The organism is Acinetobacter higginsii (assembly GCF_000369525.1).
In the GTDB taxonomy this organism is placed as follows: Bacteria; Pseudomonadota; Gammaproteobacteria; order Pseudomonadales; family Moraxellaceae; genus Acinetobacter; species Acinetobacter higginsii.
This window is the reverse complement of sequence record NZ_KB850072.1, coordinates 2,160,277-2,217,947: the sequence shown is the minus strand read 5'-3', so window position 1 is coordinate 2,217,947 and position 57,671 is coordinate 2,160,277. Positions and strand designations below refer to the sequence as shown.

At 42.6% G+C, this 57,671-nt stretch carries 43 protein-coding genes and 2 pseudogenes (2 of these 45 only partly in view); 32 read left to right on the top strand and 13 right to left on the bottom strand.

Annotation, left to right across the window (positions count from 1 at the left end):
* From tynA to F902_RS16550, 4 genes are all read left to right on the top strand, one after another.
* Positions 1 to 376, top strand: partial view of a primary-amine oxidase gene (gene tynA / locus F902_RS16565; protein ID WP_171061098.1) — the 3' end only. It extends 1,940 nt beyond the left edge of the window; 376 of the gene's 2,316 nt are visible here — the last part of the coding sequence; its start codon lies off the left edge, out of view; it ends in the stop codon at positions 374 to 376.
* Positions 377 to 458: 82 nt separating this feature from the next.
* Positions 459 to 1,736, top strand: a complete 1,278-nt coding sequence (locus F902_RS16560) for a hypothetical protein (RefSeq protein ID WP_005205197.1) — start codon at positions 459 to 461, stop codon at positions 1,734 to 1,736.
* A gap of 66 nt (positions 1,737 to 1,802) precedes the next feature.
* A complete protein-coding gene (locus F902_RS16555; RefSeq protein ID WP_005205194.1) occupies positions 1,803 to 3,410 on the top strand; it encodes a GMC family oxidoreductase in 1,608 nt (535 codons plus the stop codon).
* A 42-nt stretch (positions 3,411 to 3,452) separates the two neighbouring features.
* The gene (locus F902_RS16550) at positions 3,453 to 4,940 is read left to right on the top strand and encodes an aldehyde dehydrogenase family protein (protein WP_005205191.1); all 1,488 of its coding nucleotides are present in this window, start codon (positions 3,453 to 3,455) and stop codon (positions 4,938 to 4,940) included.
* 62 nt (positions 4,941 to 5,002) lie between these two features.
* Here the strand turns inward: F902_RS16550 and pcaD are convergent, their stop codons facing one another.
* The 7 genes and pseudogenes from pcaD to F902_RS16510 all read right to left on the bottom strand — a co-directional run bounded on the left by pcaD (position 5,003) and on the right by F902_RS16510 (position 11,393).
* Positions 5,003 to 5,782 (bottom strand): 3-oxoadipate enol-lactonase, encoded by a 780-nt coding sequence (pcaD, locus tag F902_RS16545; protein WP_005205189.1) that lies wholly within the window; start codon positions 5,780 to 5,782, stop codon positions 5,003 to 5,005.
* A 10-nt stretch (positions 5,783 to 5,792) separates the two neighbouring features.
* Positions 5,793 to 7,007: pseudogene (gene pcaF / locus F902_RS16540) on the bottom strand (3-oxoadipyl-CoA thiolase).
* 472 nt (positions 7,008 to 7,479) lie between these two features.
* A complete protein-coding gene (locus F902_RS16530) occupies positions 7,480 to 8,133 on the bottom strand; it encodes a 3-oxoacid CoA-transferase subunit B (protein WP_005205182.1) in 654 nt (217 codons plus the stop codon).
* A gap of 2 nt (positions 8,134 to 8,135) precedes the next feature.
* Positions 8,136 to 8,819, bottom strand: coding sequence for a 3-oxoacid CoA-transferase subunit A (locus F902_RS16525; protein ID WP_005205181.1), 684 nt, complete (start codon positions 8,817 to 8,819; stop codon positions 8,136 to 8,138).
* A gap of 119 nt (positions 8,820 to 8,938) precedes the next feature.
* Complete coding sequence (gene catA, locus F902_RS16520; RefSeq protein ID WP_005205180.1) at positions 8,939 to 9,859, bottom strand: catechol 1,2-dioxygenase; 921 nt, start codon at positions 9,857 to 9,859, stop codon at positions 8,939 to 8,941.
* Positions 9,860 to 9,978: 119 nt separating this feature from the next.
* The gene (gene catC, locus F902_RS16515) at positions 9,979 to 10,269 is read right to left on the bottom strand and encodes a muconolactone Delta-isomerase (RefSeq protein ID WP_005205179.1); all 291 of its coding nucleotides are present in this window, start codon (positions 10,267 to 10,269) and stop codon (positions 9,979 to 9,981) included.
* A 14-nt stretch (positions 10,270 to 10,283) separates the two neighbouring features.
* On the bottom strand, positions 10,284 to 11,393 hold the full coding sequence (locus F902_RS16510) for a muconate/chloromuconate family cycloisomerase (protein ID WP_005205178.1): 1,110 nt from the start codon (positions 11,391 to 11,393) through the stop codon (positions 10,284 to 10,286).
* Positions 11,394 to 11,497: 104 nt separating this feature from the next.
* Here F902_RS16510 and catM point away from each other — a divergent pair, with 104 nt between their 5' ends.
* The 6 genes from catM to F902_RS16480 all read left to right on the top strand — a co-directional run bounded on the left by catM (position 11,498) and on the right by F902_RS16480 (position 19,567).
* Complete coding sequence (catM, locus tag F902_RS16505; RefSeq protein WP_004654826.1) at positions 11,498 to 12,415, top strand: cis,cis-muconate-binding transcription regulator CatM; 918 nt, start codon at positions 11,498 to 11,500, stop codon at positions 12,413 to 12,415.
* A 290-nt stretch (positions 12,416 to 12,705) separates the two neighbouring features.
* Complete coding sequence (locus F902_RS16500; protein ID WP_005205177.1) at positions 12,706 to 13,971, top strand: OprD family outer membrane porin; 1,266 nt, start codon at positions 12,706 to 12,708, stop codon at positions 13,969 to 13,971.
* A gap of 316 nt (positions 13,972 to 14,287) precedes the next feature.
* Positions 14,288 to 17,122, top strand: a complete 2,835-nt coding sequence (locus F902_RS16495; protein ID WP_005205176.1) for a TonB-dependent receptor domain-containing protein — start codon at positions 14,288 to 14,290, stop codon at positions 17,120 to 17,122.
* Between the two features lie 60 nt (positions 17,123 to 17,182).
* Entirely contained in the window at positions 17,183 to 17,530 is a 348-nt protein-coding gene (locus F902_RS16490; RefSeq protein WP_005205175.1) for a DUF3649 domain-containing protein, read from the top strand.
* A gap of 4 nt (positions 17,531 to 17,534) precedes the next feature.
* Positions 17,535 to 19,232, top strand: coding sequence for a PepSY-associated TM helix domain-containing protein (locus F902_RS16485; RefSeq protein WP_005205174.1), 1,698 nt, complete (start codon positions 17,535 to 17,537; stop codon positions 19,230 to 19,232).
* Positions 19,232 to 19,567, top strand: coding sequence for a DUF3325 domain-containing protein (locus tag F902_RS16480; protein WP_005205172.1), 336 nt, complete (start codon positions 19,232 to 19,234; stop codon positions 19,565 to 19,567). Before F902_RS16485 ends, F902_RS16480 begins: the two co-directional genes overlap by 1 nt.
* An 83-nt stretch (positions 19,568 to 19,650) precedes the next feature.
* On the opposite strand, the gene F902_RS16475 is transcribed toward F902_RS16480, so the two are convergent.
* The 3 genes from F902_RS16475 to F902_RS16465 form a co-directional block, all read right to left on the bottom strand.
* The gene (locus F902_RS16475) at positions 19,651 to 22,143 is read right to left on the bottom strand and encodes a TonB-dependent siderophore receptor (RefSeq protein ID WP_005205170.1); all 2,493 of its coding nucleotides are present in this window, start codon (positions 22,141 to 22,143) and stop codon (positions 19,651 to 19,653) included.
* Positions 22,144 to 22,209: 66 nt separating this feature from the next.
* Positions 22,210 to 23,166 (bottom strand): FecR family protein, encoded by a 957-nt coding sequence (locus F902_RS16470; protein ID WP_005205168.1) that lies wholly within the window; start codon positions 23,164 to 23,166, stop codon positions 22,210 to 22,212.
* Positions 23,167 to 23,188: 22 nt separating this feature from the next.
* Positions 23,189 to 23,704, bottom strand: coding sequence for a sigma-70 family RNA polymerase sigma factor (locus F902_RS16465; RefSeq protein ID WP_004805450.1), 516 nt, complete (start codon positions 23,702 to 23,704; stop codon positions 23,189 to 23,191).
* 234 nt (positions 23,705 to 23,938) lie between these two features.
* On the opposite strand from F902_RS16465, the gene F902_RS16460 reads away from it, so the two are divergent.
* The 6 genes from F902_RS16460 to F902_RS22730 all read left to right on the top strand — a co-directional run bounded on the left by F902_RS16460 (position 23,939) and on the right by F902_RS22730 (position 35,946).
* Positions 23,939 to 25,150 (top strand): efflux RND transporter periplasmic adaptor subunit, encoded by a 1,212-nt coding sequence (locus F902_RS16460; protein ID WP_005205167.1) that lies wholly within the window; start codon positions 23,939 to 23,941, stop codon positions 25,148 to 25,150.
* A gap of 4 nt (positions 25,151 to 25,154) precedes the next feature.
* The gene (locus F902_RS16455; RefSeq protein WP_005205165.1) at positions 25,155 to 28,244 is read left to right on the top strand and encodes a multidrug efflux RND transporter permease subunit; all 3,090 of its coding nucleotides are present in this window, start codon (positions 25,155 to 25,157) and stop codon (positions 28,242 to 28,244) included.
* Entirely contained in the window at positions 28,241 to 31,348 is a 3,108-nt protein-coding gene (locus tag F902_RS16450) for an efflux RND transporter permease subunit (RefSeq protein WP_005205164.1), read from the top strand. Before F902_RS16455 ends, F902_RS16450 begins: the two co-directional genes overlap by 4 nt.
* Before the next feature lie 9 nt (positions 31,349 to 31,357).
* Positions 31,358 to 32,761 carry an efflux transporter outer membrane subunit gene (locus tag F902_RS16445; RefSeq protein WP_005205162.1) on the top strand — a complete coding sequence of 468 codons (1,404 nt, stop codon included), beginning with the start codon at positions 31,358 to 31,360 and terminating at the stop codon, positions 32,759 to 32,761.
* Positions 32,762 to 33,154: 393 nt separating this feature from the next.
* A complete protein-coding gene (locus F902_RS16440; protein WP_005205160.1) occupies positions 33,155 to 35,620 on the top strand; it encodes an acyl-CoA dehydrogenase in 2,466 nt (821 codons plus the stop codon).
* A 215-nt stretch (positions 35,621 to 35,835) separates the two neighbouring features.
* A complete protein-coding gene (locus F902_RS22730; protein WP_085942822.1) occupies positions 35,836 to 35,946 on the top strand; it encodes a hypothetical protein in 111 nt (36 codons plus the stop codon).
* A gap of 85 nt (positions 35,947 to 36,031) precedes the next feature.
* Here F902_RS22730 and F902_RS16430 read toward each other — a convergent pair whose 3' ends face one another.
* Positions 36,032 to 36,727 carry an alpha/beta hydrolase gene (locus tag F902_RS16430; protein WP_005205159.1) on the bottom strand — a complete coding sequence of 232 codons (696 nt, stop codon included), beginning with the start codon at positions 36,725 to 36,727 and terminating at the stop codon, positions 36,032 to 36,034.
* A 202-nt stretch (positions 36,728 to 36,929) separates the two neighbouring features.
* On the opposite strand from F902_RS16430, the gene F902_RS16425 reads away from it, so the two are divergent.
* The 3 genes from F902_RS16425 (at position 36,930) to F902_RS16415 (ending at position 39,932) form a co-directional block, all read left to right on the top strand.
* On the top strand, positions 36,930 to 37,817 hold the full coding sequence (locus F902_RS16425; RefSeq protein WP_005205157.1) for a helix-turn-helix transcriptional regulator: 888 nt from the start codon (positions 36,930 to 36,932) through the stop codon (positions 37,815 to 37,817).
* A 194-nt stretch (positions 37,818 to 38,011) separates the two neighbouring features.
* The gene (locus F902_RS16420) at positions 38,012 to 39,088 is read left to right on the top strand and encodes an amidohydrolase family protein (RefSeq protein WP_005205155.1); all 1,077 of its coding nucleotides are present in this window, start codon (positions 38,012 to 38,014) and stop codon (positions 39,086 to 39,088) included.
* Between the two features lies 1 nt (position 39,089).
* Entirely contained in the window at positions 39,090 to 39,932 is an 843-nt protein-coding gene (locus tag F902_RS16415) for an SDR family NAD(P)-dependent oxidoreductase (protein ID WP_005205152.1), read from the top strand.
* A gap of 211 nt (positions 39,933 to 40,143) precedes the next feature.
* Here the strand turns inward: F902_RS16415 and trbK are convergent, their stop codons facing one another.
* Positions 40,144 to 40,341 (bottom strand): entry exclusion lipoprotein TrbK, encoded by a 198-nt coding sequence (gene trbK, locus F902_RS16410; RefSeq protein WP_005205150.1) that lies wholly within the window; start codon positions 40,339 to 40,341, stop codon positions 40,144 to 40,146.
* A 643-nt stretch (positions 40,342 to 40,984) separates the two neighbouring features.
* Between trbK and F902_RS16405 the strand changes: the two genes are divergently transcribed.
* Positions 40,985 to 42,685 carry an NAD-dependent malic enzyme gene (locus F902_RS16405; protein WP_005205148.1) on the top strand — a complete coding sequence of 567 codons (1,701 nt, stop codon included), beginning with the start codon at positions 40,985 to 40,987 and terminating at the stop codon, positions 42,683 to 42,685.
* Positions 42,686 to 42,727: 42 nt separating this feature from the next.
* Here F902_RS16405 and F902_RS16400 read toward each other — a convergent pair whose 3' ends face one another.
* A complete protein-coding gene (locus F902_RS16400; RefSeq protein WP_004654809.1) occupies positions 42,728 to 43,150 on the bottom strand; it encodes an Lrp/AsnC family transcriptional regulator in 423 nt (140 codons plus the stop codon).
* A 225-nt stretch (positions 43,151 to 43,375) separates the two neighbouring features.
* On the opposite strand from F902_RS16400, the gene F902_RS16395 reads away from it, so the two are divergent.
* From F902_RS16395 to F902_RS16340, 12 genes and pseudogenes are all read left to right on the top strand, one after another.
* Positions 43,376 to 44,650 carry a Glu/Leu/Phe/Val family dehydrogenase gene (locus F902_RS16395; protein WP_026057557.1) on the top strand — a complete coding sequence of 425 codons (1,275 nt, stop codon included), beginning with the start codon at positions 43,376 to 43,378 and terminating at the stop codon, positions 44,648 to 44,650.
* A 78-nt stretch (positions 44,651 to 44,728) separates the two neighbouring features.
* Positions 44,729 to 45,934 carry an aspartate aminotransferase family protein gene (locus tag F902_RS16390; protein WP_005205143.1) on the top strand — a complete coding sequence of 402 codons (1,206 nt, stop codon included), beginning with the start codon at positions 44,729 to 44,731 and terminating at the stop codon, positions 45,932 to 45,934.
* Between the two features lie 21 nt (positions 45,935 to 45,955).
* Positions 45,956 to 46,999 (top strand): arginine N-succinyltransferase, encoded by a 1,044-nt coding sequence (gene astA / locus F902_RS16385; protein WP_005205142.1) that lies wholly within the window; start codon positions 45,956 to 45,958, stop codon positions 46,997 to 46,999.
* Complete coding sequence (astD, locus tag F902_RS16380; RefSeq protein WP_005205140.1) at positions 46,999 to 48,468, top strand: succinylglutamate-semialdehyde dehydrogenase; 1,470 nt, start codon at positions 46,999 to 47,001, stop codon at positions 48,466 to 48,468. The genes astA and astD overlap by 1 nt, the downstream gene beginning before the upstream one ends.
* A 32-nt stretch (positions 48,469 to 48,500) precedes the next feature.
* On the top strand, positions 48,501 to 49,841 hold the full coding sequence (gene astB, locus F902_RS16375; protein WP_004805489.1) for an N-succinylarginine dihydrolase: 1,341 nt from the start codon (positions 48,501 to 48,503) through the stop codon (positions 49,839 to 49,841).
* A 33-nt stretch (positions 49,842 to 49,874) separates the two neighbouring features.
* On the top strand, positions 49,875 to 50,849 hold the full coding sequence (astE, locus tag F902_RS16370; protein WP_005205137.1) for a succinylglutamate desuccinylase: 975 nt from the start codon (positions 49,875 to 49,877) through the stop codon (positions 50,847 to 50,849).
* A 172-nt stretch (positions 50,850 to 51,021) separates the two neighbouring features.
* Positions 51,022 to 52,512, top strand: a complete 1,491-nt coding sequence (locus F902_RS16365; RefSeq protein WP_005205135.1) for an amino acid permease — start codon at positions 51,022 to 51,024, stop codon at positions 52,510 to 52,512.
* Between the two features lie 315 nt (positions 52,513 to 52,827).
* Entirely contained in the window at positions 52,828 to 53,478 is a 651-nt protein-coding gene (locus tag F902_RS16360) for a paraquat-inducible protein A (protein ID WP_004805497.1), read from the top strand.
* On the top strand, positions 53,475 to 54,254 hold the full coding sequence (locus tag F902_RS16355; protein WP_005205133.1) for a paraquat-inducible protein A: 780 nt from the start codon (positions 53,475 to 53,477) through the stop codon (positions 54,252 to 54,254). Before F902_RS16360 ends, F902_RS16355 begins: the two co-directional genes overlap by 4 nt.
* Before the next feature lie 39 nt (positions 54,255 to 54,293).
* Positions 54,294 to 55,952, top strand: a complete 1,659-nt coding sequence (locus tag F902_RS16350; protein WP_164467921.1) for a PqiB family protein — start codon at positions 54,294 to 54,296, stop codon at positions 55,950 to 55,952.
* Positions 55,949 to 56,650: a PqiC family protein gene (locus F902_RS16345; protein WP_005205128.1), complete on the top strand. Its 702-nt coding sequence runs from the start codon at positions 55,949 to 55,951 to the stop codon at positions 56,648 to 56,650. The genes F902_RS16350 and F902_RS16345 overlap by 4 nt, the downstream gene beginning before the upstream one ends.
* 162 nt (positions 56,651 to 56,812) lie before the next feature.
* Positions 56,813 to 57,671, top strand: a pseudogene (locus F902_RS16340) (non-ribosomal peptide synthetase); its annotated part runs 1,031 nt beyond the window's last position; the annotation flags it as partial.

Sequence of the window (57,671 nt, the reverse complement as noted above, 5' to 3'; positions counted from 1 at the left end):
CGGAACTCACCCAGTGGCGAAGGGTGCTAATTTTGCCCCGGATGAATGGCTATTTAAACGCCTTAACTTTATGGATAAACAAATTTGGGTGACACAATACAATCCAGATGAACGCTATCCAGAAGGGAAATATTCGAATCGTTCAACTCATGACACAGGTTTAGGTCAGTTTATTCAGAACAATGAAAATATTGAAAATAAAGACCTTGTGGTCTGGATGACCACAGGAACCACCCATGTGGCACGCGCTGAAGAATGGCCAATCATGCCGACGGAATGGGTTTATACCTTGATCAAACCTTGGAATTTCTTTGACAACACCCCAACGTTGAACTTGGGTGATGAACAGGAACACGCTCAGCACGAGCATCACTAAAACGCAGATCAAGTGACATGGGTAATCCAAGATTACCCAGAACTGAGCGTTAAGTAGATCGCTGACAAAAAAGGAATTTTGTATGAAAACCTTACTTTCTCAAATCGTGAGAGGGACGCTGCTTGTCTCATGTTTTTCAACTGCATATGCAGGTGAGCTTGAAATTAAACCGATTTTTGAAGCCACTTTTGGTGCTTTTAGTAGTGCTAAAAGCTATAACGGTGAAAACATCGATGACCAGCGGATCAATTGGCAAGAAGGCCATCTTAAATATGGTGCCAAAGGGCAGCAAACTTTTCAAAACCATCAGTTCTATGCCAGTTTAAGCGGGATCAGCTCAGCAACATGGGGTGATGGTGATGCTGGTCAAAACAGTAATGGTCAAGAACATAAAACCGATGTGAATGAATGGGTGATTGGTTTTAAAGATGGTAGCCATAAAGATGAATTGACGACCTATAATTTCAGTATCGGTCGGCAAAATATCATGATCGGTGATGGTTTTTTTGTTGCGGGTGATGCCTTAAATCTGGGTAAAGCACCTGCGGATGGGGCACTCGATCGAGGTGGGGCTTATTATTTGGCAGCTCGTCGCAGCTTTGATTTTACAAGTCTGCTTCAATACAAACCGCAACAAGATACAACGCTAAAACTGGCGTATTTAAAGTCGAATAACAAAGCACAATTTTCATCAGAACTGTTTGTGACGGATCTGATGTATCAGCTTAAAGATAAAGGTGTTGGGTTTACTTATTTAGATGTATTAGATCTTGAAGATGCTGAACAGGTTTCGGGGCGCGAAGATCTTAAAAACTATGCTTTACGTTTGAATTATCAAGTCTTGCCTGAACTGCAACTGAAGTCTGAATGGGTGGTTCAGGATAAACAGGACAGCACGGAAAATGCAGGCTATCTGGGACTGAACTATAACTTCTTATCTACAAAATATACGCCGTCCCTAGGTTATCGTTTCAGCCATTTTTCCGATCAGTACGACCCCATGTTTTACGGCAATACGGTTGGATTTGGAACATGGTTTCAGGGAGAAGTCGCTGGAAACTATGCAGGGCCATTCAATAAAAATGCCGATATTCACCAAGTTTCTTACAGTATTAATTTAAAAGAAAATTTTATGCTGGGTGCATTGGCTTATAAGTTTCAAACCGTAAATAAGTTATTGGCAAATGTGGATGGGCATGAGCTGGATGTGTTTTCAGTCTGGTCAGTCAATAACAAGCTCACCGTTATTCCGCTGATCGGACTATATAAGCCAAAGCATGATATCCACAGTGGTGGCACTCAAAATTATGATGACAAAACCAATTTATATGCCCAGTTGATTCTGCAATACATCTATTAAATCAGTGCGAAGCAGACCGTATTTATTGGCGGTGCATTCATAGAAATAAAATGAGGGTGAAATCAGATGAATACACAATATGACTATATCGTGATTGGTGCTGGCTCGGCAGGCTGTGTGGTTGCAGCACGACTATTAGAAGCCAAGGCTGGGCGTGTTCTCGTTCTAGAGGCAGGAAGTCGAGATAGCAGTATGTTTCATACCATACCTGCCACGGTGGTTAAAGTATTCCAGCAGAAATCATGGCAATACATGACCGTCCCACAAAAGTATTGTAATCAGCGAGAGATGATCCTTGCACAAGGCAAAGTGTTGGGAGGTGGAAGCTCGGTCAACGGGATGATCTATTGTCGAGGTCAACGTCAGGATTATGATTTATGGGCCTCGGAATGGGGATGTAATCAGTGGTCTTATCAACATGTACTGCCTTTTTTTAAAAAGGCAGAAAAAAATGAAAGTCTTGCTGATGAATATCACGGACAAGATGGCATTTTACCTGTCAGTGAAAACCGTTATCGGCATCCTTTGACGCTTGCTTGTATTAAAGCAGGTCAGCAAATGGGCATGAATTACGTCAATGATATGAATGGTTGGGATCAGGCGGGTGTAGGGTTTTATCAAACGACTACTCAAAACGGTTCTCGGGCGAGTACCTCAAAAACTTATTTAAAGTCAGTCGAAAACCACCCAGACCTTACAGTGATTACGGATGCTTTAGTCCATAAAATTGAAACTCAAGGTGATCAGGTTACTGGGGTGACTTATAGTGTTGGCGGAAAATCCCCCATTACTGTACAGGCTCAAAAAGAAGTCATTCTGAGTGCTGGTGCAATTGGCAGTCCTAAGGTTTTATTACTTTCGGGAATTGGTCCAAAACAGCATTTAGATGAACTCGGCATCGAATGTATAAGTGACTTACCTGTAGGTGAGAATTTTCACGACCATTTGCATATGTCGGTTAATGCGACAGTAACAACCAATAATAGTCTGCTCGGTGAAGACCAAGGTTTAACTGCGGTACGACACTTTTTACAGTGGTGTTTTACACGTTCAGGATTGTTAACCACCAACATTCTAGAAGGTGGTGGTTTTATTGACACCAATAACAATGGTCGACCTGATGTCCAATTTCACTTTTTACCTGTGCTGGATAATTTCGATAATACCCCTGGTGAAAAAGACACAGCTCAAGCACATGGACTGACGATTAAAGTCGGACATATACAGCCAAAAGCACGTGGGACTTTACGTTTAAGCAGTAAAGATCCGAATGCAATGCCGATTATTGATCCAAACTATTTAGGCCATCAAGACGATATTGAGGCCAACATTCGTGCGGTACAGGCTGGGCTGCGCTTATTACAACAATCTGCCTTAAAAGCTATTGTCCAAGACATTATTGAGCCTGCAAATATTGATCCTGAGAATGTTGCCGCGATTGATGCATGGATGCGCCAGAACATTAAAACGGTTTATCACCCTGCGGGCAGTTGCAAAATGGGCAATACACCAAAAGATTCAGTCACAGACCAGACGCTTAAAGTACATGGCTTCCAAAATTTACGCGTCATTGACTGTTCGATTTGCCCACAAGTTCCAAGCGGAAATACCAACGCAATTGCCATCATGATTGGCGAGCGTGGTGCTGAATTCATTTTAAATCAGGTCGCTTAATTGCTGTGATTGCAATATTTAGATATTCAAGAGGAAAAAATAATGAGTGAAGTACAGATTCTAGCAAGTGTACAGCAATTTATGGCTCGTCAGCATGGTCACTTTATTGATGGTCAAACCATTCCCGCAGAAACATCAGAACGGATTGAGTTGATTAACCCTGCCACAGAACAGGTGGTTTCAACCATTGCTATCGCGACTCAAAACGAAGTTGAAAAAGCGGTTCAGAGTGCGCATGAGGCCTTTCATCATGCTTGGGCCAATACGTCACCTTATGAACGTGGTTTAAAGTTAAATAAATTAGCTGATTTAGTGGAATTACATGCTGAAGAGTTGGCGCAGTTGGAAACTTTGACTACGGGGAAGTTGATTACTCTGGCTCGGCATTTGGAAGTGGCTCAAACAGTGGTGTTTTTAAGGTATTTTGCGGGCTGGGCAACCAAAATTCATGGGCAAACCATGCAACCCTCAATTCCCTGCATGAATGGAGAAAAATATACAGCCTATACCTTACGGCAACCTGTTGGCGTGGTGGCAGGAATTGTGCCATGGAATTTTTCACTGATGATTGGATGCTGGAAAATAGGTTCAGCATTAACCACAGGTTGCAGCATCGTACTGAAACCAAGTGAATTCACCACTTTGTCATTATTACGTTTGGCTGAACTTGCAATTGAAGCGGGAATTCCAGCAGGAGTGATTAATGTGGTCACAGGTAAGGGGGAGACAGGACAATATTTAATGAATTCACCTTTGGTGAAAAAAGTCTCGTTTACGGGCTCGGTTCCGACAGGCATTGCGATTGGTCAACAAGCGATGAAGAATGATCTTACTCGGGTCAGTCTGGAGCTCGGTGGGAAAAATGCCGCAGCCATTTTAGCGGATGCCAATCTTGATGAAATCCTACCAACCTTGTTACAGGCAACTTTTGTACATCAGGGGCAGGTCTGTGCAGCACCAGAGCGCTTCTTTGTGCATCAGTCCAAATATGATGAATTTGTAGAAAAGGTAACAGGAGCAATTCAACAGATAAAAATTGGTTCGCCTCTGGATGAATCTAGCATGTTTGGGCCACTTTCCAATAAACCACACTTTGAAAAGGTTAAACATTATCTCGACCTTGCACAGCAAAAGGATCAAGTGATTTGTGGTGGTCAAGCCATCCAAGGTATTGGGTATTTTGTAGAACCGACATTACTAAAAGTGCAGGGGATGGATGATCCTTTATTTATTGAAGAAACCTTTGGTCCTGTGGTCGATGTGATTCCTTTTGAAAGTGATGAAGAGTTGATTTCAATGATGAATCAGTCACGTTTTGGTTTAACCGCAAGTATTTGGACAAATGACTTGTCTAAAGCTTTGCGTTTAATTCCTAAAATTGAAGCAGGAACATTATGGGTCAATATGCATACCTTCCTAGATCCATCTGTACCATTTGGCGGGGTGAAAGCTTCTGGTCTTGGTCGAGAGTTTTCTGATGCATTCATTGATGATTATACGGAGCTTAAATCAGTAATGATTCGGTACTAACTTTATGAAGAACATTAAAAAATGGCCGTTTCAGGCCATTTTTTAATAATTGACTTTATCAGTTAATCCGTCAGAAAGTCCTTTAAAATCTGATTGAAGCTTTCTGCCTGCTCAATATTTGAAATATGTGAGGCATTGATTTCGACCAGTTTCGATTGTGGTATCTGTTGTTGCATAAATTGACCATCTGCCACTGTAGTGACAGGGTCTTGCGTCCCTGCAATCACCAAAACTGGAATGTGGATGTCTTTGAGTTGATCACGGACATCCGCCTTAGCCAAAGCCTCACAACAATTGGCATAACCATTTGCGCTGCCAGCACTTAAGTCGTTACACAGATTATTGACAACTGAAGGATGACTTTGGATAAAGGGATCTGTAAACCAGCGTGAAGCTGCTGTGGTAGCGATTGGAACTAAACCCTGCTTTCGAACCAGTTGGGCACGATCCAGCCATGCTTGTTCCTGTCCAATCTTCGCAGCGGTATTACTCACAACTACACGCTGAAAACGTTCTGGATAATGGATGGCAAGCCATTGACCTGTTATTCCCCCCATGGAAATACCACAGAAATTGGCTTTTTCGATCTTTAAATGATCGAGCAGACCAATTACATCTTCCCCCAATTGTTGCAGCGTATATGGGCCTGTTGGTGTTGAAGATGAACCATGACCGCGTGTGTCATAACAAATCACATAAAAGTGTTCTTTAAAATAATTGAACTGCTTTTGCCACATACCATAGTTAGTGCCCAAAGAGTTGGAAAACAGCAGTGCAGGGGAGCTGGGATCGCCAAAAGTTTGATAGTTGATCTGTGCATCGGCGGATTGAAAAACTGACATTCACTCTTCCTTAATTTTGTTCGATACGTTGAATAATCAAGGCAATCCCTTGACCAACACCGATACACATTGAACACAAGGCATACTGGCCTTTGATCTGTTCAAGTTGATTCAATGCGGTGGTGACTAGACGCGCACCCGAGGCACCTAAAGGATGACCCAAAGCAATCGCACCCCCATTTGGGTTGATACGTGCATCGTCATCACTCAAACCTAAATCACGGGTCACTGCTAAAGCTTGTGCGGCAAAGGCTTCATTTAGTTCAATCACCTCCATTTGTTCTAGCGTGAGATTGGCCTGTTTTAGTAATTTCTTAATCGCAGGTGCAGGTGCAAAGCCCATAATCCGTGGTTCAACCCCAACTGTGGTTGCCGCAATGATTTTGGCACGCGGTTTGAGCTGATATTTTTCAACCGCCTCGTCTGAAGCAATCAACAACGCTGCTGCGCCATCATTAATTCCAGAGGCATTACCTGCCGTGACCGTCCCTTCGGCCTTCACCACCCCTTTAAGTTTAGTCAACGCTTCTAAAGTGGTTGATGCACGTGGATGCTCATCCGTATCCACCACAACTGCATCACCTTTACGCTGTGGAATCGTCACTGGGATGATTTCACGAGCAAAGAAGCCCTTAGCTTGTGCAGTTGCAGTACGTTGCTGGCTGTTTAAAGCAAACTGATCTTGATCGGCACGGTTAATATTGAATTGTTCTGCCACATTTTCCGCGGTTTGTGGCATGCTGTCCACGCCATACATTTCTTTGAGTTTTGGATTGATAAAACGCCAGCCCATGGTGGTGTCTTCAATCTTTTGACTACGGCCAAAGGCGCTGTCTGATTTGCCCATCACTTAGGGTGCACGGCTCATACTTTCGACGCCACCTGCAATAATCAAATCAGCTTCATTGGCTTTAATGGCACGTGCAGCCATGGCAATCGCATCCAGTGATGAACCACATAAACGATTCACGGTGGTGGCTGGCACTTGATAAGGTAATCCCGCCAATAAGGCTGACATACGCCCCACATTACGGTTATCTTCACCCGCTTGATTGGCACAGCCATAGATCACATCATCCACTTGTTGCCAGTCGATACTTGGATTGCGTTGTATAAGTGCCTGAATTGGAATGGCTCCCAAGTCATCTGCACGTACTGGTGCAAGACCGCCGGCATAGCGACCAAATGGGGTACGGATGGCATCGATGATATAAGCATTTTTCATAGTCTTACATTTCCATTTCTAAATCTGTTGTGAGCACTGCCATATCGTTAAAGTCTTTTTGAGCATTTATCGATAGTTGATCGTCATTACTCAGTTATGAGTGAACACGACGGAGTCTTATCGTCTTAAATCAAATGCCAGTAGCTCATTCTTGTAACTTTTTTAAAAAAGTGACCAAAAACCTTTGTTACTCAGACACAACTTCCTTGTTGTGCTGAGTAACGGGGCGACATCCTTGTCGCCAATCACGATAGCAACTCTCAATTTATATTCGACTATGTGAAAATCTCGATCTGAGACTTTCCCATAAGCATTTCGCGGCGGCGGCATGGATGCCGCCTGTTGGGCTGTGGTATATGGATATACCATCAGTCCAACAAAGGATTTTTGTTACTTTTTATCCTTAAAAAGTAAGGCAATGCCTATACAAAAAAGCCTCTGCTTTAACCGGTAATTAGTGGCTGTGTAAACATTATCCTTGCGTTGCATCAATCAGCTGAGCACCCGTCAACGCCTGTAACTCCTCAAAGCTCAAACCATCCACTTTCTCAATCACTTTTAAGCCGTCCGTGGTCACATCAATCACACACAGGTCGGTATAAATACGATCGACACATTTCAATCCCGTTGCTGGATATGAAAGCGTTTCAACAATCTTGGGTTCACCTTGCTTGGTATTGTGATCGGTGGTGATAAATACTTTTTTTGCACCGACTGCCAAATCCATCGCACCACCCACCGCAGGAATCGCATCTGCTGCACCAGTATGCCAGTTGGCGAGATCACCATTGGCTGCCACTTGAAAGGCACCGAGTACCGCAATATCCAGATGTCCGCCACGCATCATGGCAAAGGAATCACCATGATGGAAAAAGCTGCCACCAGTGAGCATGGTGACGAATTCTTTACCCGCATTAATTAACTCAGGATCTTCTTCACCTTTGGCAGGTGGCGGCCCGAATGCGAGTAAGCCATTTTCCGAATGCAGGAACACATCTTTATCAGAAGGAAGATAATTGGAAATCTTGGTCGGCAGGCCAATACCGAGATTGACATAAGCGCCATCTGGAATATCTTGTGCGACACGTTCAGCAATCTGGTCACGGCTTAATTTTTGATAGCTCATGTTTATGCTCCTGCGCCAGTCGTCGCATCAACTGCAACCACATGCTGTACAAAAATCCCAGGGGTAATAATGTGTTCAGGATCAAGCTGACCGAGTTCAGCCAGTTCAGAAACCTGTGCAATGGTGACATCCGCTGCCATCGCCATGATCGGACCAAAGTTACGGGCTGATTTGTTATAAACCAGATTGCCCCAGCGATCGCCTTTGTGTGCCTTGATCAGTGCGAAGTCTGCTTTGATTGGGTATTCAAGCACGTAGTCTTTACCATCGATATGGCGGGTTTCCTTGCCTTCAGCCAAAAGCGTACCGAAACTTGTTGGGGTAAATACCGCACCTAAGCCCATTCCAGCAGCCTGAATACGACAGGCCAGATTGCCTTGTGGCACCAGTTCAAGCTCAATCTTGCCTGCACGATACAGTTCATCGAATACCCATGAATCAGACTGACGTGGGAAAGAACAGATGATTTTACGTACTGCCCCTGTTTTAAGCAGTTTGGCCAAGCCATAATCACCATTGCCAGCATTGTTATTGACGATGACAAGGTCTTTAATACCAAGTTCGATCAATCCATCAATCAGTTCAGCGGGTTGTCCTGCGGTGCCAAAGCCACCAATCATGATGGTTGCGCCATCCTTGATCTGTGACAGTGCCTCAGTCAATGTGAGGGTACTTTTATCAATCATAAGGCCAACCTTTTATCCATGTTTTCAAATTTCTATACATACGAATTGCTGTATAAACGGGTATGCATAGAAATTTAAAAACTGTGAGCTAAGGTCTAGCTCACAGTAAATTTGTGGTGTTAAGCACCGACACGACGACGGTCAACTTCGGTAGTTGGCGCACCTGTTTTTTCTGCAACCAATTCAACATTAAAGGTAATGTGTTTGAATGGCTTATTCACACCACGACGAGCAAGTTCAGCTTCATCAGTCACATCAACAGCAGTTGCGACCAAGCCTTCACGCGTTGCAAATGCAAAGTCATCCCATAGGTATTGATCACCTTCAATATTGAACTGCGTGGTTAATTTGCGATAGCCTGGTGCAGACACAAAATAATGTACATGAGAAGGGCGGTTGCCATGACGGCCAAGCAAGTTCAACACAGCTTGTGTGGTCCCTTCTGGTGGGCAGCCATAACCGACAGGCATAGTAGTCTGTGCCACATAGTGACCATTGGCATCAGATAAAATAGTACGGCGTAAGTTAAAGTCAGATTGTGACTTATCAAAGAATGAATAGTTACCGAGGCTGTTGGCATGCCAAACTTCGACTTTAGCACCTTCGATAATATGACCTTCAGGATCAGTGACAGTTCCTTCGATGAATAAGGTATCCACTTTGTCCGATTCAGAACCATCATCCATACGAGCAAAACCGACAGATTCTGGGGCACCAGCCACATAGAGTGGACCTTCAATGGTACGTGGTGTACCGCCAGTAATACCTGCTTTGGCATCTGCTTCATCAGCACGTAAATCTAGATAATGCTCAAGACCTAAACCTGCTGCCAATAAGCCCAGTTCATTGGCTTGACCTGCATCGGTAAAGTATTCCAGACCTTTCCACAGCTCGCTTTGCGAGATGTCCAAATCTTCAATCGCCTGAAAAAGATCACCGAGCAGACGAACCACAATTTGTTGTACACGTGGATTGACTTCACCTGTCGCGGTATCCACATTCATTTTTTTAACCAGTGCATCGATTTCTTGACGGTTCATACATATTCTCCTGAAGTATGATAGTTTTTGGTGGCTCGCGGACTTGCTGTTTTGCTGCTTGCTTGGCTTGCCACATTCCTTGTTCAAATTCTGTTTTTAACTTTATCTACTATGCGCGTTTAGCTGTCATCTTCACGAATGGCTGATGGGTGACGGTTCATCGCCATCACTTCAATATTCATGTAGGGATACAATGGCAACCCCTGTAAAATATTGTGCAGCTCTTCATTGGTTTCCACATCAAAGATACTGATATTTGAGTATTGTCCGGTAATGCGCCAGATATGACGCCATTTACCTTGACGCTGTAAATCTTGTGAATAGGCCTTTTCAACTGCTTTAATTTGATTGGCTTGTTCAACTGGCATATCGAGCGGGATATTTACATCCATTCGTACATGAAAAAGCATGGCAACTCCTTAAATTATTGACGACGTAAGTTGTCGATTTTGTCTTCGTCCAGTTCAATACCGAGACCAGGGCCAGTTGGAATTTTGAGTTCAAAATTGCCATATTGAAGCGGTGTTTTTAAAATTTCTTCCGTGAGTAACAGTGGACCAAACAGTTCCGTACCAGCGGCTAAATTGCTAAAAGTAGAGAAGGCATGTGCGGAAGCAATGGTGCCAACTGGACCTTCCAACATGGTACCACCGTAAAGATCGATCCCTGCCAGATTGGCAATTTTCCCGACTTCACAGGCTTCAATCAGACCACCTGATTGGGCAATTTTTACTGCAAACACTGAGGCGGCATTGCTTTTTGCCAGTTGATAAGCACTTTGCGGACCGGTTAAAGATTCATCCGCCATAATGGCTATATCGAATTTACGGGTCAAACGTTGCATGGCATCAATATTATGAATCGCACACGGTTGCTCAATCAGATCAACACCGCCATCCTGAAGCATTTGAATCCCTTTAATCGCATTCAACTCAGACCATGCACGGTTGACATCGACACGGATCGAAACTTCTGCACCCAATGCTTGTTTAATTGCCAGAACATGTTCAACATCCTGCTCAACGGGGCGAGAGCCGATTTTGAGCTTGAACACATTGTGGCGTTTTAACGCAACCATTTTTTCTGCTTCAGCAATGTCTTTTTCAGTATTTCCCGAAGCTAACACCCAAAGTACAGGAACGCTATCACGTAGGCGCCCACCTAACACTTCACTGAGTGGTAGACCTAAACGTTGTGCCTGAATATCCAGTAGTGCAGTTTGAATGGCACATTTAGCAAAGCGGTTCCCATTGATACTGTGTTGAATGGCCTGTAGGGTCTGAGCCACATTAAAACTGTCCAAAGTTTTTAACAATGGCGAAAAGTAATGCTCAATATTGGTTTTGACACTTTCAGGACTTTCATCTCCATAACCCAAGCCACCAATAGTCGTTGCTTCACCCCAACCAATCAAACCATCTGCTGTTGTCACTTTAATGAGGACTAAGGTTTGGGTTTGCATGGTTGCAACCGCCATCTTATGTGGGCGGATGGTTGGGATCTCGACAAGTAGGGTTTCTATGGATTTATACATCTTTGGTATTTCTTTCGTCCTAAGCTATTTACATACCCTAAATTAATGTAATATCTATAACTAGGCTGAATTTGGTATTTTTAGATACTTAAAAGGTATATTAAATGGAATTAAGACATCTTCGTTATTTCGTGACGGTGGTCGAGGAACAGAGCATTACCAAAGCCGCAGAAAAGTTATGCATTGCGCAACCACCATTAAGCCGTCAGATCCAAAAATTGGAAGAAGAACTCGGAATCCTGCTATTTGAACGTGGTTCGCGACCTGTAAAAACCACAGAGGCGGGGCAGTTCTTTTATCAGCATGCGGTGCAGATTTTGACCCATACCGCCCAAGCAGCTTCCATGGCAAAACGCATTAGCACGGTGAATAAGATCGTACGTATTGGCTATGTCAGTTCATTACTTTATGCGCTATTACCCCAAGTGATTTATTTATTCCGTCAAAATCATCCTGATATTCAGGTGGAGTTGATTGAACATGGCACCAAGGATCAGATCGAAGCGTTAAAGCTGGGTAAAATTGATTTAGGCTTTGGACGTTTAAGAATTAGTGATCCTGCAATTAAACGGATTTTATTACGCAAAGAAAAACTCAAATTAGCCATTCATAAAAACCATCATTTAACTCGCTTTATCGATCAGGGCATTTATCTGTCCCAGATTATTGATGAACCTATTTTTTCTTATCCCGCCACCCAAAAACCGAATTTTTCCACCTTGATTCAATCGATTTTTACTGACTTGGGGCTGGTGCCTAAAGATATGGTCGAGGTACGTGAAATTCATATGGCGCTTGGTTTGGTGTCATCAGGTGAGGGGATTTGCCTGATTCCAGAAAGTGCCAGTGATATTGGTATGAAGAATCTGGTGTATATCCCAATCTTAGATTTAGAAGCCTATACCCCAATTTCATTGGCAGTGCGCAATATGGATCAGAGTCCGTATCTACCGCAGATTTTGGAATGTATTAAGCAGGTATTTGAAGAAGAGGGCATTCCAATTCAACTTGAAGGTGACTAAGTGGATTGAAATGATTCATGAATTTAGAGGCGGTCAAGAAGACCGCTTTTTTAATTGTTGTGAAAATAACCTAAAATTAGACTTAAAAGGTATAACTATATACTTCATTATCTATGGAAAATTACATTAATAATTCAAATAATAAGGTGTGGCCAATATTTGCTCAAATATATCTTTCTGAATTTATGTCAGTTTTAAAGGTATCGGCAAGCATGGTTTCAGTTGTGAGGACGGTCTTAACTCTCAGCGTGAATGAATAAGAATTTCAAATACTCAGGAAAGGATTTCCCATGTTAAAACCAGATACGCTGTATAAAGCACAGCGCGTAGCATTGTATACACTCTTTGGCTGTCTAAATATCAATGTGGCTTATGCAGATTTTTTAGAAGACAGTGAAAAAAGCATTTATCTACGTAATTTTTATTTAGAACGCGATTTCGAAAACACCAATAAAGATCTGGGCAGTTGGTCTCAGGCGATGACAGGACGTTTTGAATCTGGCTATACCGATACACCGCTTCAAGTCGGTTTGGATTTGGGGTTTCAATATGCATTGCGTTTAACCGATCGCTATGATGAACGTCTGGATACCGTATTTAAATATGATCAGCACGAAGGTCGGCAGGAGCGTGATTATTTAAAATTAGGTGTAACTTTAAAATTTAAATATCACAATACTGAATTGAAAGTCGGTGAGCTTTTCCCAAAAACACCGGTACTGTTTATTGATGATTCTCGACAATTGGTCACCACCTACGCGGGTGCAATGCTCGAAAGCAAAGACATTAAAAATTTAAAAGTGTCGGCAGGGCGGTTTACCCATGTGAATGCTCGAGATGACGATGAATATCGAAAATTTACCTTAGGCAACTCGACAGACCCAAACAAAAGAAGTGACGGGCTGAATTTTCTGGGCCTCGATTATAATTTTACCCCTCAGTTAACGGGTTCTTATTGGTTTGGGCAGCTCGAAGATATTTATCAACAACAATATTTGAGTGCGGCCTTTACGGAAACGGTCAACAAAAGCAAGCTTAAAGTGGATGCCCGCTATTTTAACTATAAAGAAGATGGTGATGCTTATTTTGGTGATATTGATGTCCAGTCAATCGGTCTACAGGCCAGTGTGCAAAATGGACCACATACCATTTTGACCGGTCTGCAAAAGCATATGGGTGAGGACAATATTCCCTTATTGAATGGTTATGTGCCACAAGCCTATTTACAGAGCTGGTCTGCAATTGCTTTCTACAAAGCCAAAGAGTTCACTTGGCATGTTTTATATAGTTATGACTTTAAAGAGCAAGGTATCCCTGGGTTAAAACTGACATTACGCTATTTAAATGGTAGTGAAATCTATCGGGAAGGCTTTAAAGATAATAAAGAAACTGAGAAGAATGTGATCGTCAATTACACCGTACCTGAAGGTAAACTTAAAGGTTTAGGCTTTGAATGGCGACATATCCGAGCCGATATTAAATATGGTGCAGGCAATAATCCAGGCACAGATTTTGTCGAAAATCGAATTATGACGACGTATACACATAAATTTTAATTGTCGATTCAATCAAGAATTGAACAGCCTATCTTATTCAAATTCGCGAATAAGATGGGCTTTTTTTTAATCATAATCACAAAAACCTGCAAACACTTAGCTCCACATTTTTCTAAAATTGGACCTTCTATTCGTTATGAAGATTGATTGATCACGTTCCCCCACCTCATAAGCTTTTGTTGTTATTGATAACTTTAAATATGGAGGGATATGAGGTGCCAATGTTATTATTGATAATAATTATCATTATTATTGTCATTTTTGTTTGCTTTGTGTATTATTCACGAAATTTTTAAGAATGAATTAAGGTTCTTACGTGTTAGAACAAAATAACTCTCTCAAATCATCTCAATTTATTAGAACAACACTCTGCATTTCTGTTTTATTGGTGTTGTCGTGTCCGCATGTATTTGCACAGGACAGTGCAGATAAAGCCTCGACGCTGCCGACCATTGCAGTGACGGCAAGTAAGGCCGATGTTGCCTATAAATCGGGCAATATGGATATTCCACGTAGCGAAGACGATGTCCAAGCCTATACTATGATCGAGAGGGACGAGATTGAGCGCTCAGGTACTACCACAGTCACCGAGTTGTTGTCTAAAGTATTGCCAATGGCAACCTCAACCAACAATTCCAGTTATTTCTCTGGCACATCAAGTCAAATTAATTTACGTGGACTTGGTGCCAGTCAAACTCTAGTGTTGATTAATGGCCGCCGTAGTGCAGGAACAGGCAGTCGTGGTACTTCTGAATCCACCGATCAACCCAATTTAAATAATATTCCTTTGGCTGCAATTGAACGGATTGAAGTATTACCGACATCAGCTGCTGCGATTTATGGCAGTGGGGCGATTGGTGGTGTCATTAATGTAATTTTGCGGAAAGACTATGTTGGCACCGAAGTGAACGTGCGGTATAGCGATACCGTGGATAATCAACAACCCGCCAAATCTTTTAATTTGGTTTCAGGTTTTTCTCTGGAAGATGGCCGTACCCATGTGATGTTGACGGCTTCCAAAAAAGATCAAGATAGTTTGCTAGCGAGCGAACGTGACTGGAAAAGTAAATCACGCCAAAATATTTTAAAAAATAATCCAAATAGTCTTATTGGGGACAAGGTCAACCCGCCTGCGGGCAATTTAACTAATATTCGTAGTAAAGATGGTTCTGAATTAGTGCCAGGATGGGGCTCATCTATGGCACATCTTCCAAAAGGTTGGAATGGCGATCTGAGCAAACTGGGTCAAGGCTATGCATTGGGTTTGTCTGATGGAGTGAGTGGCTGGTCGGGTAAAGAGGGATTACTTTACGATACCAAGACCGAAGCCTTTGGTCTTTCTTTAAATCGTGATTTTACTGATCGTCTGAATGTGTTTCTTGAGGCGGGCTATGAAAAAGAAGAGGGTTGGTCATTTAATACCTCACCGCACGGTTATAATGTGGTAACAGTGAGCAAAGATAGTCCGCATAATCCTTTTGGCAAGGATATTCTGGTGAATTATCCAATGCGTTTGGATAGCCTAGGTGGCTTTGCCAAGGACACCTTTGAAACTACTCAGAAGAAAGTAGCAACGGGCTTTACCTTTGACCTGACACCAGAATGGATACTCTCGGTCGATTATGCGTGGAGTAAATCGGATATTCGTCAACGTTATACGCGTCAAGGCAGCAAAAATCCGAAAGCCAGTGCATGGAACAAAGACACTGCCAATAATGCAATTGATTTTCTGCAAGATTTCACCACCATACCAACGGACTTAATTTCAAAATACTGGAACTATCCAAAAAATAATACACAGCAGACCTTAAATGATTTCTCGATTCGAGCCACAGGTCCAATTGCAAAATGGTATGCAGGCGATATTCGATTGGCAACGGGGATTGAGCATCGCCGTTATGAAAGTGAAGGCTTTGCGGAACATCAACATGTCGACAATCCTTGGGTAAAACCTACCGAGCGTAAGAGCAATGCATCCAGTGTTTACACGGAATTTAATATTCCCCTGATTTCCCCTGAGCTGAATTTACCTTTCGCCAAATTACTGGATGTGCAACTGGCTGCACGTTATGAAGATTTCAATGTCCAAGCCAAGATACCGCAATATGACAGTAAAATTGATCCTGCTACAGGCTATCGTTCCAAGTTCTTAAATTATAGTGATTCGGGTAAATCAAAATTTGATGCGATCACGCCAACAGTAGGTTTCCGCTTCGCACCGAATGACCAATTGATGTTCCGTGCGTCTTATAGTGAAGGCTTTGTTACACCATCAGTCTCTCAGATTTCTCAAGCGACTTCGACCCAAGTGACGGGAGCGACATTAACTGATCCAGCAACGGGTAAAATCATTAGCACCTATGAAAGCATTTCTGGGGGCAATCCAGATCTGACGCCAGAAAGTTCAAAAAGTATTAATGCTGGGATTGTGTTAACCCCAGAGGCGATTCCTGATTTACGATTATCGATTGATTATTACAACATCAAAAAAACCAATAATATTAGTTCGATCAGCGCGCAATATATTTTAGACAATCAAAGCAAATATGCTAGCCGCATTCAACGCAATCAAGCTGGCGATGTGGTTTCAATTGATATCACGCCATTCAACGCTTTAAACCTTAAAACCAGTGGGATTGATACCAATTTAAATTATCGCTTTGATAGCGTGATTGGAGAAACCACCTTTAATTTGGGCTATACCCATGTTAATGAATATCGCCAACAACATAATTTGATTGACCCAGAGAAGAATTTTGTCAGTGTGGTGGGTGGCGCGGTCTCCGATGCACCGCTAAAACATCGTGCCAATGCCTCTATTTATCTACAAGCCAATGACAATTGGGGCTTTGGTTGGGCAAGCCAATATTATGGTTCTTATGACATGGTTAATGCGACTGCGATTTTGAATCAAACGGGTCGTGCCGATCAAAAATTAAAAATCGAAGATCAAATTTACCATGACATTTTTGCCAAAGTGAAATTGCCGAGCAGTAAGTTGCTAAAACACAGCTCAAGCGAACTGAGCTTCGGTATTCAAAATTTATTTAACGATTACACGGTCGATATGTCTGGAACGCAATCATACCTCAGCAAATATAGTGATGTCCGTGGTCGCCAATATTATCTAAACCTTAAGTTTTCTTTCTAATCTTCCTGAAATGCAGGTGGCGATTATTTTGCATCATCGTCACCTGACTGGGTGTCTTTTATGAATATTGAAGCGTCTGTGCCCTTGGCCTCCGCCAAAAGGGTCACAAAAAAGAAGGTTGAACAATCATCATTGATTAAATATCGATTGATGATTTTTTCACGTTTTGTCTTGGCTATTTTTGGTGGTTATTACTTTGCTGCGATTGCTGCAATGTTAATGGGGGCTCTGTTTACAACCGAGCCTTTAAAAGCCAATGCCGTGTTTGGGGCGACCATGCTGGCATTTGTGATTCATTGTGCCGTGTTCATTTGGGTGTTTCTGGTTAACTCAACCATGAAAGTCTGGTTGGGAGTCATTATTCCCAGTGTATTGATGACGTTGATCTATTGGTTTTTAAAAGGGTAAAGTCATGCGTGTTGATGGTAAAAATGAAGGCCCTCGCCAGTCGATGTCATGGTTACATACATGGACAAGCCTGCTCTTGGGATGGCTGCTTTACGCAGTTTTTCTTACGGGTACGCTCAGTTTTTTCCAAAATGAAATTACGGTGTGGATGAAACCTGAATTGCATCAGTCTGTGAATAATACTTCACAGCAGCAACAATTGGGTTATGCATTACAGTATTTGCAGCAAAACGGACAGCCTGCTGAAAGTTGGAATATCCGTTTTGCCAATGAACGCCAACCCGCCATTATGCTGAATATCCGTAAGCCGGGTGAAGGTCGCCGTCGTGGGGGAGAAATCTACTTAGATGCACAAACTGGACAAGAGATTAAAGCACGTGAAACGCGCGGTGGTGGTTTCTTATATCGTTTCCATTTTGAACTCTATGGCATGCCGCGTATTTGGGGACGCTGGATCGTCGGTATTGCAACCTTATTTATGTTTGTGGCGATTATCAGCGGTATTATCACCCATAAAAAGATTTTCAAGGATTTCTTTACTTTCCGTCCAGCCAAAGGGCAGCGTTCGTGGCTCGATGCTCATAATGCAACGGCTGTGTTTGCCTTACCTTTTCATATCATGATCACCTTTAGTGGTTTGCTGTTGTTAATGTTCATGTTTATGCCTTGGGCGATGAACAGCCATTATGGAAGTGGGCAAAATTTCTATCAAATGTTGAATGAACCTGTTGCCAAAACACCTGAGCAAGCACGGTTATTGGCAGAGCAAAAACAAAAAGAAGCAGCAGAGGAAGGGCGTGGCAATCGGGGTGGTGGCCGTCGTGGTGAAGCCGAACAAGCAGCACCTGTACTTACAGCAGCACCGATGGTGAATTTAGTCACATTGAGTCATTACGTTCAACAAGGTTGGGAAGATAACCCGATTGCTTCAATTCGAGTGAATAAACCGAATACGGTTGAAGCTGATGTTGAATTTAATGCAACCCGTACCACCACATTGCTTGATCGAGAAAGCATTCCTTCCATGAAGTTTAATGCGGTGACAGGACAACTGATTGATGAAGCTAAGCCTGTAAACTCGGCATCAAAAGCCATTTATACCTTGGTGACATGGTTGCATATGGCACGTGGTGTGGATTCAGTGTTGCGTTGGTTGTTATTCTTATCGGGCATATTAGGCACCATGATGGTGGCTTCTGGCCTGATCTTGTGGGTGGTGAAACGTATTCCAGATGTACAGAAATTGGGTTATAAGCCTTTTGGTCATCGTCTGGTTGAAGTGCTGAATATTACTGCAATCACAGGCCTACCGATTGCCTGTGCAGCTTATTTTATTGCCAATCGCTTTATCCCCGCTCAATTGGCCGAACGTTCTCCGCTAGAGATTAATGTGTTCTTTATTGCATGGTTGCTGTGTTTAATTCATGCAGCTATTCGGGCACATCGTCCCGCATGGTTGGAGCAACTGGCTTTAGCCGCTGTGCTGTTTTTGTTTATGCCAATCCTAAATTTCTTAACAGGCGGGCAGGCGCTGTGGATGAGTATCTATCATGGGCAGTGGATGATCGCCAGTTTTGATCTGGTGTGCATTATTTTGGGTCTGATTTTTATCTATTCTTATTACAAGTTAAAGCGTTATCAAGGTTTGGCGGTGAAGCAGAAAAAAAAGCCTAAGGTTCAGACTGTGCAGGAGCAAGCATAATGGCAGCATTGATGTTGTGGTGTGTTGCTGTGGTGGCGTTATCAGCACTTGCCAGTGGGATGAGTAAGCATCAGCGCGATATTTTTAGTGCTCAGATTTCAGCGCAAAATAGTCGCCGTTTTGAAATTGTAGGCTGGGTGGTTTTGCTCCTCTCTGCGCTGGTCATGATTTATATTAAGGGGGCTTCGGTCGGTTTGTCTGAGTGGTTGGGTTGTATTAGCTTCGCTGCTTTGGCTGTGGGGTTGTTATTGACTTATCACCCTAAAAAACTATGGCAAGCAAATGTGATCGTGACTGTTTTATTTGGGCTGCTGCTGATTGTGACCTTGATTTAAGCTTTGCTTGTATCGAAGTGAAATAAAAAGAGGAAACATAAGTTTCCTCTTTTTATTTTGGTTATGAATTGATTTATAAAGCTTTAGTAACTTGCTTTTAAAGTTAGAAGAAAGTTACGCGGTTCGCCATAAAAATTACCATAACCCGGGTAGCCAATCGTGCTGTAATAGGTTTTGTCAAAAATATTGTTTAGGTTAAGTGCGATATTCCATTGTGGATTAATATCATAAGCGACACGCGCTGACCAAATAGCATAATTGGGTTGAACTAATTCAATATTTTTTAATGTACCATCAAACTTTTGTGTTACTGGATTAAATTCTCTGACCCATCCTTTATTATAGTTTTTACTTTGTGCAATTACACCAGCTCCTATTTCTAAACCATTGACAATTTGATCAAGCTGATAGGTTGTCCAAATTTTTAACAAATTTTTAGGGGTGTAAGAGTTGTATGGGGTATCTGTATTATCCTTTTTCTCATTTTTATTGTAGGTATAACCTACAGATAAATTCCAGTCAGGGCTAATATTGCCATTCAGTTCAACATCAATCCCTTTACTTTCCATAGAACCTGTACCGATATAACAGCATAAGGAGTTACTATTTGGAATGCTGGTATAAGCGTTATAGACTTTCTCTTTTTCTTTTTTGATATCGAAGTAAGCAATTGATGCGAGTAGGTTTGCATTAATTTGATGTTTGATACCAAATTCAATATTTCGACCTGTTAATGGTTCGAGTCCAGGGCCATCGGCTGCTGTTAAATAGTTACGCTGATTTTTATAAATTTCCGCAAAGCTTGCATAGGTTGTTGTAGATGGTGAAATATCATAAGTAATCCCATAATAAGGCACAAATTTTTTGTCTTCTGTATAGGTGTTTTCAATATTGATATTATGATTATTGATGGTTAATTCATCTTTAAAGGTGTAGCGGCCACCAAGAATGAGGGCTAAATCATCAACAGGACGTAATTTTAAAGAACCATAAAGTGCAGATTTATTATTCTTATTGGTCGAATTGTTTTCCCAAGAGATCGCTGGGTAGTCCCATTCTGGTGGTGCAACGCGATTGAATGCATCACCATTAGCATAAGAAGTCCAATTTAGGCGATAATCTTTTTGATTATTGCTGTGATCGATGCCCAAAATTACATCATGCTTTTGTTCAAATAAATTAAAGCTGCCTTGTAGGTTTAAATCCATTGTTGTTTCTTTAAAGCGCGTATCATCCTGATAGCGCCACCATTGACTTTGGTGAGTGTCATAACTGACAGCACCTTCCATTTCAGCGCTGTTAATCGCATCATTACCAATGTTGTGACGCACATTCAGTTGTGTTTTCCAGTCATCATTAATTTGATGTTGGAGATTGGCAAAGAAGGATGTGTTTTTACGTTCGATCCAACCCCATGGTGCACCCATCGTTGTACTGCGGGGTAAATGCAGATCTGCGCCATCTTCCCAACGAGGTAAGCTGGCATTAAAAGCATCCACTTTATCTTTTTGATAACTCACACCCGTAAACAATGTTGTTTCGGGTAATAAGTCAAAGCTTAATGCACCGTAGACCATTTCACGGCGGCTTTGTGTTGGTTTATAGAAGAAGTCTCGATCTTGAAAAACAGTGACCAAACGTCCCTTAACACTTTGATCTTCTGTTAAAGAACCTGTCGCATCAAATTCACCACGATAATTATTCCAGCTACCTGCTGAAATTGATCCATTGATTTCGGTTTCTGCTTTTGGTCGTTTAGAGGTGAGATTAATCACACCGCCAGCTTCACCAGCACCGAATAAACCATCTGCACCACGCAACACCTCAACTGCGTCATATTGTGCCATATCAGCACTGTTACTTCGATCTTCTAGACTTGAAGTACTGCCGCCGTCATAACGGATATTTTCAATCTTTAGACCACGTGCACTATAGTTATTATTTAACCAGAGCTGTTCGCGTGTTACCCCTGTTGTTTGTACCATGACATCATCAAGGGTTTTTAGGCCTTGTTCATCAAGACGCTGACGAGACATAACTGTTACAGATTGTGGTACGTCTTTAATATTCTGAGCTTGTTTGCCAACATTTGTCATATTTTGGCTGGCGGCTTTGATCGAAATTGTTGGAAGCTGTGTTGAATTGCTTTCTTGCTGAGCGTTGCTATTTCGAGTTTGATCTGCTCGTGTGTGAATCGCTTCTAATTTAACGACTTTAGGTTCAACCGCTGCTACAGTTGCTTTGGCTTGAATACTGTATCCCGCATTGGCAACTTTGATGGCTTCAAATGCATGCGGTTTAAGCAAAGTCTCTAAAGCAGTTTCTACTGAATAATTTCCTTTTAGTGAGGCGCTTTTTATTTTAGAGAGTGTGGTCGAGTCATAGCTGATGGTGGTGCCTGTTTGAATCGCGAGCTGTTTAAGTGCTTGATCGAGCGTGGTTGAGCTAATCGAAATCTGATAAACATTGGCAGCATAGGCAGAAGTCGTTGCAATACTGATAACGCTGAGTGGCATGCCCCATAAAATGGCGCGTACAGCCAACGCCAAGGTAGTTTTCGCCTGATAATCCTTCATGTGGTCTTCTCGACTGGGAGTGTATTTCTCTATAAGTCGAACAAGATTAAAAAAAGGATCATCTTTTTATCTTTTTTTTATTTTTAATATATATGGACTGTAATAACCCAGCTCAAGTTGATGGGTATAGGCCAGTGTTTCTAGGCTTTGTTGAGGATTCTTTAATGAAAAAACGCCTGAAATACGAAGGTCTTTTAAGGCTGGTTCGATAAAATAAGTGCCTTTTTTATAACGATATAGTTCACCAATGACTTTTTCGAGTGGCCATTGTTCTACCACCAGTAATTGTTGGGTCCAGTAGGGTTGCTCATTGTTTAGTGGCAGGGGTTTAGAGACCTGTTGACTGTTGAAATACGCACGTTGACCTTGCTGTAAAATTTGCCGTTGTCCAGAATCCTGCGGCTGTAAAGCGACTGCATGTTGATACACTTTGACCCGAGTTTGATCATGATGCTCTTGTCTTACCGTAAACTGAGTACCCAAGGCCTCAATTGCACCATCTTTGGTCTTCACCATAAAGGGGCGATGTTGCGGATCTTTTGCGGTCTGGACATAAATTTCACCTTCGATCAGCTGAATCTGTCGAGTCTGTTCGGAGAAATTCACGTTGATATAACTGTCACTGGCCAAGATCAAGGTTGAACCATCTTGTAGTGCAATAGTTTTAATTTCACCGACCTCAGTATGATCATCAGATTGCCATTTTGCCCAAGGCAACAAATACATTCCGCAGCCGATAACCAACAATCCTGAAAGGCTTAACAGCATATTTCGTTTTGCAGTCAGATTAAATTTTTGCTTGGACTGGACTAAAGAATCTGAGGGAAAGTGGCTGGATAAACCTGTTAAGCCATAGGTAAATTTATTGACTTGCTGAATGGCTAGGGCGTGTTCTTGCTTTTCTGCTTGCCAATGTTCAAATTGTTGTTGCTGTAACGCAGTCATTTCACCTGAATGTAATAGCACTAGCCAGTCTGCGGCTTGGTCCAAAACATGATCAGGGATTTTAGGAGCTTGAGACATAGCAGCAAAGCAAATTCAGCAATTAATCGGTCTGATTATAAAGACTTATGCAGGCCAAGAAAGCCTGTTTCATATCTCTTTTGACCGTTGCTTCTGAAATATCCAGTTTCTCACTAATCGCACGATAGGTCAGCCCATCCAATTGCGATAATAAAAACACCTGTGCAGTGCGTTGAGGTAGCTTTTCCAGCATCAAATGCACTTGATAAAGTGTTTCACGAATACAGACTTCGTATTCAGCCGAGGGATAGTATTCTTCTGGTAGCTGTGCAAGGGCATCTAAATACAGGTGTTCTACATGCTGATGCCGCCAATAATCAATAATCACATGCTTGGCGATGCCCATTAACCATGCCTGAGGTTCTTTAATCTTTTCAAAGCAATAGTCGCTTTTTAAGGCACGATAGAACACTTCCTGACTCAAGTCTTCTGATTGATGGTGGTGCTGTAGTTTGTGCTTAAACCAAGACAACAGCGAGCTTTGTTGTGATTGATAAACGTGGCTAAACCATAACTGTTTTTCTACATTCAGGTTCATAGCAAGGAGTCCACAAATGAGCAGGGAGATGCACAATTAAAGGAGGATGGGAAAAATATTTTCAAATAGTAATGATAATTGTTATTAATATCAATAAAATTGTATACATACTTTTACAGAAAAAATTGAGCTGATTTTGATTTTCGTTCGACTAAACCAATGTAGGGAAACATTTTTTGTTTTCGTCATCTTCCATATTTCTAATGAATTTTGTTTGATTAAGTAGAGCATGCCATGAGTGAACAACAAATTGATTTAAAACTACAACAGCATTCTCGATCAAATAAAATCAAATGGTTGATTGCATTGACGGTGCTTTTATTGCTGATGGCATGGGGTTGGAATTATTGGAAAAAATCCCAAGCCAATAAACAAGAGTCGTTTAGCCAATGGAGTAAACCCGTGCCTGTGCGCGTGGTCGGAGTACAACGTGGCGACTTGCAATTACAAATTAAGGCGATTGGTACAGTGGTTCCAGCTAATACCGTGAATGTTCAAAGTCAGGTGTCAGGTGTATTGCAAAAATTATATTTCCAAGAGGGACAATACATCAAGAAAGGGCAATTGTTAGCACAAATTGACCCGACCCCATTTCAGGTCACATTGGCACAAGCACAGGGGACACAGCAACAAAATTTAGCGCAGTTGCAAAATGCACAAACGGAATTGAATCGTTATCAGTTGCTATATAAGCAAGATTCGATTGCCAAGCAACAGGTCGACCAACAACAAGCCCTAGTCAATCAGCTCAAGGGACAGATGCAAGCCAATCAGGCACAGGTGGATGCGGCAAAGTTGCAACTGTCTTATACCAAAATATATGCGCCGATAGATGGTCGTGTTGGCTTTCGCTTAAAAGATGCGGGTAATTTAATCCAAGCCAATGAAGCAACAGGTTTATTGAGCATTACCCAAATCCATCCTGTGTATATTCAGTTTGCGATTGCGGAAAATTACTTAGATACAATACGCCAAGCCACAAAAAATAAGCAAAGCATTCAAGTCAGTGCTTGGGATCGTGCAGAACAAAAGCAATTGGCCACAGGTTCAGTTCAGGCACTGGATAATCAGATTGATCTAAATACTGGCACACTTAAAGTTAAAGCTGTTTTTGCCAATCTGGATGATGCGTTATTTCCAAATCAATTTGTCAATGTTCGTTTAAATGCCAAGACTTTGCAAAATGCAGTGCATCTACCGAGTGACGCCATCCAACATGGGGCAAAAGGCACTTATGTTTATATTGTGAATAAAGAACATAAAGCCGAAGTGCGTATGTTAAAGCTAGGTTCAGTTTCACAAGGACAGACTGAGATCATTGAAGGCTTACAAGGCAATGAGCGCGTTGTTCTAGAGGGCATTGATCGACTTTCCGAAGGGCAAGAAGTACAAATCATTCAGGATGATGTTTCTAAGCCAATACCAGCAAAAACTGTAGCTGGGTAAGCGCATGAATATTTCTAGATTCTTTATTGTAAGACCCGTTGCCACCACTCTATTGATGTTGGCGCTATTTTTTAGTGGCCTGTTGGTTTGGCGTTTATTACCTGTCTCAGCATTGCCACAAGTTGATTATCCGATTATTCAGATATACACCTTTCAGCCGGGTGCAAATCCAGACACGGTACAGCGAACCATCAGCTCACCGTTGGAAAGGGAGATGGGCAAGATCGCAGGCTTGAAGCAAATGTCTTCAAATAGCTCAGTGGGCGCATCAGTGATCACTCTGCAATTCGAGTTATCTGCCGAGCTGGGCATTGTCGAGCAAGAAGTACAGTCGGCCTTAAGTACCGCAAGTAGTAAATTGCCCAATGATTTACCCACACCGCCAATCTATCGCAAAGTGAATCCTGCCGATGTGCCGGTGATTACGCTTGCGATTAGTTCTGACAGTTTGCCACTGACCACGGTCTATGACATGGTCGATACCCGAGTGGCACAAAAGCTGTCGCAGCTCTCTGGGGTGGGGATGGTCAGTCTTGCAGGCGGGCAACGTCCTGCGATCCGTGTGCAGATGAATCCAGCTGCTTTGGCAGCGTTTAAGCTCAGTGCTGAAAATGTGCGTGCGGCTATTTCTGCCGCCAATGCCAATCAGCCGAAAGGAAGTTTTGATGGGCCTTTTCGATCGACCATGCTGGATGCCAATGATCAGATGCGTTCGATTGCCGATTATGAAAACCTTATTTTACGTTGGAACAATGGCGCACCGATTCGCTTAAAAGATGTCGCACAGGTGCTTGAGGGCAGTGAAGATCGCTATATGGCCGCATGGGCAGACAGCCAATCGGCTATTTTGGTGAATATCCAGCGTCAGCCCAATGCCAATGTAATTGAGGTGGCCGATCAGATCAAAAAAATCCTACCTGAATTACAACAAAACCTACCTGACAATGTTCATATTCGCGTCCTGACTGACCGAACGGAAAGTATTCGTAGCTCGATTAAAGATGTGCAAAAAGAACTGGTCTTCGCCGTGTGTTTGGTGGTGTTGGTCACCTTCCTGTTTTTGCGTAACTTTGCAGCAACTTTGATTCCGAGTATCGCCGTACCGCTGTCGATTATCGGCACTTTTGTACTGATGTATTTTCTTGGCTTCTCGGTGAATAACCTGACTTTAATGGCATTAACCATCGCCACAGGCTTCGTGGTAGATGATGCCATCGTGATGCTTGAAAATATTGCACGACACCGTGAGTCAGGTGAAAGCATGTTGCAAGCAGCCCTGAAAGGATCAAAAGAAATTGGCTTTACCCTAATTTCTTTGACGATTTCACTGATTGCTGTTTTGATCCCCTTGCTCTTCATGGGCGATGTGGTCGGACGCTTATTCCATGAGTTTGCGGTGACACTGGCAGCTGCGATTGCACTTTCATTGCTTGTTTCACTGACTTTAACCCCGATGATGTGTGCCTATTTACTCAAAGATGCACCGAAGCATGCCCAGCAGCCGAGTCGATGGAGTCTGGATCGAGTCATTCAGCACTATGCCAAGTTGTTGCAATGGGTACTTCGACACCAACTGCTGACTTTGATGGTGATGTTAGCCACAGTGCTACTGGCAGGACTGTTGTATTGGTCGATTCCTAAAGGCTTTTTCCCAGTACAGGACAATGGTGTGATTCAGGTGGTGACTGAGGCCCCTGACCAGATTTCATTTCAAGCCATGAGTGAACGGCAACAGGCTTTGGCCGAAGTAATTTTAAAAGATCCAGCAGTTGCCAACTTATCTTCCTTTATTGGTGTGGATGCCAATAATCCGAAGTTAAGCAATGGACGTATTTTGGTGAATTTAAAACCACATGCTGAACGTGCACCTGCTGCGGAAGTGATGGCACGACTGAATGAAAATTTTGCACAGGTACATGGCATTAAAGGTTGGATGCAACCCGTACAAGAACTCAGTATAGAAGACAAAATTAGCCGAACCCAATATCAGCTCAGTGTGACAGCACCAAAAAATCAATTGGTTGAGGAGTGGACGCCTAAACTGGTTCAGGCATTACGTCAGCAGGCTGCATTTGCAGAAGTGACCAGTGAAGATGCAGGGCAAGGTTTACAAGCCTATATCGAGGTTAACCGTGATGCGGCAGCACGGTTGGGTTTAAGTGTTGAAGACATTAGTTTGGCTTTGCAGAATTTATTTGCACAACGGCAAATTGCAACTTTATACACACAGTCTAATCAGTACCGCATTGTTTTAGAATTAGACCCAAAACTCACCCAAGGTATTGAGGCTTTAAACCAGACCTATATTCACAACAATCAAGGACAGCCAATTTTATTGAGTTCTGTTGCTACGATTGTCGAAAAACATGCGCCTATTCTTTTACAGCAACAGTCTCAATTTCCTGCTGTCGGCATTTCCTTTAATTTAGCCAAGGATGTCTCTTTAGGCGAAGCGATTAAGGCGATTGAGCAGGTTAAACAAAGTCTTGAGCTACCGCCAGAGCTACAGGTTCAACTGCAAGGCGCAGCAGCTGCTTTTGAAAATTCACAGCAACATACCTTTTGGTTGGTGATTGCCGCGATTGTGACCATGTATATTGTGCTCGGTATGCTGTATGAAAGCTTTATTCATCCTGTGACCATTCTTTCAACCTTACCTTCTGCCGCGATTGGCGCATTACTGGCTTTGTTCATGGTGGGTCAGCCATTGGACATGATTGCGCTGATCGGGATTATTTTATTGATTGGTTTGGTCAAGAAAAACGGCATCATGATGGTGGATTTTGCACTTGCGGCACAACGTCATCAGGGTTTGACGGCTGAGCAGGCCATTTATCAGGCTGCTTTATTACGTTTCCGTCCGATTTTGATGACCACACTTGCAGCTGTAGTAGGCGCAATTCCATTGATGCTGGCTTCGGGTTCTGGCGCTGAACTTCGTCAGCCACTTGGGTTGGTGATGGTCGGTGGCCTATTGGTCAGTCAGGTGCTCACCTTATTTACCACACCGGTGGTGTATCTGTTTTTTGATCGTCTGCAAGCCAAGCAAACTGATGCAAACATGCTTTCAGATCAGACAGGAGTATCGCAATGACGTTGCTGTCTGTGTTTGTACAACGTCCAGTGGCCAGTGTGTTGTTGGGTATTGCGATTGTTTTACTCGGTATATTGGCCTATTTGCGTTTGCCTGTTGCGGCATTGCCACAAGCAGATATTCCGACCATTGTGGTGCGTGCCAATCTGCCCGGTGCCAGTCCAGAAAGTATGTCTGCAACAGTAGCAACCCCATTGGAACGTGCCATGATGGGGGTATCTGGGGTTAAAGCGATTAATTCATCCAGTAATCAAAGTTCGACACAGGTGGTTTTACACTTTGATTTAAATACCGATATTAATGAAGCAGCGCGCGAGGTTCAGGCTGCCATCAATGCGGCGATGTCACAGCTACCTGCGGGCATGCCGAGTCCGCCTGAGTATTTTAAAATCAATCCGAGTCAAAGTCCGATTTTTTATTTGGCTCTCAGCTCAAAACAACTTTCAGCGGCAAAGCTATACGAAATTGCCTCCAATCAATTGCAACCGAATTTGGCCCAGATCAGTGGGGTCGGTGAAGTGTCGATAGATGGGGCTTCCATGCCTGCCGTGCGTATCACCATTAATCCAACTGCTTTAGTTTCAACGGGCATTTCTCTCGAGCAGGTGAGACAAGCCGTTGCGAAAAGTAATGTGGTGCAGGCATTGGGCGTGGTGGAACAACAGCAATTACGCTGGCAAGTGGCACTTTCTACAGAATTAAAGACCGCCCAAGATTTTGCCGATTTAATCATCAGACATACTGATCAAGGTGTTGTTCGCTTAAAAGATATTGCAGAAGTGCGTGATTCGGTTGAAAACCGTTATGTCAGTGGTTTTCACAATGGACAGCCTGCTGTGATTTTAAAGATTAGCAGACAACCTAATGCCAATACCGTGGCGACCATTGACTTGATTAAAGCCAAATTGCCCGTTCTAAGAGAACTGATGCCACGTGATGCGCGATTGACTGTGGTAATGGATGGCTCAACTATTGTCCGTAACAGTTTAGAGGAAGCAAGGGATACCTTGTTTTTATCCATGTTGCTGGTAGTCATCGTTGTGGTGCTGATGTTGGGTCGACTGCAAAGTGCGGTGATTCCCGCAATGGCATTGCTGGTCACTTTAATTGGCGTATGCAGTCTGATTTATTTGGCTGGATTTTCACTGAATAACCTGTCGATTATGGCGATCATCGTGGCGATTGGCTTGGTGGTTGATGATGCCATTGTGGTACTCGAAAATATTGAACGCTATATCGAACAAGGCGATTCGCCTGCACAAGCGGCGGTAAAAGGCATCCAAGAGGTTGGCTTTACCTTGATTGCCATGAATCTGGCATTGATGGTGATTTTTCTCTCAGTCTTGTTTATGGGTGGTGTGATTGAACGCTTGTTTAGAGAGTTTTCGCTAACATTGGTATTTGTGGTGGTTTTATCGGTCTTTGTGTCCTTGATTTTAACCCCAAGCTTATCAGCACGCTGTTTAAAACCTCTATCTCTTAATCACCCCCCACGACTGTATCGTTATAGCCATGATCTGATTCAAGGCTTGACCCAATCTTATATTCGCTCTCTTCATTGGGTACTCAAACATGCTTATCTGATTGTAGTGCTGTGGATAGTCGCAATCATTGCTTCAGTTTATCTCTACAATTTATTGCCTAAACGCGTTTTGCCTGAACAAGACACGGGGCGAGTTGGTGCTTTTATTCGTGGAGATGATGGCTTTTCTTTTCAGATTATGCAGCCGAAGATTGCCGCATTTAACCAAGCCTTACTCAAAGATCCTGCAGTACAGGATGTGGTGGGTACTTCTGGTGGCGGTGGTGGTATGACCAACTCATTTTTAATGGTCAGTCTCAAACCAAAAGCTGAACGGGATGGTTTAAGCTCCAAACAAGTGGTCGAGCGTTTAAAGAAAAATGCACCTTGGCAGGCGGGGGCAGTATTCTCCGCAGATGTCGAACAAGATTTGGAATTGGATGATCCTTTTTCCAGTGGCAATGCACAAGAATATTTGCTGTTACTGCAATCTGACAATGTGAGCTTATTACGTGAATGGGCACCCAAAGTTGCAGAGGCTATGCGTAAACTGCCTGAGTTTGAAGAGGTGGAAACACAGGGTGATGAAGGCGCGCAGCATGTTACTTTGGATATCGACCGTGAAGCTGCAAAACGATTGGGCATTGATATTGAAAGTATTTCCAGTGTTCTCAATAACTCCTTTTCGCAACGGCAGATTTCCACAATTTATGATCGCAATGATCAGTTCTATGTGGTGATGGAAGTTGACCAACGTTTTACCGAACATCCTGAAGCCTTGGCGGATGTGAAAGTGCCAAATCAACAAGGCATCTATGTGCCCTTAAGCAATTTTGCCACGTGGAGTTATGGCATTAGCAATGATCGGGTTTATCGCCGTAATCAATTTGCTGCCATGGGTGTTGGCTATGTGGTGAAGAAAGGATATAGCTATGAACAGGCAGATGCTGCGATTCGTCAGGTCTTGCCAAAGATCATGCTGCCAAAAGAAATCTTTGTGATGACAGATCGCGATGTCGAAACTGAAAGCCTTCAAGCTGGTTTAAGTACGCCTGCTTTGATTGCGGCTGTGATCGTGCTGATTTTTATCGTCTTAGGGATCACTTATGAAAGTATTGTGCATCCTTTTACCATTTTATCCACCATTCCGACAGCAGCTCTGGGTGCTTTACTCAGCTTATGGTTGTTTCAGATTCCGTTTAGCCTGATAGCCTTGTTAGGCATATTCTTGCTCATTGGGATTGTGGTGAAAAATGCGATCTTGCTGATTGATTTTACTTTGCAGCAACGACGTCAAGGTCACACCGATTTAGACAGCATTATCGCTGCGGCAACATTGCGTTTTAGACCGATTTTAATGACCAATACCGCAGCTTTATTGGGTGCAATTCCTTTGGCACTCGGTTGGGGTGAGGGCTCGGAAATGCGGCAACCACTTGGGATTGCCATTGTTGGCGGATTGGCGCTGGGTCAATTATTAACCTTATATACCACCCCTGTGATGTATCTCATATTTGAAAAATTCGCTCAATTCCTGAATCGCTTCAAACTGCGATTGAATATCTTGCGTTGGAGTAAATAGGAAGTCGCTATGAAAAAAACAGTTTTTACACTTTCTATCAGTATCACAGCGATGACGCTACTCACGGCATGTCAGTCCAGTACTTTTAAGCCTGCAGCCTATCAGCAGCCGGTGATTCAGAGTGCTGCACAATATAAATATGCAGATTTGCAGTGGATTGAAGCTTCCAAGATAGCAGCGACACCGCAGCAATGGTGGGAGATGTATCAAGATCCGATCTTATCCAAACTGATACAGCAATTGGATCAGGACAACCTGAGCATCCAACAGGCCCAAGCCAAGTATCGCCATGCTATGGCACTGTTGGATGGGCAACGTGATAATGCGCTTCCGAGCATCAGCATGGGCGGCAATGCCAATCAGACCGAGACTAAAAACGCTGGCAAGAGTCGTCAATTCGGTGCCAATGTCGCAGTGAGTTGGATTCCCGATCTTTGGGGGAGAGTTGCAAAAGCGGTGGAAGGGCAACAGGCCAACTTGCAAGCATCTGCTGCAGATTTGGCTGCCATTCAACTGAGTCAGCAACTGCTTGCAGCAGAGGCCTATTGGAGCATTCGTTTATTCGACGCCAAAATGGATGTGTTAAATCAGACCCAGCAAAGTGATCAACGATCTGTGCGTATTTTACAGCAGCAATACCAAGCAGGCATGATTGCGCGGGCTGATGTGATTCAGGCCGAAACTCAGCTGAAACAAGTCGGGCTGCAATTATTAGAGCTAAAACGTAGTCGTGATTTGCAAGAAAATGTGTTGGCAGTCTTAGTTGGGCGCAATGTGGCGGACTTTAATTTAAATAAAAATCGCTATCAATTTAGTACCCCTCAAATTCCAACCCAAATTCCAAGTCGGCTGTTGGCACAACGTCCCGATGTGATTCGTAGCGAACGCGAATTGGCATTCACACATGCGCAATTAGGCCTAGCGCAAACGGCTTGGTTACCTGATTTGACCATCAGCTTGGAGAGCAGTGCGAATAGTCAGGTCTTTCATACCTTATTGCAATCACCTAATACCGCATGGTCAATGGGGGCAAAAGTCTTAGGCACATTGTTTGATGGGGGGAAACGACAGGCTGATATTCAACAGGCGCAAGCCAATTACGATGAAAAGCTTGCCGCTTATAAACATTCAGTTTTAACAGGCTGGAAAGAGGTGGAGGATGGTTTGCTACAAACAGGTCATTTCCAGCAGCAGATCGTAGCGCAACAGCAACTGCTTAAGCTGTCGATTGAAAATGAACGGGTTGCCAAGCAGCGTTATCAAGCTGGTTTGGTCAGTTATCTAGAAGTCGCGACTGCACAGAATCTGCGTTTGAGTGCAGAAGAACGTTTATTGGAATTACAGCAATTGCATCTCAAAAATTCAGCGCAATTGGTGGCTGCATTGGGTGGTGGGATGAATTCTTCATCTTAAATCGAGTGGCATTATCAATCATTGCAGCTATTCATATTCAATTTGAATGGCATTTGGACAGCTGCAATTTATTTATTAAATTCGAAAGTTACTGCTTGGATTATTATTTTTTTGCTTTATAACATGAAAAAAAATCGTGATTGATGATTTTATTTTTGGATTTTTGAGGGGAAGGATTCCAATTTTTTAGAGCGGTATTCTATTCAGCTCATGATTTTTATTTTTCAGTATCATCTGAATGCCTTTGTGTAAATTTTAGTAGTTAATCAAGCAAATAGCGCTTCGATATGTAGAATAAAAAATAGCCATTTTATTAGAGAAAGACGTTCATCATAAATTAATTTAGATCTTTCTTATTTCATCTTCATCCCAATCTGAGATAACGGAGCAAATATGATTGTATTATTGATATTGCTTGGCCTATTGATTCAGTTAGTTGTGGTATGGGCTGTTTTTTATTTTGAAGCCAATCGAACTGTTGGCTGTCTTGTTTCCATTGTTGCTGCCATTCTGTGTAGTGTGTTGATCACACCGTGGAGTCTGTTACTGGGCATCCCGATTATTCTCGCGAGTGTGATTGTTTTAATTGCACCTTTGCGCGATGCTTTGGTGAGTCGACCTGCGTTTAATATTCTCTCAAAAGCAATGCCGAGTATGAGTATCACCGAAAGAGAAGCTTTGGAAGCGGGGACCAGTTGGTGGGAAAAAGAACTATTTATGGGGGCGCCTGATTGGGAAAAGTTTGATCAATATCCTTATCCAACTTTATCCGCAGAAGAACAGGCATTTTTAGATCATGAAGTACAACAGCTCTGTTCCATGTTAGATGAATGGCAGATTCATCACCAAGAAAAAGACCTACCGCCTGAGGTTTGGCAATTTATTAAAGATAATGGCTTTTTAGGTTTGATCATTCCTAAATCATTCGGTGGTAAGCAATTTACCCCGTTTGCACAAAGTCGAATTATGAGCAAAATTGCGTCTCGTTCCTTAACTGCTGCGGTCAGTTGTATGGTACCAAATTCGCTTGGGCCAGGTGAGTTACTGCTGCACTATGGTACAGAAGAGCAAAAGCAACGCTATTTACCCGGATTGGCAAAAGGGACAGAAGTGCCTTGTTTTGGTTTGACCAGCCCTGAAGCAGGGTCAGATGCAGGGGCGATTCCTGATACAGGAGTGGTCTGTTATGGGCAGTACCAAGGGCAGGAAGTTCTAGGCCTAAAAATGAATTTCTCAAAGCGCTGGATTACCCTTGCACCGATTGCCACCGTGATTGGTCTGGCGTTTAAGCTCTATGATCCAGAAGGTTTGCTTGGTGATAAAAGCAAAGTGGAATATGGCATTACCTGTGCCTTGATTCCTGCTGACCATGAAGGTATTCAGATCGGCCCTCGACATAATCCAGGCGCACCGTTTATGAATGGTACGGTTGAGGGCAGTGATGTCTTTATTCCATTGGACTGGATTATTGGTGGGCAGCAAAATGCAGGTAAAGGTTGGCGTATGCTGATGGAGTGCCTAGGCGTGGGGCGCGGTATTTCACTGCCTGCTTTGGCAACTGCCGGAGGAGAAATGAGCTATCTGTTGGTCGGTGCATTTGCCAGTGTTCGCCAACAATTCAAAATCTCGGTTGGGCATTTTGAAGGCGTACAAGAGGCGACCAGTGATATCGCCAGCGATGCCTATATGTTGGAATCATTTCGTTATCTAGTGACTTGTGGTTTAAACCAAGGTGGAACGCCTGCGGTGATGACTGCAATGGCCAAATACTATGCTACTGAAACCATGCGTAAAGTGGTCAATCACGGTATGGATGTGGTCGGTGGGCGAGCGATTCAATTAGGGCCACGTAACTTTCTTGCGCTGACTTATCAATCCATTCCTGTGGCGATTACGGTGGAAGGTGCCAATATTCTGACGCGTTCCTTGATGATTTTTGGTCAAGGTTCAATGCGTTGTCATCCTTATTTATTCGAAGAACTACAGTTATTGCAATCGGAAGATAAGGCATCTGCTTTCAAGGCATTCTCTCCTTTACTGTTTAAGCATCTGGCTTATACCTTTAATCGCGCTGCCAAGGCAGCAGCCTATTCGATTACGGGTGGTTCAAATCAAGGCTCTCAACAAGCAGACGATTTTTCCAAAGCATATTACAGTAAGATCAACCGTTTCAGCGCCGATTTTGCATTAACGGCGGATATGGCACTTGGAATTTTAGCCGGTGATTTAAAACGTAAAGAAATGCTGTCTGGTCGATTGGCCGATATCCATTCCAACTTATTTATTGCTACGGCAATTTTGAAATACTACGAGCATGGTCAAAGAACTGAAGCTGAACAAAAACATGCAGAATTGGCCCTCAATAAAGCTTTATATCAAGTGCAAGAAGCGTTCTTTGGCTTCTATGACAATTTCCCAATGAAGCTTGCTGCGTGTATGGTCAAATTGCTGTGCTTCCCATTTGGTCGTCCAATTGCAGCTCCATCAGATCAGTTGAAGCAAGAGGTGGCTCAGCTAATCATGCAAGAACATGCGTTCCGAGATCAGTTAAAGCAACATGTTTATTACAACACCGATGCTAACGATGTGATGGGGCGTATGGAATCAACTTTTCAGGCATTATTACCACTACAACCGTTGTGGAATAAGTTTAAAAAGGCAGAATCGAAAGATCAGTTTAGTGGTTTGACCTTTGAGGAACATATTGCTGATGCGATTGAGACAGGTTTCATTACCACTGCTGAAGCAGAGTCACTTGTACAATATAACGCTAAACGTTATGACAGTATGTTGACGGATATTTTTGATGCACATTTAGACAAGGAGTTGCCGCTGGATAATCCGCATCTTAAAACCTGATTGTTTTTAGTATCTAGAAATTAAGATCGAACAGTCCTGAATATATTGATGATGGTATTGTCCACGTTTTAATAATATTTGGGACTGTTTTCATAACAGTTCCAATTTTTCCATGCTTATCTGTTATATTTTTTTTAGAAAATTCTGTGTCTTTTTTTTGTCTGTATCTTATTGCACTATAACAACATGAGTTGAGCAAAGCCAAAGGTGCCGATATGAGTTTTTTGAAAAAAAAGAATAATGCCAGTTTTGTATTCTTCATCATTACACTGTATGCATTCCTCGGATTTGGTCTAGGCTACATTATCTGGGAATATGTTTTATAAGCAGCAATTTCTGTGTGTTGTTGAAGCTGGGTTAAGACAGGCAAATAGGGAATAATATTATTCCCTATTTGCTAGAGCATTATATTTATTTTGCCAAAAATGTAGCAGCTTCAGTAATTAAGGCAGTCACTTCTTTCGGTTGTGAAGCCAATGAAGCATGACTTGCGTTTAAAGAAATTACTTTTTTGGCATTTAAACGATCAGACATCACGGCTTGGTTTTCTGGGCTGATCATGCGGTCTTGGGTCGAGATTTGATACCAAGAGGGTTTGGTTTTCCAAGCAGGGTTGCTAATGTTATCGCCAAAGGTACTGGCTAAAGGCGCCTTTTGAGTGACACCCATGGCAAAGCCTTCATCTTGGGTGAGATCCTGACAGAAACTTTCGTGAAATTTATCGACTTTAAGCCAAAGATAACCATCACTATCTGGTTCTAGATTCGGCGCTGCAACAGGTAAATGTTGTTGGGTAATTGCCCCTGGGCTTTCATTGCTATCTGGTGCAAAGGCGGCAATATAAACCAAACCTACGACATTTGGATGATTACCTGCTTCGGTAATGACTGCTCCGCCGTAAGAATGACCCACCAAAAGCACATCACCATCAACTTGGGCAATCATTTTTTGAGTTCGTTCAACGTCATCTGCGAGAGAGGTTAATGGAAGTTCCACGGCACGTAAGGCCTTATAACCTTGATGGGACAATTCAGTAATCACTTTGGTCCAATGGGCTGCACCGCCCCAAAAACCGTGTACGAGAATAATGGTCGGTTGAGTACTCATATTTATCTCCTAGATAAATGCTATTGTATTGAATTTTCAGTATTTAATAGTGGAAGCTTTACGGTATAAAGAGATATGAGGTGGTGGGTGTTTTTTATACTAACGAAATCTTCTCAAAAGATTATTGGTGTTTTGTTATGCTTTCACAATAACTGAAACGCCAATGTTTTTGCAGAAACACTTTTAAGGACAAAAGCATAAAATGAGTGATGAGTATGATCCGCAGGTGTTAACCGATATCTTCTTTGATATTTATCGCTTTGCCGATATCTCGGGTGAAATCTATGGCGTAGAAAATCTCTTAGCAGACAACAAACTGTGCTTTCCTGCCCGATATGCTTATATCCATATTATTCAAAATGCAAGTTGCAGAATTAAAATTAAACGACTTAATCTTGAGCTGATCTTAAAAGCTGGAGACATTGTTGTCTTGCCAACGAAGCTTGAGCATTCGATTGAAATCGTAAGTGGACAAACAACGGAAGCATCTGTGATTAGCTGTACTTTTGAATTGAACGGTATTTATGGCGAGGCGATTGCAGAAGGATTGCCGAGTTACATTCATGTACCGTCACATCATAATGCTGAAAAAGTCGCGGAATGGGTACCCATGACCGTTGCTGCAATCAAGCTTGAGCTTGAACACCCAGCACTTGGCAGTCGAGTCATGCTGTCTCGAATCATTGATTTATTGTTGGTCTGGTCGATACGGTTTTGGTTAGCAACGGAGAAGATTGAACATCAAAGTTGGATTTCTGCATTACGCGATCCAATCATGAGTAAGGCATTATCATTGATACATGCACAACCTGCTTATGAATGGGATGTTGCGTCGCTTGCTCAACTGACCAAACAATCTCGCTCCAGTTTTTCCAAAAAATTTGTTGAGTTGGTTGGGGTACCCCCTATGCTGTATTTAAAAAATTGGCGGATGAAATTGGCCAGCCAATTGCTCCAAGAAACCGATAAAAATATTGCACAAGTTGCTGAATGCGTCGGCTATTCCTCTCAAGCCGCTTTTAGTCGTGCTTTTGCGCAAAGCTTTGGGTGTGCTCCGAAGGTATTTAGGAGGCGATTGATACAATCTTGATTGGGCTAAATTCAGGGGATTAAGTTGCTTGGGTTAAATGAATCGTATTCATATCGGAATATTTAAATAAATCATTTTATTCATAATCATTTGTTCAGTAGGCTAAAACAACAAAGCTATTTAGAACAATTAGAGATCGCTATGGATGAGCAGTATTTAAAACTTTATGTCTTTATCTTATTTTGAGTATAACAATGACAAGATTAGATTTTGCAATTATTGATCCGCATATCCATCAATGGGATCCTTACCATACACCGCATTCCGCAGCACTGTTAGTCAAAGCTTTGGGGAAATATCCTCGGGTGATGGATCGGATGGTGCGTTTGGTTAAACCCAAACCCTTGTTAGATAGTTTAGGTTTAACTGAATATGCGTTGAATCCCTATTTACCAGAGCATTATCAGGCAGACACTTCGCCATTTTCAGTCGAGAGTGTGGTTCATGTCGAAGCCAACTGGCATCATCACAAAGGCTTTGGCGTGGTTGAAGAAACGGATTGGATTCAGCAATTAGATTTTAAAGCACAGGGGCTAAAATTAGGCGCAATTGTTGCAACCGCCGATCCAAGAGATCGCAAATTCAAAGATATTCTTCAAGCTCATCAGCAGGCGAGCCCGATATTCCGTGGCATTCGTAAAATGGCGGCTTGGCATCAGGATAGTGGTGTTTATCGTTGGTGTGATCAGCCACATTTATATCAGAACAAGAGCTTTCTCAAAGGTTTTGAACAACTTGCAAAACTGGATTTGTCTTTTGATGCTTGGTGCTATTCCACGGAATTAGCAGAAATCACCAGCTTGGCGAAACAATTCCCTGAAACACGTATTGTGCTTGACCATTTGGCGACGCCTGTTGGTTTATTTGGAGCCGTGGGTAAGAAAACGGGGATTACACAATCGCAGCGTGATGTCATTTTTAAACAGTGGCAACAGGATTTGGCACGACTGGCGGAGCAGAAAAATGTCCATACCAAAATCTCTGGTTTGATGATGCCCGTATTAGGACACCGTTTTTATCAGCAAGATCGAACAGCAAGCATCGCAGAGATGGTGCATTTACTGAGCCCCATGATTCAACATGCAATTGCGGTATTTGGTACAGAGCGGATCATGTTTGCATCTAATTTTCCCATGGATAAGCCAAATGCCCGTTTAAATGACTTAATCCATGCCTATATTCAAATGCTGAGTCCTTATGGTGATCAGGCTTTGCATGCCATGTTTAGACAAAACGCTGCCAATTTTTATCAACTTCAAATAGAGTCATGATATGAAAAGTTTTAATCAAAAAGTCGCTGCAATTACGGGCGCGGGATCTGGTATTGGACAACAACTGGCGATTTTATTGGCACAGCAAGGCGCAGATTTAGCACTGAGTGATGTCAATGAAAAAGGTTTGGCAGAAACACAGGCATTGTTACAACGGTATCCAGTTAAAGTCACTGTGGCGAAACTGGATGTCTCTGATCAACAAGCCGTTCGTGACTGGGCAGAAGACAGCTTTAAGGTACATGGCAAGATCAACCTGATTTTTAATAATGCAGGTGTAGCGCTCGCTAGTACCGTTGAGGGTATGAGCTATGATGAACTGGAGTGGATTTTCAAGATTAATTTTTGGGGCGTGGTCTACGGTACTAAAGAGTTCTTGCCTTATCTCAAGCAAAGTGGAGAAGGGCATGTTATTAATATTTCCAGTCTGTTTGGCTTAACTGCACAACCAACCCAAAGTGCCTACAACGCGACTAAATTTGCAGTTCGTGGTTTTACCGAAGCCTTACGACAAGAATTAAAACTTCAAAATGATGGTCTCAGTGCAACCTGTGTACATCCAGGAGGAATCCGCACCAATATTGCCAATAGTGCACGGATGAGTGACAGTATTCGGAGCCTAGGCATGAATCCAGCCAAAGCCAGTCAGGCATTTAATAAGGTTTTAAAAACACCACCAGAGCAGGCGGCCAAAGTCATTCTAGATGCGGTGAAAGCGGATAAAGCACGGATCTTGATTGGCAATGATGCCAAAGTACTGGATCTGATTCAGCGGATTACACCGACGCATTATTCGCATGCCTTAAGTTTTTTTAGCAAGAAATCCAAGAAAAATAAGGCTTAAAGCATTCAGATGGGTATTGAAATCATTGAGATTAGATTCAGTTTTAACAAGACAATTGAATGATTTGAACGGGTATAAAAGAAGGTTTAACTGAACTTTCTTTTATGCATATTGCATTTAATCCAGACTTTCTACAATACGGACCATTACATCAGCATCATATTAAATTCTTTGATTTAAGAAAGGTCTTATGTGGACTTATAAAACGCAATTAATATTCTTTATTAGAGCCAGTATCTTGCACTGTACCGCGACTAAAGCACTTATCGCTGAAATTTGCTCGGGCGAAATCATCCTTGATCTTTGCAATGTTTTCACGTTTACAGTTTTCATCATTAACCTCAGGCATCTTTTCTGAACAAGCTGACACAAAGAACGTAAAAAGAAGAATAAGGCCTAATTTTTTCATATAAACAACCTTTATATTTTAACTGTCTATTCGTTTCTGGGTTGGGTGAAATTGATTTTGGGGGTATCACCATCTTGGTTTAATTTTTATGGATGAAGGCATTGCTCATGATCAAACAAGGAGCGTTATAAGGTGAGCAATGCTTTCACTTAGATCATATAAAACTGGTGATCATTTGCAAGAGATAGGGCAAAATTGTCCCATCTTGTCGGTTTTAAAGGGTTTAGTCGTAGTGTGGTGAACGATAAGAAGAAAAAAGATTTGAAAACTAAACTCAGATGATCGGGTGTCATGCGATTTTAAAAAAGTAAATCTTCACTGCTTAAGATAGATTGTTATACCTTGCAGTAGCCGCTCCTTATTTGAGATAGATGTCTATTGCAAAGCTTGTAAAACGATATCACTACAATTCTAAAGCGATGTTGGTGCAAAAATAATTCAAAATGTTGCAAGAAGCTTAAAAAGTGATCCAAAACAGGGTTTACTATTTATTTACTAAATGTTGAATTGGTTTACATACCGTCAGTTTATTCGGTTTTGTGCTCCGATTGGTGTAAATTATTGCCCATGCCAAAGCACTTTTTTAAAGTACGTCAGCAAATCCATTTTTTGTACATTCGAGAGAGAGTCTAAAGAGTAAAGTATGTCTGTGAACCTTAGTAAAATCAAAAAACCTTTATATATTCACTATGCTGGAAACGCTCTTTTAGAACTCCCTTTGTTAAATAAAGGCTCTGCTTTTTCGGAAGAAGAACGAGAGAATTTTAACTTGCATGGTCTAGTTCCGTACAATATTGAGAATATTGAAGAGCAGACTCAGCGTTCGTATCAGCAGTACCTTTCCTTCGATAGTGACTTGAATAAGCATATTTATTTGCGAAATATTCAAGACACCAATGAAACCCTGTTCTATAACTTATTGAGTCAGCATTTAGATGAAATGCTGCCGATCATTTATACCCCAACAGTTGGTGAGGCTTGTCAGCGCTTTTCGGATATTTACCGCCGTCACCGTGGTATTTTTATCTCTTATCCAGAGCGCCAATACATCGATCAAATTATCCATAACGTCAACAAGAAAAACGTGAAAGTGATTGTGATTACTGACGGTGAACGTATCTTAGGTCTTGGCGATCAGGGTATTGGTGGCATGGGTATTCCAATTGGCAAATTGTCACTCTATACCGCATGTGGTGGGATTAGTCCTGCTTATACTTTGCCGATCACCATTGATGTCGGTACCAATAACCAAGAATTGCTTGATGATCCAATTTATATGGGTTGGAAACAGCCGCGTATCCGTGGTGAGCAATATTATGAATTTGTTGAGCAAATTATTAAGGCAGTACGTCAGCGTTGGCCAGATGTGCTGATTCAATTTGAAGATTTTGCGCAAACCAATGCCATGCCTTTATTGACTCAGTACCGCGATAAAATTTGCTGTTTTAATGATGATATTCAAGGCACGGCAGCAGTCACTGTTGCGACCCTAATTGCTGCCTCAAGGGCACAAGGCAAACAACTGAAAGACCAAACGGTTACTTTTGTTGGCGCAGGCTCAGCAGGTTGTGGTATTGCTGAACAGATCGTTAGACAGATGATGGATGAAGGTCTGAGTGACCATGAAGCACGTTCGCGTATCTTTATGGTGGATCGTTTCGGTTTGATGACCGATCAACAACCAAACTTACTCGATTTTCAGCAAAAACTTGCTACACCCGTCAATGCAATCAGCACTTGGGAATATACAGGTGACAATGTTGCTTTGTTGGACGTGGTCAAGAATGCCAAACCAAGTATCTTGATTGGGGTTTCTGGGCAGGCAGGTTTGTTTAGTGAAGAAGTCATCAAAACCTTAGCTAAATATTATAAGCATCCGATTGTATTGCCATTATCGAACCCGACTTCACAAGTTGAAGCACAACCTAAAGATATTATTGAGTGGACGCAAGGTGCAGCAATTGTGGCAACAGGGAGTCCTTTTGCACCGATCTATTATCAAGGCAAGGTGTATAGCATTGCACAGTGTAATAACTCCTATATTTTCCCTGGGATTGGCTTAGGTGTGATTGCTTGTGGTGCAACCCATATCAGTGACTCGATGTTAATGGCTGCAAGTACAGCGTTGGCAGATTGTTCACCACGTTTGAAAAATGCCGCAGCGGATTTATTACCAAATATCAATGATATTCAACAGGTGTCTAAATTCATTGCCTTTAAAGTGGCAAAAGCAGCTATGGCCGATGGTTTGGCTGTGCCATTAAGTAATGATGTATTGAAACAAGCGATTGAAGATAATTTCTGGACACCAGAATATCGTAACTATCGCCGTGTTAGTTATTAAGCCATTTCATTTAAAAAGGGACTCTAGCTAGAGTCCCTTTTTTTAGGTCTTATAAGTGGAAAGTAAAATACTGGTTTCACTATTGTAAATCCCTGAAATATTTCGGATTCGCTCTAGCGCTTTATCAAAGTTTTCTAAACTGTCAGATTGCAACTCAACCAGAATATCCCATTTACCATTGGTGGTATGCAGTCGTTCAACGGCCGATTCTAAACGTAACTCTCGAATTACCGCCTGTGCTCGTGTACCTTCCACCATAATATTCATCCATGCCCGAATAATATTTTTTTCAGCATTGGGACGAAAACGCACGGTATAGCCCGTGATAATCCCCGTTGATTCCATATATTCAATTCGTTTCTGCACGGTAGCACGAGACACCCGTGTTTTTGCTGCCAAGTCGGTAATCGACATCCGTGCATTGTCTTTGAGTAAGCCTAATATAATATGATCGATATTGTTCATTTTGATTCTTTCTATTAGCAAATTGATAAAAAATAATTCATTTTAATCATTATAACGAATTTTGTGAATCAATTTGATTCTTAATAATAATAACAATACAACACCCCAAGCATTTTCACTTCGGCACGAAAGAAGCTGAATGCGCATCAGGGAGGATGGGGGTAGGACGCCCTTAAACAAAGGGAATCTGTGAATAACAGGGACAATTGATTAATTAAGGAATAGATGATGTCTTTATCATATGCGGCTCAAAATGGCAGTGCTTGGCAAACTTTTCTCACTCAAGTTGATCGGGTAGCACCTTATTTGGATGCGGACCTCAGTAACTTTGTCAACACACTGAAAACCCCAAAGCGTACGCTTATCGTTGATGTTCCAATCGTGATGGACGATGGTTCAATTCGCCATTTTGAAGGTTACCGTGTACAGCACAATTTATCACGTGGTCCGGGTAAAGGCGGTATCCGCTATCACCAAGATGTCGAACTGAATGAAGTGATGGCTTTGTCTGCATGGATGACCATTAAAACTGCAGTATTGAATCTGCCGTTCGGTGGTGCCAAAGGCGGTATTCGCGTGAATCCGAAAGAACTTTCAGCGCGTGAATTAGAACGTTTAACCCGTCGTTTCACCAGTGAAATCAGTCCAATCATTGGCCCTCAAATTGATATTCCTGCACCAGATGTCGGTACCAACGCCAATATTATGGGCTGGATGATGGATACCTATTCAAGTATCAAAGGTCATACCGTAACAGGTGTGGTCACAGGCAAACCTGTACATCTAGGCGGTTCATTGGGTCGTGTTCGTGCAACAGGCCGCGGTGTATTCGTAACGGGTATGCAGGTTGCTGAGCGCATTAAATTACCGATTGAGGGCAGCAAAGTTGCTGTGCAAGGCTTTGGTAATGTTGGTAATGAAGCGGCTTATTTGTTTAGTCATGCAGGCGCAAAAATCGTTGCTGTACAAGACCATACCGGTACCATTTTCAATGCAGAAGGCTTAGATGTTAAAGCATTGCAAAAGCATGTGGTTGAAACTGGTGGCGTGATGGGCTTTGTTGATTCAACTGTGATCTCAGACGAAGAATTCTGGACGGTTGATATGGACATTCTGATTCCAGCAGCATTGGAAGGTCAGATTACGGTTGAACGTGCACAAAAGCTGAAAGCGAAAATCGTACTTGAAGGTGCGAATGGTCCAACCTATCCAGAAGCAGATGATGTATTTGTCAGTCGCGACATTACTGTTGTGCCTGACGTGATTTGTAACGCGGGTGGTGTAACTGTCAGTTATTTTGAATGGGTTCAAGATATGGCGAGTTACTTCTGGACCGAGGATGAAATCAATGAACGTCTTGATAAGTTGATGATCCAAGCCATTGCGGATGTTTGGAACACGGCAGCACAGAAGGAATGTAGCTTACGCACCGCAGCTTATATTTTGGCATGTGAACGTATTCTGAAAGCGCGTAAAGAACGCGGTATTTTCCCAGGTTAAGTCATTTATAAAATTAAAGTGAAGGGCTTGTTGAGCATTTAACAAGCCTGAAGATTAAACAGGAAGTGAGTAAATAAAATGAGCGAAGTCGCAATTACACGTAGCAATTTTAATGATTGGATGGTTCCCGTTTTTGCCCCAGCAAATTTCATTTTAGTGCGCGGCGAAGGGTCACGTCTTTGGGATCAAAACGATAAAGAATATATTGATTTTGCAGGTGGGATCGCGGTAAATGCCTTGGGTCATGCACATCCTGTTGCAGTAAAAGCCTTAACTGAACAAGCACAAAAGCTATGGCACATTGGGAATGGTTATACCAACGAGCCTGTATTACGCCTTGCGAAACAATTGGTGGATAGCACCTTTGCAGACAAAGTATTTTTCTGTAACTCTGGTGCAGAAGCCAACGAAGCAGCATTAAAACTGGCGCGTAAAGTCGGTTTGCTGAGTGGTAATGCAAATAAGAACCAGATTGTTGCTTTTAAAAATGCTTTCCACGGTCGTACTTTGTTTACCGTAACAGCAGGTGGTCAGCCAAAGTATTCTCAAGACTTTGCACCATTACCAGGCGGTATTGAACACACTGCATTTAATGACCTTGAAGCAGCAAAAGCAGCGATCACTGAAAATACTTGTGCAGTCATTGTCGAGCCGATTCAAGGCGAAGGTGGCGTTCTGCCAGCAGATATCGAATTCTTAAAAGGCTTGCGTGCACTATGTGATGAAAAAGGTGCGGTGCTGATTTTTGATGAAGTACAAACGGGTGTGGGTCGTACAGGTTCATTGTATGCCTATATGAATACAGGGGTAACACCTGACATTTTGACCACAGCAAAAGCATTGGGTGGTGGTTTCCCGATTGGTGCAATGATTACGACAGATCATTATGCCAACATGTATGCAGTTGGCGATCACGGTACCACTTATGGCGGGAACCCATTGGCTTGTGCGGTTGCTGGCGCGGTATTTGAATTTATCAATACACCAGAAGTATTAGACGGCGTTAAACAACGTCATCAATATTTCATCGATGCCTTAAACAAAATCAATGCTGAGTATGGATTGTTCAAAGAAATCCGTGGTCAAGGTTTGTTAATCGGCTGTGTATTGAAAGATGAACATGCTGGCAAAGCGAAGAATATCGTGACCTTAGCGGGTGAAGAAGGACTATTGGCCTTAGTCGCAGGTGCAGATGTTGTTCGTTTTACCCCTTCATTGATCATTCCTCAACACGATATTGATGAAGGTCTAAGCCGTTTTGTTCGTGCATTAGCACGCCTCTAAGTCTGCCGTGAGCATCTGCCCATGATGATTGTTCGACATGCAGCGCATCGGGACTTAGATGATATTTATCGTTTAGCGCAACGAGCGGGGGAGTCTGGCATTGGCCTGACTTCCTTACCACAAAATAAAGAAATCTTGGCTGAACGTATTACACGTACCACTCGCACTTTAGAAGGTTTATCCGAAAAATGCGAGGCAAGTTATCTATTTGTATTGGAAGACACCAGCATTCACAAAATTGTGGGTGTGAGTGCAATTGAAGTTGCGGTCGGGTTGAATGAACCGTTCTACAACTTTCGTGTGGCAAAACAGGTGCATGCCTCTAAAGCCTTAAATGTGTATAAGACTTTAGACACCTTGTTTTTAAGTAATGACCATACCGGTTGTAGCGAACTCTGCACTTTGTTCCTTGATCCTGAATATCGCAAAAACCAAAACGGCAAATTTTTATCCAAAGTTCGTTTTCTGTTTATTGCCGCATTCCGCTCTTTTTTTGAAGAAAGATTGATTGCTGAAATGCGTGGTTTCTCGGATCAAAACGGACAGTCACCGTTTTGGGATTCCTTGGGCTATTTATTCTTCAATATGGATTTTGCTGCCGCAGATTATCTCAGTGGTGTGGGGCAAAAAGCCTTTATTGCAGAGCTAATGCCGAGATTTCCAGTCTACGTAGATCTGCTGAGCTCAGAGGCACGCGAGGTGATTGCAGAAGTACACCCACATACGCTGCCTGCGGCAAAAGTGTTGATGTCAGAAGGGCTTAAATATCAAGGTTATGTTGATATTTTCGATGCTGGGCCAACACTGGAAGCCAATACTGCTGAGTTACGTGCGGTGAAAGAGAGTCGTTTGCTTAAAGTCAAACTTACTGAGCAAGTCGAAAGTACTGAGACACACTTTTTGGTTGCCAATGACCAATACCAAGATTACGCCGTGTTGTTGATCAATAACAAAGTTGATGAAAGTGAGACTTTGCATATGACAGCAGCACAAGCACAGGCACTGAATATTGCTGAACACGATCAAGTCCGTGTCTTAGCATTAGAAAAAATGGAGAATAACTAATGTCACAAGGTGCATTATTAATTGATGGTGCTTGGGTTCAAGGACAAGGAAGCGCATTCGAAAAAACCAATCCGGTTAGCAATCAGCAAATTTGGGCGGGGCATGAAGCAAGCCCAGCCGATGTTGAACAGGCATGCGATGCAGCGCGTCAGGCATTTCCTGCATGGGCACGTTTGCCACTAGAACAGCGTATCGCGACAATTGAAAGCTTTGCTGGATTATTAGAACAAAATAAAACCCAATTGGCCGAAGTGATTAGCCAAGAAACCAGTAAACCACTTTGGGAAACTTTGACCGAAGTACAATCGATGATTGGTAAAGTAGCGATTTCGATTCGTGCTTATCATCAACGGACAGGTTTTAGCGAAACTGAAATGCCAGATGGTGTTGCTTCACTACGTCATCGTCCACATGGTGTTCTCGCCGTATTTGGCCCGTATAACTTCCCGGGTCATTTGCCAAACGGTCATATTGTGCCTGCATTGATTGCGGGTAATACCGTGGTGTTTAAACCAAGTGAACTCACGCCTTGGACGGCTGAAGAAACTGCAAAATTATGGCAGCAAGCCGGTCTACCAAACGGTGTGCTGAATATCGTACAAGGTGGACGCAGCACGGGTGAGGCACTCGCAGCAGCTGAACAAATTGACGGTTTGTTGTTCACAGGCAGTGCCAATACGGGCTATCACTTGCATAAACAAATGGCAGGTGCTCCTGAAAAAATCCTTGCTTTGGAAATGGGTGGTAATAATGCCCTGATCATTGATGAAGCCAGCGATATTGATGCTGTAGTGAATCTCGCGATTCAATCCGCTTTTGTTTCCGCAGGGCAACGTTGTACTTGTGCACGCCGTATTATTGTCAAGCAGGGTGCCAATGGTGATGCTTTCATTCAACGTTTTGTTGAAGTCGCGAAGAACTTAGTCGTGGGAAGCTGGAATGCTGAACCGCAACCCTTTATGGGTGGGGTGATTTCTGCTCATGCAGCAGAACAAATGTTGGTAGCGCAAAGTAAACTGATTGCTTTGGGTGCAAAACCATTATTAGAAATGACTCGTCCACAAGCCGATAGTTCATTACTCACGGCGGGTATTTTAGATGTTACTCAGGTGACCGATATTCCTGATGATGAATACTTTGGTCCACTCACCACGATTTATCGCTATAACAGTTTCGATGAAGCCTTGAATATTGCCAATAACACGCGCTTTGGTTTGGCAGTGGGCTTGGTTTCACCAGAGCGTAATTTATTTGATCGTGTACTGATTGAAGCGCGTGCAGGCATTGTGAACTGGAATAAACCATTAACAGGTGCATCAAGTGCCGCACCATTTGGCGGTGTTGGGGCGTCGGGTAATCATCGTGCCAGTGCCTTCTATGCAGCAGACTATAGTGCATGGCCTATGGCTTCACTGGAAAGTGACAGCATTACTTTACCTTCAAAATTATCACCGGGCATTGTGCTGTAAGTCGGCTCGTATCGGGACACAGGGAGAATAAAATGTCAGGTTATGAAATTAATTTTGATGGTTTAGTGGGGCCGACGCATCATTATGCAGGCTTATCATTTGGTAATGTTGCATCAACCAAGAACCGTAATAACGCGTCAAATCCTAAGTTGGCTGCAAAACAAGGCTTGAAGAAAATGAAAGCCCTCGCGGACTTAGGCTTGAAGCAGGGTGTGTTTGCCCCACAAGAGCGTCCGCATGTACCAACGTTACGCCGTTTGGGTTTTACGGGCAGTGATATTGATGTCATTACCCAAGCGATGCGTACTGCGCCAGCTTTATTATCTTCGCTGAGTTCTGCTTCTTCGATGTGGACGGCCAACTCATGTACGGTGTCGCCATCGGCAGATAGTGCTGATAAACGCATGCATTTTACCGCTGCAAACTTAAATAATAAGTTCCATCGATCAATTGAGCATCATACGACCACGCGTATTCTTCAAGCGATGTTCAATAATGATGTATATTTCGCGCACCACGAAGCACTGCCAGAAGCCGCCTTGTTTGGAGATGAAGGCGCAGCCAATCATAATCGCCTTGGTGGTGGATATGATCAGGCGGGTGTGCAGGTTTTTGTTTATGGACAGCAACAACTCGGTGGAACGGTTGCACCGCAGAAATTCCCTGCGCGTCAAACTCGCGAGGCAAGTGAAGCGATTGCCCGTTTGCATCGTCTGGATGCGAAACGAACCGTGTTCATTCAGCAAAATCCAGATGTGATTGATCAAGGTGTATTTCATAACGATGTGATTGCGGTGAGTAATCAACAGGTCTTGTTCCATCATCAGCAAGCCTTTTTAAATCAAGCTGATGCATTGAATGAAATTCGTCACAAGATGGCGGGGATCGAACAAGATTTTATCTCGATTGAAGTCCCTGACAATCGTGTCAGTGTTGAAGATGCAGTCTCGACTTATTTGTTCAACAGCCAGATTTTGACCCGTGCAGATGGTGGCATGAGCATTGTGGTACCAGAGGAATCACGTCACAACAAGGCGGTATGGAGCTACTTGAATGACATGATTCAAATGGGTACGCCAATTGATGACATCAAGGTGTTTGATCTACGTGAAAGTATGCGTAATGGCGGTGGACCTGCATGTTTGAGATTACGTGTTGCCGTGAATGAAGCGGAACTGAATGCGGTGAACCCAAACCTGTTTATGAATGATGCATTATTCAAAACGCTGAATCAGTGGGTGGATCAGCATTATCGTGATGAGTTAACACAAGACGATTTGGCCGATCCAAGTTTATTGATCGAGAGCCGTACCGCATTAGATGAGTTAACCAAAATTTTAGCTTTAGGTTCGGTTTATCACTTCCAAAGATAAACAGTAAACAACGGCTTTTAAGGATGAAAGTACATGGTTGATCTATTAACGTTGACTTTAACGCAACGAATGCCTGTGCAGATGCAAGGTGAGACGACGGGATTTACATGGCAGTGGTTGGGTGAAGGGCTATTGCAATGTACACCGAAGACAAACTATGGAAAGACCATGCTGCTTTCTGCTGGGATTCATGGCAATGAAACTGCACCGATCGAGCTATTGGACCAAATTATTCATGACCTATTTGCCGAGCGTTTAACGCTTGCAGTACGGGTACTGTTTGTGTTGGGGAATCCTGAAGCGATTCGACATGGGATGCGCTATCTTGAAAATGATATGAACCGCATGTTTTGTGGTGCCTATCAGCACTTAGCCCAAGATCAGGAAACCGAACGGGCTGCTCACTTAGAGCAAGTAACAGCACAGTTTTTTGAACAAAGTCAGCCGCAAGCACAGCGCTATCATTATGACCTGCATACGGCAATTCGTGCCTCATTGCTGCCTGTTTTTGCCCTATTTCCATATCAAAGCAAGCCTTATGATGAGTTCCTCATTCAAAGTCTAGAGGCTGCTGATTTGGATGCTTTGGTCTATCACAATGCCGCAGGCAAAACCTTTACTCACTTTACGGCTGAAAAATTTCAAGCAGCGAGTAGTACTTTGGAGCTAGGCAAGGCCAAACCTTTTGGAGCCAATGATTTAGCCCAATTTTCCAGTACTGACCAGATGCTGCGCGCAGTTCTTGCAGATCAAGCATTGCCGATCAGACAGAAATCCGACATTCGCCAGTTTAAGGTGGTGGATTCAATTTTAAAACAAAGTGAAGATTTTCAACTCAAATTGAGTGCTGACGCACCAAACTTTTCTACTTTTCAGAAAGGCGAGTTGATTGCAACACAGCAGGCTGGGGATTATGTCGCACATGATCAACAAATCTGGATTTTATTTCCAAACCCTAAGGTAAAAACAGGGCTTCGGGCTGGACTGATTTTAAAAGAAATTGAATAAACAGTCGCCGCTTTAACAGTTTAACTGTCGGCAAGGAATAGATGAAATGGAGTTTGAATATGGATGTTCAATAGAACAAAGCGTGTCAAAGAATATCGTTTAGATATTCGTTTTTATGAAAGTGAAACAGCAAGGACAGGTTGTCATAAGAATACAGTTGGAGTGACCGTGTATGAGTAACAATAACGAAAAGACATTTCCCTCAGGCCAAGCCCTGAGTGGACAATATGTACCACAGCAGGATGTTGCCAGTTTATCGGAAACTTCGAGCGCAGAGATTGAAGTGGGTAAACCATTGAAACGTGCCATGACCAAACGTCATTTGGTGATGATTTCTTTAGGTGGTGCAATTGGAACAGGGCTGTTTTTAGGCTCTGGCGATGTCATTTCTCAGGCTGGTCCAGTCGGTGCGATTCTCTCTTACCTATTGGGTGGTGTAATTGCATACATGGTGATGTTGTGTTTAGGTGAACTCGCTGTACAAATGCCAGTTTCAGGTTCTTTTGGTGAATATGCCAGAACTTATATTGGCCCAGGCACAGGCTATATGATCACGTGGTTGTATTGGCTAACGTGGACTGCAACTTTGGGGACTGAATTTACCGCTGCGGCTCTACTGATGCAGGAATGGTTTCCGTCTATTTCCATGTGGACGTGGACCTTATTATTTGCAGGGCTGGTGTTTAGCTTGAATGTCAGTTCGACACGGCTATTTGCTGAGTCAGAGTTCTGGCTGTCTTTGGTTAAAGTTCTGACTATTATCTGTTTTATTGGGTTGGGTTTAGCCGCTATCTTTGGCTTTATTTCTTATCATGGGCATGAGTCTGCACCGCTGTTCAGTAAGTTGACGGAACATGGCTGGTTTCCAAATGGTATTTTCCCAATTTTCGCGACCATGTTGATCGTGAACTTTGCATTCTCTGGCACAGAGTTGATTGGTGTCGCGGCAGGTGAAGCAGAAGAACCTGCGAAAACAGTACCTAAAGCCATCAATGCCGCGATCTGGCGTTTATTGATTTTCTTTGTGGGTACCATTGTGGTGATTTGTGCATTACTGCCTTATGAAATGGCAGGTATAAATGCCAACAGTGTCAGTAATAGCCCATTCGTTACCGTATTTAATTATATTGGTATTCCATATGCGGAAGATATTATCCGTTTTGTGATTATTACGGCACTTTTATCTGCTGCAAACTCAGGTTTATTTGCTGCATCGCGGATGATGTGGTCATTGTCTGCAAAGAATCAGTTGCCGAAGGTGTTTTCAAAATTAACCCGTTCAGGGACGCCAATTATTGCGATTATTGTGACCATGTTTGGCGCGATTCCAGGTTTGCTATCGGAACATTTTGCACCTGAAACGATTTTCAAAAATTTATTGGGTGTTGCCGCTTTTACCATGGTAGTGGTATGGATTTCGATTTGTGTTTCCCAATTTAACTTCCGCAGACAATGGATCAAATCGGGTAAAACAGTCAAAGACTTAAAATTTGCTGCACCATTATTCCCACTCACCCCGATTTTAGGTGGTGTATTCTGTGTGATCACCTGTATTAGTATGGTGACCGATCCATCGATGCAAGTGGGCTTCGTCTGTTGTGTCCTGTTTATTATCGCATGCTATGCGAGCTACAATATTTTTTATAAAAATAAAGCCGTTTAAGTAAAACTTTTATTTAAAATAAGTATATAGACGAATAGGTTGTAGGCGTGATCTGCAACCTATTCGTCTTTTTTATGTAGGATAATAGGGCTGCTGTGCGCTTGGTGATAGACTAACCCGTACTTGAGCTTTGTTCTTTCTGATAAAGATTAAATAAGCCATCAATTGATATGATTAAGAATGCTTTTAGATGATGATTTGTTTACATATTGTGTAAGAAATACAGTCCGTGGTTGTGATTGCAAAAATAAAAGGTATAAATGGGTTAAGTCGATTTCTTAAACAACAAAGAATCTGTGTGATGAGTTTGACTTTATGGCGAATAAAAATAATCCATCCGTAGTGATTGGTCAGCAAGTCAGACTCACTGAACTGGCGGGTTGTGAAGAATGCGATGCAATATATCGCAGGGTTGAGCTTGCATCAGGTGAACGGGCATATTGCACCTGTTGTGGTGCGGAGTTATATCGTCGAAGTCGATCTTTTTCATCTTTGCTTGCCTTGGTCATTACCGCTTTGATTGTTTTTGTGATTGCTAATAGTTTTCCCATCGTCATTGTGGAGCTACAAGGCAATACCTCTCAGACCACTTTAATCGGTGCTGCATGGACCATGTTTCATATTGATCGTGCATTGGTCGGTGTTTTGATTCTGATTACAACTTTTATTGTGCCTTTGGTTGAGCTGTTATTGCTGAGCTATGTGCTTTTCTTTATTAGTGTGTTGAAGGTCAGGCCTCAATTTTTGACTTTGGCACTGAGAGCCTTATTTCTGTTTCGGACATGGGGCATGGTTGAGGTTTTTTTAATTGGTGTACTGGTAACCTTGGTCAAACTTGTGGGCATGGTCACCGTTATTCCTGGTGTTGCACTCTGGGCATTTACATTATTGAGCGTGCTTTTGGTCTATATTGCTTCGGTCAAGATTAAAGATATCTGGGATGAAGTTGATCGGAGTCTTGGATGAAGCAAAAACACGACCATGACACCGAGATTGGTTCAATTGTAGAACAGCTTTCCGATGTTGATTTACAGATCAAAAACTATGTCAGGGCAAAACAGGTTGGGCTCATTCAATGTCATTGCTGTGGATTACTGAATGCTGTAGCAAGTCACGCAGATCAGCAAAATCATGCTCAATGTTCAAGATGCAAAAGTACCTTGCACTCACGTAAACCACAAAGTTTAAATCGTACTTTTGCTTTGGTGGTCGCTGCAGCAATTTTATATATACCTGCCAATGTACTCCCCATGACGGTAACAGATTCTTTGTTGGGGCGTCAGCAAGATACCATTATTAGTGGTGTGATCTATTTCTGGCAAAATAGTGATTATCTGGTGTCTGTGGTTATTTTTATGGCCAGTATTTTTATCCCGATTTTAAAATTATTGATTCTGATTTTTTTATTAATTTCAGTCTATATGCAATCTTCCTCAAGATGGCATTTTACCCCTGAACAATGTGCGCTGATGTATCGCATTGTTGAATTTATTGGGCGTTGGTCCATGATTGATGTCTTTGTGGTTGCATTGCTGACTGCATTGATTCAAATTCAGTCATTGGCAACTATTTTGGCAGGGCCTGGCGCAGTTGCTTTTGGTGCTGTAGTGGTTTTGACCATGTTTGCTTCACTCAGTTTCGACCCCAGAATTATTTGGGACAATTATTTCAAGGCGCGTCACGTGAATGCTCAACAATCAAATCATTTGAAAGGAACGGCGATTCATCAATTAAAAAGTTAAGATTGACGATGAGCCTTATTTTTGACCTATAAAAGAAAGATCACTATGTCAGAAAATACCCCGAATAGCCAAGATTCTGAAGAAAACACTACGGTGGTAACGCAGAACGATGCAATCTTCGACGAGCCTGAAAAAAAGAAGGGACGTTGGAGACCTGCGCTGATTTGGCTGGTTCCATTTGTTGCGCTTTTAATCGCACTTTCGCTTGCAGCAAAAGCGGTTTTGGATACAGGTCCAACCATTGAAGTGTCTTTCCGAACAGCAGAAGGCTTGGTTGCAGGGAAAACCACGGTACGTTATAAGCAGGTTGATATTGGTTTGGTTCGACAAATTGATCTTTCGGATGACCGATCTCATGTCATTGCCAAAATCGAATTACGTAAAGATGCCAGTAATTTTGCTGCCAAAGATTCGCGTTTTTGGGTGGTGAGACCGCGAGTAGGAACGGGTGGTATTTCGGGTATTGATACCTTACTCTCAGGGGCATACATTGAAGTCGATGGTGGGAAGGCTGAACAGAAGCAAGAGAATTTTACTGGGCTTGAAGTTCCACCTGTAGTGTCATCGGATATACCAGGCAAGGTCTTTTTCTTAAAAGCACAGGACTTGGGGTCACTTGATGTTGGCGTGCCGATTTACTATCGCAGAATTAATGTCGGGCAGATTACAGCGTATAAATTAGCAGCTGATGGGAAAAGTGTTGAACTACAAACCTTTATCCAATCTCCTTACGATAAGTTCGTAACCACAGATGCGCGTTTTTGGCAGGCCAGTGGGGTCGATGTGACCTTAAATGCATCAGGATTTAATCTGGATACACAGTCGCTTGCCAGTATTATTGCGGGTGGTATTGCCTTTGGTTATCCAGAAAATTCTGCTGGAGCAATTGCACCAGACAATAGTTATTTTACTTTATCAGACTCTCGCAAAGAGGCGATGAAAGAGCCTGATGGTAAGCCGCGTCCAATTATTATGTACTTTGATCATTCGCTTCGTGGTTTAACTGCAGGTGCACCAATTGACTTTATGGGCATTGAGATTGGTAATGTCAAAGCAATTAATGTCGAATTTGATCAGTCTTATACGCATTTAAGAATGCGCGTGGATGCAGTGATTTATCCATCACGTTTAGCGCATGGCAAAGAGCTTGATCCAGATGGCGAAATTTTTAAATACTTTATTGAGAGAGGCTGGCGTGCGCAGATGCGGACAGGTAATTTATTAACAGGCCAGAACTATATTGCCTTTGATAAGTTTCCAAAAGCCAAAGCCGCGTCTTTAATCACGAGACCAGATGGGCGTGTTGAAGTACCAACCACGGCAACAGAGTTGAGTGGCTTACAGGCACAAGTGTCACAAATCGCGGATAAAGTGAGTAAGTTTCCACTCGAAGAAATTGGACAAGATGTTCGTAAGACGCTTAATAATATGAACACCACCATTGAGTCGACAGACAAACTGGTGAAACAGTTGGATGGTAAAGTCGCACCTGGTTTACAAGCGACGCTGAATGATGTGCGTAAGACCATGCAATCGAGTGAATCCATTTTATCCAGTGATGCACCGATGCAGCAGGATGTCCGTAAAGCATTGCAGCAAATGACTCGAGCTGCAGCATCTTTACAATTAATGGCTGATTATATTGAACAGCATCCTGAATCATTGATTCGGGGTAAAAAAGCAGAGGCAAACAAATGATAAGAACAATCATCGCTAAACATTCATCTGCTGTAGCAGGAGTGCTCAGTAGCGTGAGCATCTTATCTGCTGCGGTGTTACTCACAGCTTGTTCGGGTTCACCCACACCGAATTATTACACCTTGGCAAGCAAAGTTTCTCCATTGCCAAGTTCAAAAGTCAAGGTCATTGAAGTATTGCCTGTTGGATTACCAGATCGTATCAATCGTGCGCCTATCGTGATACAGGATGCAGCAGGTAAATCTAAAATCATGGAAAACGAGCGTTGGACGTCCACGCTTGGAGCTGAATTAAGAGATAACCTGTCTGCTGGCCTACAGCAAAAACTTGGTGCGGTTGATCGTTATAACAGCGGTATGGTGGGTGGCAAGGTGTCTTATCGTGTCGCAACTGATTTTTCACATTTTGATATCATTAATACATCCGATATCGTGAACAAAAATGTTGAAGTTTCGGTTGCGTGGATCATTAAGCGTAATGATCCAAATATTACCTTAGATCAAAACTCAACCCAAAATCAGCAGCTGGCCTGCCGTATGACGTTTACTCAGCCAGTATCAGGTAAGAACAATCAGATACAAGATATTGTGAGTGGTGCGAGTAGTTCATTGAGTCGAGTTATTGATGCAATGGCGCTGTCAATTGTGTCCTTAGATGCAAAAACCTCACCTAACATAAATGGGGTAATTTGTTCATAATTTGAATAAAAAGTGGTCAGATTGATCACTTTTGTTCTGTTCAGGTTTTATTGTTTATTCAGACATCACAGTTTAATGTTGTTTTAAGTTGCTCTCTTTAATTTACCAACGAATACCTCATTTCGTCTTTGGCTAAATCAAAACATTAAAGAGAGCATAAAAATGAATCAATGTGTGATGAGCGCAAAAAATATTATTCGTGGTAAGCACCACCCAGAATTTTTACAGCATGAAGTCCTTGCTGATATTTTTATTGAAACAGCACAAACATTTCCTGAAAAAGTCGCCCTGATTGAAGCTGAACGAACGTTGAGCTATGGCGAGTTATATCAACAAGCTTTATTGATGGCACAGCATCTGACCCTGAAAGGAATTAAAGCGGGTGATATTGTTGGTTTATGGCTACCTCGTGGTATTGAATTATTAAAATCACAGTTAGCCATTTGTTTAAGTGGTGCGGCTTGGCTACCATTTGATATGGATACACCTGCAGACCGAATTGCCGTCTGTCTTGAAGATGCTACTGCAGTGGGGATGATTACCAGTGATGAATGGTATGAACACTTACAAGAAGTCCCACAAACGAAATGGACCAATACTGAATTGCAGCGACCACTGCATGAGACTGTGGAATTAGCCAAAACCTCACCTGAACAGCCTGCCTATATTATTTATACCTCGGGTTCGACAGGAAAGCCGAAAGGGATTGTAATTACCCAGAAGAATATCTGTCATTTCCTACGTAGTGAAAACAGTATTTTAGGGATTCAAGAGCAGGATAAGGTCTATCAAGGTTTCTCGGTTGCTTTTGATATGTCCTTTGAAGAAATCTGGTTGTCTTACCTCGTCGGCGCAAGCTTGTGGATTGCACCAAAATCCTTAGTCAGTGATCCAGAGCGACTCTGCCAAACATTGAAACAGCAACAGATTACCGTATTACATGCGGTACCCACCTTATTGGCTTTATTTCCTGAAGATGTTCCGAATTTACGCATCATCAATCTGGGCGGGGAGATGTGCC

What these genes read in the sequence shown, in the direction of transcription:
- catA (WP_005205180.1), bottom strand. Translation starts at nt 9,859, where the DNA reads ATGAACCGTCAAGAAATCGATGCACTGGTTAAAAAAATGAATGTGGAT.
- F902_RS16465 (WP_004805450.1), bottom strand. Translation starts at nt 23,704, where the DNA reads ATGAACCTGAATGTAGAAAAACAGTTATGGTTTAGCCACGTTTATCAA.
- F902_RS16355 (WP_005205133.1), top strand. Translation starts at nt 53,475, where the DNA reads ATGAAGCAAAAACACGACCATGACACCGAGATTGGTTCAATTGTAGAA.
- pcaD (WP_005205189.1), bottom strand. Translation starts at nt 5,782, where the DNA reads ATGTCAGTTTTTCAATCCGCCGATGCACAGATCAACTATCAAACTTTT.
- F902_RS16485 (WP_005205174.1), top strand. Translation starts at nt 17,535, where the DNA reads ATGCGTGTTGATGGTAAAAATGAAGGCCCTCGCCAGTCGATGTCATGG.
- F902_RS22730 (WP_085942822.1), top strand. Translation starts at nt 35,836, where the DNA reads ATGAGTTTTTTGAAAAAAAAGAATAATGCCAGTTTTGTATTCTTCATC.
- astA (WP_005205142.1), top strand. Translation starts at nt 45,956, where the DNA reads ATGATGATTGTTCGACATGCAGCGCATCGGGACTTAGATGATATTTAT.
- F902_RS16445 (WP_005205162.1), top strand. Translation starts at nt 31,358, where the DNA reads ATGAAAAAAACAGTTTTTACACTTTCTATCAGTATCACAGCGATGACG.
- F902_RS16430 (WP_005205159.1), bottom strand. Translation starts at nt 36,727, where the DNA reads ATGAGTACTCAACCGACCATTATTCTCGTACACGGTTTTTGGGGCGGT.
- astE (WP_005205137.1), top strand. Translation starts at nt 49,875, where the DNA reads ATGGTTGATCTATTAACGTTGACTTTAACGCAACGAATGCCTGTGCAG.
- F902_RS16395 (WP_026057557.1), top strand. Translation starts at nt 43,376, where the DNA reads ATGATGTCTTTATCATATGCGGCTCAAAATGGCAGTGCTTGGCAAACT.
- F902_RS16470 (WP_005205168.1), bottom strand. Translation starts at nt 23,166, where the DNA reads ATGTCTCAAGCTCCTAAAATCCCTGATCATGTTTTGGACCAAGCCGCA.
- catC (WP_005205179.1), bottom strand. Translation starts at nt 10,269, where the DNA reads ATGCTTTTTCATGTACGAATGGATGTAAATATCCCGCTCGATATGCCA.
- trbK (WP_005205150.1), bottom strand. Translation starts at nt 40,341, where the DNA reads ATGAAAAAATTAGGCCTTATTCTTCTTTTTACGTTCTTTGTGTCAGCT.
- F902_RS16550 (WP_005205191.1), top strand. Translation starts at nt 3,453, where the DNA reads ATGAGTGAAGTACAGATTCTAGCAAGTGTACAGCAATTTATGGCTCGT.
- F902_RS16555 (WP_005205194.1), top strand. Translation starts at nt 1,803, where the DNA reads ATGAATACACAATATGACTATATCGTGATTGGTGCTGGCTCGGCAGGC.
- F902_RS16510 (WP_005205178.1), bottom strand. Translation starts at nt 11,393, where the DNA reads ATGTATAAATCCATAGAAACCCTACTTGTCGAGATCCCAACCATCCGC.
- F902_RS16530 (WP_005205182.1), bottom strand. Translation starts at nt 8,133, where the DNA reads ATGAGCTATCAAAAATTAAGCCGTGACCAGATTGCTGAACGTGTCGCA.
- F902_RS16525 (WP_005205181.1), bottom strand. Translation starts at nt 8,819, where the DNA reads ATGATTGATAAAAGTACCCTCACATTGACTGAGGCACTGTCACAGATC.
- F902_RS16400 (WP_004654809.1), bottom strand. Translation starts at nt 43,150, where the DNA reads ATGAACAATATCGATCATATTATATTAGGCTTACTCAAAGACAATGCA.
- F902_RS16390 (WP_005205143.1), top strand. Translation starts at nt 44,729, where the DNA reads ATGAGCGAAGTCGCAATTACACGTAGCAATTTTAATGATTGGATGGTT.
- F902_RS16480 (WP_005205172.1), top strand. Translation starts at nt 19,232, where the DNA reads ATGGCAGCATTGATGTTGTGGTGTGTTGCTGTGGTGGCGTTATCAGCA.
- catM (WP_004654826.1), top strand. Translation starts at nt 11,498, where the DNA reads ATGGAATTAAGACATCTTCGTTATTTCGTGACGGTGGTCGAGGAACAG.
- F902_RS16560 (WP_005205197.1), top strand. Translation starts at nt 459, where the DNA reads ATGAAAACCTTACTTTCTCAAATCGTGAGAGGGACGCTGCTTGTCTCA.
- F902_RS16360 (WP_004805497.1), top strand. Translation starts at nt 52,828, where the DNA reads ATGGCGAATAAAAATAATCCATCCGTAGTGATTGGTCAGCAAGTCAGA.
- F902_RS16500 (WP_005205177.1), top strand. Translation starts at nt 12,706, where the DNA reads ATGTTAAAACCAGATACGCTGTATAAAGCACAGCGCGTAGCATTGTAT.
- F902_RS16475 (WP_005205170.1), bottom strand. Translation starts at nt 22,143, where the DNA reads ATGAAGGATTATCAGGCGAAAACTACCTTGGCGTTGGCTGTACGCGCC.
- F902_RS16365 (WP_005205135.1), top strand. Translation starts at nt 51,022, where the DNA reads ATGAGTAACAATAACGAAAAGACATTTCCCTCAGGCCAAGCCCTGAGT.
- astD (WP_005205140.1), top strand. Translation starts at nt 46,999, where the DNA reads ATGTCACAAGGTGCATTATTAATTGATGGTGCTTGGGTTCAAGGACAA.
- F902_RS16460 (WP_005205167.1), top strand. Translation starts at nt 23,939, where the DNA reads ATGAGTGAACAACAAATTGATTTAAAACTACAACAGCATTCTCGATCA.
- F902_RS16440 (WP_005205160.1), top strand. Translation starts at nt 33,155, where the DNA reads ATGATTGTATTATTGATATTGCTTGGCCTATTGATTCAGTTAGTTGTG.
- F902_RS16345 (WP_005205128.1), top strand. Translation starts at nt 55,949, where the DNA reads ATGATAAGAACAATCATCGCTAAACATTCATCTGCTGTAGCAGGAGTG.
- F902_RS16405 (WP_005205148.1), top strand. Translation starts at nt 40,985, where the DNA reads ATGTCTGTGAACCTTAGTAAAATCAAAAAACCTTTATATATTCACTAT.
- astB (WP_004805489.1), top strand. Translation starts at nt 48,501, where the DNA reads ATGTCAGGTTATGAAATTAATTTTGATGGTTTAGTGGGGCCGACGCAT.
- F902_RS16420 (WP_005205155.1), top strand. Translation starts at nt 38,012, where the DNA reads ATGACAAGATTAGATTTTGCAATTATTGATCCGCATATCCATCAATGG.
- F902_RS16425 (WP_005205157.1), top strand. Translation starts at nt 36,930, where the DNA reads ATGAGTGATGAGTATGATCCGCAGGTGTTAACCGATATCTTCTTTGAT.
- F902_RS16415 (WP_005205152.1), top strand. Translation starts at nt 39,090, where the DNA reads ATGAAAAGTTTTAATCAAAAAGTCGCTGCAATTACGGGCGCGGGATCT.
- F902_RS16450 (WP_005205164.1), top strand. Translation starts at nt 28,241, where the DNA reads ATGACGTTGCTGTCTGTGTTTGTACAACGTCCAGTGGCCAGTGTGTTG.
- F902_RS16490 (WP_005205175.1), top strand. Translation starts at nt 17,183, where the DNA reads ATGAATATTGAAGCGTCTGTGCCCTTGGCCTCCGCCAAAAGGGTCACA.
- F902_RS16455 (WP_005205165.1), top strand. Translation starts at nt 25,155, where the DNA reads ATGAATATTTCTAGATTCTTTATTGTAAGACCCGTTGCCACCACTCTA.